This is a genomic window from Flavobacterium sp. WC2430 (assembly GCF_040822075.1).
GTDB lineage: Bacteria > Bacteroidota > Bacteroidia > Flavobacteriales > Flavobacteriaceae > Flavobacterium.
Window position 1 is genome coordinate 346,029 of record NZ_CP162007.1, and the last position, 57,671, is coordinate 403,699.

Annotated in this window: 35 protein-coding genes (2 of these 35 cut by a window edge); 7 read left to right on the forward strand and 28 right to left on the reverse strand. The window is 32.9% G+C overall.

What is annotated here, in order from left to right:
• The 16 genes from sprA to AB3G36_RS01740 form a co-directional block, all read right to left on the reverse strand.
• Positions 1 to 6,267 carry the 5' portion of a cell surface protein SprA gene (gene sprA / locus AB3G36_RS01665; protein WP_367755365.1) on the reverse strand. 879 nt of this gene lie to the left of the window's left edge, so only the first 6,267 of its 7,146 coding nucleotides appear in the window; the start codon lies at positions 6,265 to 6,267; its stop codon lies beyond the left edge, outside the window.
• Between the two features lie 24 nt (positions 6,268 to 6,291).
• Positions 6,292 to 6,873 (reverse strand): Holliday junction branch migration protein RuvA, encoded by a 582-nt coding sequence (gene ruvA / locus AB3G36_RS01670; RefSeq protein WP_367755367.1) that lies wholly within the window; start codon positions 6,871 to 6,873, stop codon positions 6,292 to 6,294.
• 44 nt (positions 6,874 to 6,917) lie between these two features.
• Positions 6,918 to 9,212, reverse strand: a complete 2,295-nt coding sequence (locus AB3G36_RS01675) for an NADP-dependent malic enzyme (RefSeq protein WP_367755369.1) — start codon at positions 9,210 to 9,212, stop codon at positions 6,918 to 6,920.
• A gap of 154 nt (positions 9,213 to 9,366) precedes the next feature.
• Positions 9,367 to 9,801 carry a CBS domain-containing protein gene (locus tag AB3G36_RS01680; RefSeq protein ID WP_367755371.1) on the reverse strand — a complete coding sequence of 145 codons (435 nt, stop codon included), beginning with the start codon at positions 9,799 to 9,801 and terminating at the stop codon, positions 9,367 to 9,369.
• A gap of 69 nt (positions 9,802 to 9,870) precedes the next feature.
• Positions 9,871 to 11,742, reverse strand: a complete 1,872-nt coding sequence (locus tag AB3G36_RS01685) for a trehalase family glycosidase (protein WP_367755373.1) — start codon at positions 11,740 to 11,742, stop codon at positions 9,871 to 9,873.
• Positions 11,739 to 12,953 carry a sugar MFS transporter gene (locus tag AB3G36_RS01690; RefSeq protein ID WP_367755375.1) on the reverse strand — a complete coding sequence of 405 codons (1,215 nt, stop codon included), beginning with the start codon at positions 12,951 to 12,953 and terminating at the stop codon, positions 11,739 to 11,741. Before AB3G36_RS01690 ends, AB3G36_RS01685 begins: the two co-directional genes overlap by 4 nt.
• Before the next feature lie 29 nt (positions 12,954 to 12,982).
• Complete coding sequence (locus AB3G36_RS01695) at positions 12,983 to 13,921, reverse strand: carbohydrate kinase family protein (protein WP_367755377.1); 939 nt, start codon at positions 13,919 to 13,921, stop codon at positions 12,983 to 12,985.
• 1 nt (position 13,922) lies between these two features.
• Complete coding sequence (locus AB3G36_RS01700) at positions 13,923 to 15,098, reverse strand: glycoside hydrolase 100 family protein (RefSeq protein ID WP_367755379.1); 1,176 nt, start codon at positions 15,096 to 15,098, stop codon at positions 13,923 to 13,925.
• Entirely contained in the window at positions 15,091 to 16,395 is a 1,305-nt protein-coding gene (locus AB3G36_RS01705) for an MFS transporter (protein ID WP_367755381.1), read from the reverse strand. The genes AB3G36_RS01700 and AB3G36_RS01705 overlap by 8 nt, the downstream gene beginning before the upstream one ends.
• A gap of 164 nt (positions 16,396 to 16,559) precedes the next feature.
• Positions 16,560 to 17,465 (reverse strand): hypothetical protein, encoded by a 906-nt coding sequence (locus tag AB3G36_RS01710; RefSeq protein WP_367755383.1) that lies wholly within the window; start codon positions 17,463 to 17,465, stop codon positions 16,560 to 16,562.
• 1 nt (position 17,466) lies between these two features.
• Complete coding sequence (locus AB3G36_RS01715; protein ID WP_367755385.1) at positions 17,467 to 18,792, reverse strand: vanadium-dependent haloperoxidase; 1,326 nt, start codon at positions 18,790 to 18,792, stop codon at positions 17,467 to 17,469.
• Between the two features lie 35 nt (positions 18,793 to 18,827).
• On the reverse strand, positions 18,828 to 22,085 hold the full coding sequence (locus tag AB3G36_RS01720) for a VCBS repeat-containing protein (RefSeq protein WP_367755386.1): 3,258 nt from the start codon (positions 22,083 to 22,085) through the stop codon (positions 18,828 to 18,830).
• On the reverse strand, positions 22,078 to 25,395 hold the full coding sequence (locus AB3G36_RS01725; RefSeq protein ID WP_367755387.1) for an FG-GAP-like repeat-containing protein: 3,318 nt from the start codon (positions 25,393 to 25,395) through the stop codon (positions 22,078 to 22,080). The genes AB3G36_RS01720 and AB3G36_RS01725 overlap by 8 nt, the downstream gene beginning before the upstream one ends.
• Positions 25,396 to 25,561: 166 nt before the next feature.
• Positions 25,562 to 27,085, reverse strand: coding sequence for a RagB/SusD family nutrient uptake outer membrane protein (locus AB3G36_RS01730; protein WP_367755388.1), 1,524 nt, complete (start codon positions 27,083 to 27,085; stop codon positions 25,562 to 25,564).
• A 10-nt stretch (positions 27,086 to 27,095) separates the two neighbouring features.
• On the reverse strand, positions 27,096 to 30,113 hold the full coding sequence (locus AB3G36_RS01735; RefSeq protein WP_367755390.1) for a SusC/RagA family TonB-linked outer membrane protein: 3,018 nt from the start codon (positions 30,111 to 30,113) through the stop codon (positions 27,096 to 27,098).
• A 510-nt stretch (positions 30,114 to 30,623) separates the two neighbouring features.
• A complete protein-coding gene (locus tag AB3G36_RS01740) occupies positions 30,624 to 32,630 on the reverse strand; it encodes a glycoside hydrolase family 65 protein (RefSeq protein ID WP_367755392.1) in 2,007 nt (668 codons plus the stop codon).
• A 180-nt stretch (positions 32,631 to 32,810) separates the two neighbouring features.
• Between AB3G36_RS01740 and AB3G36_RS01745 the strand changes: the two genes are divergently transcribed.
• The 6 genes from AB3G36_RS01745 (at position 32,811) to AB3G36_RS01770 (ending at position 40,867) form a co-directional block, all read left to right on the forward strand.
• Positions 32,811 to 34,409, forward strand: coding sequence for a glycoside hydrolase family 32 protein (locus AB3G36_RS01745; RefSeq protein ID WP_367755394.1), 1,599 nt, complete (start codon positions 32,811 to 32,813; stop codon positions 34,407 to 34,409).
• Between the two features lie 38 nt (positions 34,410 to 34,447).
• On the forward strand, positions 34,448 to 35,785 hold the full coding sequence (locus AB3G36_RS01750) for a sugar porter family MFS transporter (protein ID WP_367755396.1): 1,338 nt from the start codon (positions 34,448 to 34,450) through the stop codon (positions 35,783 to 35,785).
• The gene (locus AB3G36_RS01755; RefSeq protein WP_367755398.1) at positions 35,775 to 36,677 is read left to right on the forward strand and encodes a carbohydrate kinase; all 903 of its coding nucleotides are present in this window, start codon (positions 35,775 to 35,777) and stop codon (positions 36,675 to 36,677) included. Before AB3G36_RS01750 ends, AB3G36_RS01755 begins: the two co-directional genes overlap by 11 nt.
• A 51-nt stretch (positions 36,678 to 36,728) precedes the next feature.
• Positions 36,729 to 38,420: an alpha-glucosidase gene (locus AB3G36_RS01760; RefSeq protein ID WP_367757985.1), complete on the forward strand. Its 1,692-nt coding sequence runs from the start codon at positions 36,729 to 36,731 to the stop codon at positions 38,418 to 38,420.
• Between the two features lie 149 nt (positions 38,421 to 38,569).
• Positions 38,570 to 39,589, forward strand: coding sequence for a LacI family DNA-binding transcriptional regulator (locus AB3G36_RS01765; RefSeq protein ID WP_367755400.1), 1,020 nt, complete (start codon positions 38,570 to 38,572; stop codon positions 39,587 to 39,589).
• Positions 39,590 to 39,835: 246 nt separating this feature from the next.
• On the forward strand, positions 39,836 to 40,867 hold the full coding sequence (locus tag AB3G36_RS01770) for a LacI family DNA-binding transcriptional regulator (protein WP_367755402.1): 1,032 nt from the start codon (positions 39,836 to 39,838) through the stop codon (positions 40,865 to 40,867).
• A 20-nt stretch (positions 40,868 to 40,887) separates the two neighbouring features.
• On the opposite strand, the gene queG is transcribed toward AB3G36_RS01770, so the two are convergent.
• The 10 genes from queG to AB3G36_RS01820 form a co-directional block, all read right to left on the reverse strand.
• On the reverse strand, positions 40,888 to 41,811 hold the full coding sequence (queG, locus tag AB3G36_RS01775; RefSeq protein ID WP_367757987.1) for a tRNA epoxyqueuosine(34) reductase QueG: 924 nt from the start codon (positions 41,809 to 41,811) through the stop codon (positions 40,888 to 40,890).
• A 104-nt stretch (positions 41,812 to 41,915) separates the two neighbouring features.
• Entirely contained in the window at positions 41,916 to 42,938 is a 1,023-nt protein-coding gene (gene ruvB, locus AB3G36_RS01780; protein WP_367755404.1) for a Holliday junction branch migration DNA helicase RuvB, read from the reverse strand.
• 78 nt (positions 42,939 to 43,016) lie between these two features.
• The gene (locus AB3G36_RS01785) at positions 43,017 to 44,813 is read right to left on the reverse strand and encodes a cbb3-type cytochrome c oxidase subunit I (RefSeq protein WP_367755406.1); all 1,797 of its coding nucleotides are present in this window, start codon (positions 44,811 to 44,813) and stop codon (positions 43,017 to 43,019) included.
• 28 nt (positions 44,814 to 44,841) lie between these two features.
• The gene (locus AB3G36_RS01790; protein WP_367755408.1) at positions 44,842 to 45,996 is read right to left on the reverse strand and encodes a cytochrome c oxidase subunit II; all 1,155 of its coding nucleotides are present in this window, start codon (positions 45,994 to 45,996) and stop codon (positions 44,842 to 44,844) included.
• Between the two features lie 19 nt (positions 45,997 to 46,015).
• Positions 46,016 to 47,374 carry a quinol:cytochrome C oxidoreductase gene (locus AB3G36_RS01795; protein WP_367755410.1) on the reverse strand — a complete coding sequence of 453 codons (1,359 nt, stop codon included), beginning with the start codon at positions 47,372 to 47,374 and terminating at the stop codon, positions 46,016 to 46,018.
• Between the two features lie 27 nt (positions 47,375 to 47,401).
• On the reverse strand, positions 47,402 to 47,947 hold the full coding sequence (locus tag AB3G36_RS01800; protein ID WP_367755412.1) for a cytochrome c: 546 nt from the start codon (positions 47,945 to 47,947) through the stop codon (positions 47,402 to 47,404).
• Between the two features lie 7 nt (positions 47,948 to 47,954).
• Positions 47,955 to 48,479 carry a DUF3341 domain-containing protein gene (locus AB3G36_RS01805; protein WP_367755414.1) on the reverse strand — a complete coding sequence of 175 codons (525 nt, stop codon included), beginning with the start codon at positions 48,477 to 48,479 and terminating at the stop codon, positions 47,955 to 47,957.
• Positions 48,472 to 49,875, reverse strand: coding sequence for an NrfD/PsrC family molybdoenzyme membrane anchor subunit (gene nrfD, locus AB3G36_RS01810; protein ID WP_367755416.1), 1,404 nt, complete (start codon positions 49,873 to 49,875; stop codon positions 48,472 to 48,474). Before nrfD ends, AB3G36_RS01805 begins: the two co-directional genes overlap by 8 nt.
• A 38-nt stretch (positions 49,876 to 49,913) precedes the next feature.
• Positions 49,914 to 52,967, reverse strand: a complete 3,054-nt coding sequence (locus AB3G36_RS01815; protein ID WP_367755418.1) for a TAT-variant-translocated molybdopterin oxidoreductase — start codon at positions 52,965 to 52,967, stop codon at positions 49,914 to 49,916.
• Between the two features lie 32 nt (positions 52,968 to 52,999).
• Positions 53,000 to 54,319 carry a cytochrome c3 family protein gene (locus AB3G36_RS01820; RefSeq protein WP_367755420.1) on the reverse strand — a complete coding sequence of 440 codons (1,320 nt, stop codon included), beginning with the start codon at positions 54,317 to 54,319 and terminating at the stop codon, positions 53,000 to 53,002.
• A 217-nt stretch (positions 54,320 to 54,536) separates the two neighbouring features.
• Between AB3G36_RS01820 and AB3G36_RS01825 the strand changes: the two genes are divergently transcribed.
• On the forward strand, positions 54,537 to 54,926 hold the full coding sequence (locus tag AB3G36_RS01825; RefSeq protein ID WP_367755422.1) for an SPOR domain-containing protein: 390 nt from the start codon (positions 54,537 to 54,539) through the stop codon (positions 54,924 to 54,926).
• A 381-nt stretch (positions 54,927 to 55,307) separates the two neighbouring features.
• Here AB3G36_RS01825 and AB3G36_RS01830 read toward each other — a convergent pair whose 3' ends face one another.
• Positions 55,308 to 55,934 carry a hypothetical protein gene (locus tag AB3G36_RS01830; RefSeq protein WP_367755424.1) on the reverse strand — a complete coding sequence of 209 codons (627 nt, stop codon included), beginning with the start codon at positions 55,932 to 55,934 and terminating at the stop codon, positions 55,308 to 55,310.
• Positions 55,935 to 56,104: 170 nt separating this feature from the next.
• On the reverse strand, positions 56,105 to 57,671 hold the 3' portion of the coding sequence (infB, locus tag AB3G36_RS01835) for a translation initiation factor IF-2 (RefSeq protein ID WP_367755426.1). Its footprint extends 1,301 nt past the window's final position; the window shows 1,567 of its 2,868 coding nt (coding positions 1,302-2,868); its start codon lies off the right edge, out of view; its stop codon occupies positions 56,105 to 56,107.

The window sequence follows — 57,671 nt, forward strand, 5'->3', positions numbered from 1 at the left end:
GCTTCTAAAGTCATCAAATGCCCCTGAAGAAACTTCATTGCTTGCCGAAAAAGACGTTTTAATCAAAACCGTTGATATTGAAAAAAGTCCATATGTATAAGGAGATCTCGAATTATATTCTCCATTAGTCACATCGTATTGTTCTGAATAATTTTCAGAATACGATCTGTCTGCATTTAAATCAATTTTTAAATCGGGGAACAAATCTACATTCGCAGTTGACTTAAACATCTTATTACTTACCTGTGAAAAGTTTTGATTAAAATCCTGATAATTGGTCAACCAACCATTTTTAGCAGCTTCATAACGAACATCATCTTGACTACCAAATATAAACCCTAAAGTAGGTCTTGAAGACCCAAAGAAACCTACACTTGGAGTATAACCCGGTAAAACTGTACCGCTGTTCTCCGTATAATTTACTTGAATATTTTTTACACTCGTTAAAACACCCATAAGTCCATCTACAAATTCATTGTTTTGAGCAACTGGTTTTGCTACATTATTCACTACCTTTTCTCCTGGTTTAGGAGCTGAAGCTTTGGGTTTACTTGTTACTTTAGCATTATTTTTTGTTAACCCTAAATACTTATAAAGCATATCCATATTAAAAGTTGCATTCAAAGTATTCGAACGTGCATTTTGAACCGTATTTCCTAAATTATAATCTACTCCTCCTATTTCTATTTGTGACAATGCATTTGACGAACGTTGCCAGCTATAGTCTCCTGTATAGGAATAATTTGCTTTCACAAAACTAAATAAAGGAATCTTATTGATTGGAATTTCATAATTCAAAACCAATTGTTGCATGTGTTGGTTAGGCGTTCCTATGTTCCAGTAGCTATCCCAAATCGTAAAACTGTCAATAGGTTCATTATCCTGATTTAAATAATTTTTTACAATATTATTAGATGACGCTGTATAACTTAGTTTTAAAGATTTTGTAAGGTTATAATTAAATCCATACTGATAATTAAAGGAGAAATTTCTTCTATACAAAGGATCCAAACCAATCCCCTCAACATCAACTTGACGAAATTGTTGACGATTGTATTGTCTAATTATATTAGTATTAAAAGAAACATTAGAAGGCAAATAATTAAAATTGAAATCACTAAGCAACTTCCAATAACTGCTTTTTTTCATGAATTCCGTTTTCTTGAATGGCTCAACAGGTTTTGGCTGAAAACTATAAGCATAATCCACTGACGTATTTACCTGTTGATCAATATAATCTTCAATTTCAAAATCATGTCGCTCTACCTTATTGTATGACTGAGAAAAAGTAAAGTTCTCTGGGTCATAAACATGTTGTTTTTGCTCAGCACTTCTTTGTTTTCTAACACCAATAAAATTAATGCTTGTTCGTTTTGTATAATCTACTGCTCTATTTGTAATATTATTTCTCTCCGCAGTATCGGTTGTATTGTCCAACAACTGTTTTAGTTTGATATCTTGATTAAAAGGATCATATTCTGGTGTGATTGTTTCTTCTCCAACGGCATAATTAAATGGTAAATTTATCCCCCATTTTACTGGCAGTAATTTCCCCAAATTAAGATTAGTGACAATATTATATTGTTCAATATCTTCCCGACTTCTCTCATTTGGCCCTTGCTCCAAAGCTCCGAAACCAATAGTGCTTTTTTTACCTGTTGCGGAAATAGTTGCAAAATCGGCTAGGTTTGTATCAACATTTAAAACTGCCGCCATACCGCCTTGATTATCCATATCAGCCAAGCGAAGTTCATTGAACCAAACTTCTCCTTTTATATCTTGGTGTGTTTCATTGCTTTTCACACCAACCATAAGTGTACGGACCAATCCAAAATTAGGATTTCCTTTTATACCCAACCTCAACTTATTTGTTTTATTGGCCAGACTTGGGTTTAACTCATCTTCATTTTGATAATAGATTCCATCCAATGGTAGAGTACTCAAATCGATACTCATTGCCTGAATTTTAAGCTGAGTTAACAAGGCTAGCGTTAAATCAATATTATTATCTTCTGGCCAAACCTCTTCTGCGCTCAATGCGGAACAATTAGAACCTGAAGTAGAAGAAGGAGTCGTTACTTTCAAAGGAATTTCTATTTGGTAGAAGTTCTGTGTAAAATCATTTCCAAAACGAATAAATCCAATCATTTGATCGTCTCTAAGTACTGTTTGATTTGGCAATGATTCTGCATGCAAAAACATTTTTAATTTTTTGAACTGCCTCATATCGATGCTAACATTCTTAAAAACGGCTCTTGAATCTTCCGGCTCAAGACCGTTCCCAGAAACTCTAAGTGACAGCGACTGTTCATTTTGATTTATAATCGTATTATTATTATACAATTGTTCCCGTTGCACTCCAGGAGGGATAATATAATTAACTGGGCATCTGTCATTATTTTCTTGAACATTCACTGCTAACACATCTAAATCAGTTCCATCATCAGCTACGTTTGTATCATTAAAATCCAATGTATTCGTATATCTTCTCCATTCTCCTCTGACCAAATCTAGAGCACCAAAACGAACTGTTACGTCTTGATTAAAACCAGTCATAAACATTCTCATAAAACGAATGGATCTAAAATCTGAAATATTTCCTATTGTATTTTCAGGCTGAGAAACAGGTATTTTAAATTGTAACCATCTTGCATCAGTAACTTCACCATTTGCTAATGTTACTTGCGTATTTTTCACATCAGTAATATAGTTTTGACCAACATTCATATTCGGTTGAATATCCACGCTATATTCATAATAAGCATTAATGGTATTCATTGTATTATCTCTATTAATATCTTCAACATCTGGAACTGTTGATGAACCTCTATTGGGATCACTTACACTTACAGCTGAGTTTCCATCAACACCATTATAGTTCTTATATCGCTCTTTTACACTACCTGTAGTGTTTAAGTAATAGGTATAATCATCAGCTGCTGGATCAGACTCTGAAGCAAAATTAGTATAGACAGAACCTTCATTCGCATTAGACAATCCATCTAAACCTATATCTTGGTTCTTTCTATTATCCGCATTAGTGTCAAAAGCATAAATCAAAGATTGTGACGCAGGAACATCTCCCCAAATAGGTTTTGGATTTACTAATATTTGATCTGGCCCTAGTCCATTTTCATATTGTTTGCGCCCATCTTTCAAAACATCTTCTGATATCTCCCCTAAATTGAAATATATTTTTCCAGTATTATCATTTGGAACCTGGCCTTTACCAACGTACGGATCCATTACCCAAAACTGAATATATTCCACATTTCCTTGTTCGAAATTTGTTGAATTTATAGCTCTCATAATTCCACCATAATTAGTTCCGGGGCTTGTAGAAAAACTCGAACTGTTATTATAAGGACCTCTATCAGAAGGATAATAACTTAAGTCCAAAGTATTAACAACTTGCGATTGTCCTTGAGCAATATCAGTTAATGGGTATAATTCTTCACTATAAATCCTTCTTGTAGTATTCAATGACAAATCATCATTTGAAATTCCAGATGGTTTTTGTGTGTAAAAAATGGGGTCAATAGTATACCAAGCTAGCTTCGCTCTTTTAAACCCATAACTCAAATCATTGGCGTTAGCGTTAAAATCATAGGCACTTCTTGTATTTCTATCTGGTGTAGAAGATAAACTCCAGGCATAAGCAGAACGCATATCAATTGTAGATTGAGATCCCTCAAAGTCATCTACATAAATTGTTGACTCTCCTTGAAACTGATCTGCTTTTGGTGTGTCTGGTTTCAAAAAAGCGATTTCTCCACGTACCGAAAGATTTGAAGGCACATCGGTATCAATATTAGGGAGTTTATTCACTAATCGAGTAAAGAAAGGAACCTCAGTAGAATAATTAGTATTAAAACCAAAAATAGTATTGTTTACCGATTCTTGACCAAAACTTGATTTTTGAGTAAAAGGTTTTTCAGTCATTTTTAAAAATGTAGCTCCAACCAAAAACTTATCCGAAATTTTATGTTCTACATTTACCCCCATAAACCTTCTGGTTTGCTGACCAAAAACAGAATTGTTTTCCAGAGAAACATTAATAGGCGTATTTGATGCTTGAAGAGATGGATCCAAAATTTGAACCCTACCCAATTGATAATTTACACTATAATCAATTCCTTCAACTAAAACTCGTCCTCCAGCAGTCACGACAACGGAACCTTGAGGAACATTGAACGCTCCAATAGGAATTCCATCACCTCCTGATGATTTATATTTACCTCTTAAAAGAAATTTATTCTTGTCACTATCTTGCAATGCTCCAGATTGGGTGTTGCGATACATATTACGAAACACATATTTCTTTTGATTTGCATTATAAGTATTAGCATCGTTATAGTTTTCTCCCGAACCTGTGTTTGACAATTTGGAAAACAATAATTCACCAAATGGCTCTTTGGTAGTAAATATTATTCTTCCATTTTGGGAATCAATAGTGATGCCTTGCATAAAATCAAAAAAACCATCCCCTCCAGTTTGTGGATCATTATTATAATTTAATTTATCTAAATTAAATACTTTCAACAACGGAGTTTCAGCAACTTTATTATCAGGTGATGGACTTGCAGGAAAAGGACTTCCCGACACTTCAGTAATGTAATTTAATGGAGACGGATCAGTATATAGTATATTAAACCTAAAATCCTCTTGTTTCACTTGATAAGCTCCTGGTATTTGATAGATGTTTTTCATCATCAGATTCCAAACTGGGTTTTTGACATTTGTTAAATTACTTTTCAACATTTTCAAAATTAAACTTTGAGTGATAATTGCTTGGGAAGAATTAGTCCCCGTTACAACAGTTGCATCGATACCATCACTACCAAATTCACCTACCTGATACACTTTATCACCTATTGTATATTGATAAGCAACGGCTAGCACCTCATCATTTGCTAATCGTTGTTGCAACGATATATACCCTAATTGAGCATTATAGGTATATTCATTTGAAGTTAATTTTCGAGCATTTTCTAATTTAGAATAATCTTGACCTTCGCTAACAGTGACATTAAATCCAGAATTAGAAGTAACTATTTCCCTAATATTACTATTTAACAAACCTGAACCAGTTAAAATTTGTGCTGGATCATAATCGTTATTAGAGTTGTCTGTGGGCGAATTTATTGGATTATTAAATATTCCTGTTGAAGGATCAAGCACTACCACTTCATTATCTGCCAAGCCCGATAATTGCGATTCTCCTAAATCTTGAAGCGCAATAATATTTCGTAAGTTATTTGAATTAGTACTAACACGAGTTTGTTTATTAGTAACCCAAATTTCAAGTCTTGTAATTTGAACCCTACTATCAATAAAAGGGTAGTTTTTTAACGAAGCATCGTATTTATTTCTAAAATATTGTGACAAGAAAAAATGCCTGTCATTATCGTAATCAAGCGCATACATATCAAAGTCCTGAATTACTCCACCACCTTCTGCAACTACACTTTTTGTTTTTGATTTTTGTTCTGAAAAGACTCCTGTAACTGTAGTTTTTCCAAATTGCAATTGGGCTTTTACACCAAATAAGCTTTGCGCTCCCCTAATTAATGAGCTATTCAAAGGCATACTTACATTTCCAACTTCAATTTTTTGAATAATATCATCTTCTGAAGGAGCATATTCTAATTTAATTAAATTTTGAAATGCGAAAGTAGACTGCGTATCATAATTTGCATTAACATTCAACCTTGTACCTACTTTCCCCATTAAGCTCATGCTTATCCTTTGATTAAAATCAAAAGACAAATTAGATCTATTTCTTGGAGAGAAAGAAGGATTATCTTGTTTGGTATATCGAGCACCCAAATCCATTTCAACGGAACCTGTAGGCTTAACATCAATTGTATTACTACCAAAAATAGTTTCAAAAAGACCCGAATTCACATAATATTTAGGTAATAAATCTTTTTTCGCAGCCTCACTTCCTTCTTTTTTACCATCGATAGCATCCGTTTTTTTCTTGAAATAATCTCTCATAGATTCTTTCAAGACTAAACTTTCATACTCTTTTGGAGTTAATATAATAGGGTAATTGATAGAAAACCCATCAACAGAATTAGTATAAACATACCTATCCGTAACAGGATCATAAGTATAGGCCGAGAGAATACTTTGAGGGTTTTTTATTTGGACTTTTCCTAAAGAGAAACCCTTATTAATTGTATCTTGAGCTTCTTCTTTTACTTGAGCCCTAGACGCAAAACCACAAAATAAAACTAACAAAAAAAGACAAATTTTCTGCATATAATTCGTGTTTCCGAGTTCCTTTTATAAGTTCTTTAAAGCTTTTTTAATAATTGATTCAACAGAAGCATCTGGATCCTCTTTTACAATTTTTTCAATGATTTTTTCAGAAGTTTTTCGAACAAAACCTAATACCTCCAAAGCTGATAACGCTTCATCTCGGTTTGTATTGCTTTGCACCATTGAAACTTCATCTAAATCATATAGTTTCAACACTTTTTCTTTTAAATCAAGTATCACCCTTTGAGCTGTTTTACTACCGATTCCTTTTATCGATTGAACTGTAACTACATCCCCTGAAGCAATCGCATTTGTAATTTGTTTAGGATCTAATGATGACAACATTGTTCTCGCAATATTGGCCCCAATTCCCGAAACGGAAATTAACAATTTAAAAATCTCTTTCTCAGATTTTTCTACAAATCCAAATAAAGTATGCGAATCCTCTTTAACTTGAAGATGTGTAAATAACTTTACAAAATCAGTATTAGGAAGCAATGAATAAGTATGTAACGAGATATTCACATGATAACCAACACCACCGCAGTCAATTACGATGTGTGTTGGTGTTTTTTCCACTAATTTCCCTTGTAAATGTGCTATCATTTATAGTTTGTATATGAAACAATTTATTGTTTTTATAAAGCTAATTATAAAGAAGCATTAATTTGTTTTTTCTTTTGTTTTTCCTGCGCATCAATTACAGCAATTGCTGCCATATTGACCATCTCTTCTACACTTGCACCTAATTGAAAAATGTGAACTGGTTTTCCCATTCCAAGCATAATAGGCCCGATTGAATCCACTTTGTTTAATTCTTTCAATAATTTATAAGTAATATTAGCAGAATCTAAATTAGGAAAAATTAAAGTGTTTACCTTTTTTCCAGCTAGTTTAGAAAACGGGAATTTCTCTTTCAACATTTCTGGATTCAAGGCAAAATCTGCTTGAACTTCACCGTCAATAATAAGATCAGGATGATGCTCATGTAAATAAGCTACTGCCTGTCTTACTTTAGTAGCATTAGCATCACTAGAAGAACCAAAGTTAGAAAATGAAACCATCGCTATAACTGGCTCTACACCAAACATTCTTGCTGTTTTAGCAGTCATAATAGCAATTTTTGCCAAGTCATCTGCAGAAGGATCGATGTTTATCGCAGTATCTGACAAAAACATTGGACCACGAGCAGTCATCATCATGTTTGTAGTCGCCACAATAGAGGCTCCAGGCGCTTTTTCAATTAATTGCAACATTGGTTTCACTACAGAAGAATAACTTCTAGAATGACCTGTAACTAATCCATCAGCCTCTCCTTCATTGACCATCATGGCAGCAAAATAATTTCTTTCACGCATTAACTTTTCAGCATCATATAAAGAAATTCCTTTTCTTTTTCTAGTTTCCCAATAGGTAGTCGCAAATTTATTTCTTCTAGCGTCTTCTTCTTTTATTTTAGGGTCAATTATCTCAATATCAGCATCAAAACCTAATTCTTCTTTTAATTCTAAAATAATCTCCTTATTACCTAATAAAATAGGATGTCCAATTCCCTCTTCTAATACAATTTGAGCGGCTTTAAGTACATCTAAGTGATCTGCTTCTGCAAATACAATTCTTTTAGGATCCATTTTAGCTCTATTGGTAATCAATCGAACCATTTTATTATCATTCCCTAATCGGTCTAGAAGTTCTTCTTCGTACTTATGCCAATCAGTAATAGGGTTTAATGCCACACCAGAATCCATGGCAGCTTTAGCAACTGCAGGAGCCACAATAGTAATTAATCTTGGATCAAATGGTTTTGGGATAATATAATCTCTACCAAAAACCAATTTAGTTGCACCATAAGCAACATTAACTTGCTCTGGAACTGACTCTTTTGCTAATAAAGCCAATGCTTTAACAGCAGCCATTTTCATTGCTTCATTTATTTTAGTAGCGCGAACATCCAAGGCTCCTCTAAAAATATATGGAAACCCAAGTACATTATTCACTTGGTTAGGATGATCAGATCTTCCTGTAGCCATGATAATATCTTTTCGTGTTGAAATAGCAAGATTATAATCTATTTCTGGGTCTGGATTTGCCATTGCAAAAACGATTGGATTATCAGCCATTCCCAATAACATTTGAGGACTCATAATATCTCCAGAAGATAGTCCTAAGAAAATATCTGCTCCCTTTAAAGCTTCTTCAAGACTTACTGGCTTTATATCTTTTGCATATTTTAATTGCATAACAGATAGTGATGGATTGTCTTTTGTCAAGACTCCTTTACTGTTAAACATCAATATATTTTCTATTTTAACTCCTAGTAAAACATATAAATCAGCACAAGCTAATGCTGCTGAACCTGCACCTGAAACTACCATTTTCACATCCTCAGCTTTTTTATCAGCTAATTCCAATGCGTTTATTAAAGCTGCAGAAGATATAATTGCTGTTCCATGTTGATCATCATGCATCACTGGAATATTCAATTCTTCAACTAACCTACGTTCAATTTCAAAAGACTCAGGTGCCTTTATATCTTCTAAATTTATCCCTCCAAATGTAGGAGCAATATTTTTTACGGTTTGAATAAATTCCTCAATATCTTTAGTACCAATCTCAATGTCAAAAACATCGATATCTGCAAAAATCTTGAACAATAATCCTTTTCCTTCCATAACTGGTTTTGAAGCTTCAGGTCCAATATCTCCTAGACCCAAAACTGCAGTTCCATTAGTAATTACTGCAACTAAATTTCCTTTAGCTGTATATTTATATACGTTATTTACATCTTTAGCAATTTCTAAACAAGGTTCAGCTACACCAGGTGAATAAGCCAAAGATAAATCTCTTTGGGTTGCATATTTCTTAGTTGGAACTACTTGAATTTTTCCTGGAGTAGGTTTTGCATGATATAATAACGCTTCTCTTCTTTTGCTGTTTTTGTTCATTTTTTAATGTTTTATTCTAGCTTACAAAGATATAAGACTTGGTTTAAAAAGCAGACTTTTCTTCTATTCTTTTAAAAAAAACCAAACCCTATTTGTAGAAAAAAAAATAGCCGCACTAAATTGCAGCTATTTATACTTATTTTTAAATTCTATTTTAACCTTTTGATCCACTAATATAAGAATCCAAATGCTGAATTGTTTCTTTTTGAATTTCTATTATTGCTTTCACTACGTCACCAATTGAAATAACACCAGTAACGGCATCATTTTCTACAACTGGTAAATGTCTAACCCTTCTTTTACTCATAATTCCCATACAGAAATCAAGATCATCCGTTGGTTTTACCGTAATGACATCCTTTTCCATGATTTCATGTACAAACGTATCTTTTGAAGCTTTATTTTTTAGGACAATTTTCCTAGCATAATCTCTTTCAGAAAGTATTCCTTTTAAAATATTATCTTCAATGACTAATACTGCTCCAACATTTTTTTCTCCCATCACTTTCAATGCATCATATACGGTGATTGTAGAAACTATAGAATGAACATCCTTTCCTTTTGTGCTTAATATTTGATTTACAGTCATGTTGAAAAAATTTAGTTGACTATAAAGTTAAAAAAAATAACATACAAAATACAGCTTTACAAAAAAAAATTAGCCTTTAAATAAATCTTCTGGAGAAGTAAGTCTATTTAGTTCTTGTTTCAAATGATCGTTTAGTATTTGCAATCCATATTGATAGGACGCATTAACCCATCCAAAACCCTCTTTAGAAATATAATCGAATTCCGTCCCAACATTACCATACTCTGCAAAAACTTTATGGGAACTGGTTTCCAAATCAAATTTCTCTGGAATCGTTCCATTGTATTCCACTGCATTTTTAGTAATTAACCAAAGCCATCTGTACACCATTTCTTGGGCTTTATCAATAAAACCATAATTAAGTAAACCCTCCCACAACAGCATTTGGTGTGGAGCCCACCCAAAAGGATAATCCCACTGCCTTTGTGGCGCATCCTTAGGAAAATTTGCCGTACTTGCTTTTGTACTTCCTGTAATTCCTCCACTTTTTATAAATTGTGGCAAGGCTACTTCGACTAATTGTTTTGCCTGATGAGCATTGCATAATCCGGCCCATAAAGGGAAAAAAGTAGTTGCAGCTTCAAAAGGGAATTGTCTATTATTTACAAAATCATAATCAAAATACATACTTGATTTTTCATTCCAGCATAATTCATCCATTTTTTCTTTTCTTGAATTTGCTTTGGATTCCCAATCTTTAGATGTGTAAAGAGTATCAGCTATTTGTATTTTATCATCATAGAAATTCTTAATCAAAAAGGCTATATCTTTTTCATATTTGTAAAGAAAACTATTTACATCAACTGAATTTAAGTTAGCACAAGTATTAATCAATCTATTAGTAGTGTCATGTCCGCTTTCGCGTAAACTTCTATCATGAACAAAATACTCATCAAGTTCAGCATCAACAATAGTTCTATTTAAATATTGCTTTTCAAATTCTCTAATTGGCAAATTATATTTTATTGCATACGATTCTAAAACATCATCAAAATGTCCTGGCTCCACTTCAAAAGGCATTCCTACACCACCTGACTTATATCTATTTAATCCTGTAGGAGTCAATCGACCACCTTGCACCATCCAAACTGTATTGTATTCAAGAATAACCGTTTCTAGATGGTCTTTCAACCATTCTAAATTTGGAACTTTATTCTTTACAATCTCAACTAATAAAGAGGAGTATAATGGTGGCTGTGTTCTAGTTAAATAGTAACTCCTATTGGCATTTAGTATTTTTCCGTAGTGAACAATTTGATATTTAAAGTTATCTGCTATAGCCATCGCTTTCTCCAGCTGATTATCAATTAGCAATCCAACACCAATAAAATAGCTATCCCAACCATACATTTCATTAAATCTCCCACCTGGGACAACAAATGGAACTCCTTGTAAACTGTATAATTTTTGTTCTAAAGCCAACGCAAGAATCCCGGGTTTTGTATTCAACGTATCAACATACTCTTCTGTATAATCTTCCGGTAAAACTCCTACTTTGAAATTTTGCAGTTCTTTTTCTAAATCCTGAAAATACTTCACCCCTTGTTTATCTTTAGCGGAAACATATAGAGTTGGTATTTCATTTGTCGTTTTTTCATCTTGTAGAATTTGCATCAGGCCTTTCTTATCAATAGTTCTAGTAAGTTCATCCCAATAATCCTCTCTAATTTTTCTCGAAATACGATCTACAGGCTCCTCTTGAATCCGTGTTAAATCGACCTCACCCAATTCCATTTTTTTATCTTTGAGGACTGCCAGTTCTTGAAGTAAATTTGCCAAATGATAGGTTCCTTCAATGGCTCTTTCTTTTTTAGTTTTTTCATCAACTAAAACGAATCTTTTAGGACCATTGTCATCCTTTGTAATCTTTTTATCATTATCAGTATCCTCTTGAAGCAAGAGTTCGCGAAATGTTTTATCAATGTTTAGTGAAATTTTCATGATTTAGCAGTTAGTTTTTTTAATATAAAGAAAGAGACCAATAATAAAGACATTGGAATTAAAGTATAATAGAAGGCATTTTCAGGCCCTTCATTTTTAAACAAATAACCTATTACTCTTGAACCTAATGTACCTCCTAATGCTGAAAAAACAACAATTAAACCCGTCATGGAACTGTGCAGTTTCTTGGGCAAAGCACTTAAAACAACTGAATTTAAAAGGGGATATATTGGAGCGATAAACAATCCCACAAGAGGAAATGCAAATCCTATTAAAGGAATATCTCCTAGCGAATTGATTTCTTTAACATCCAACCCAACCGTCCTTGGCAATACAAAAATAACGATTAACATGGCCATCACAATACAAAAACTAAGTACCCAAATCCAATTTATACTTTTAGTAATTACACCCGCAAGTAATCGTCCTACCGCCAAAGTAATAGCCAAAATACTCGCCATCATTATGCTTATATTCTCTGGAAGGTGTAATACTTTACTATTAAAAGTAGGCAACCATGACATAATTCCTTGTTCAATCATTACAAATAGAAAGGCACTAATTACAAAAACAATAGTCAGTAGTTTAGCAAACAGCTTGAACATTTGTTTAAAATCATCCGCTAAATCAACTCCAGGAATATCGGTTTGGTCTTCAAATTTGGCAAAGAACAAGAATCCAAATGATAACAATGAAATTCCCGCTAATAACCAATACACGTTCAACCATGCATCAGGATCCGATTCTGAATTAAAAGCTGGAAATAAAAAGTAAGCTAATGCAATACCTATCATAAAAACGCCTTCAATACTACTCATCAAACTATTGTGTTCTTTTTGATTTTCAGTAACAGTTCCAATAAGAGAATAAACAGAAACTTTTATCAAAGCAAATGAAACCCCAACTGTTGCAAAAAGAATTTTTGCAGTATCAAATGAATTTCCAAAATACATTGTAATACAAGCTACAGATACTAATGCTAAACCAATAAGCATGGCTTTTTTATAACCTAATCTAGGCAAAAAAGAAGCGATCAAAAAAGAGACAATTGCGATAGGTAAATCTTTAAAAGCCTCTAGAATACTAGCTTGTAACTCATCGACTCCATAATTTTTTTGGGCTTTTAAAATCACTATTCCTACACTATTCAATAGAATAGCAAAGACAAAATAATTCAAATACATCGCTAATTTAATAGTGCTTTTTTTCATTTTTAATTGGTTTTATTATTTTATAAAAACTACCCATCAGTATTCAGATAGGTGGCAATATTAATCCCCTCTGGTAATCTCCCTACGTTTTGCAATTTTAAAACGGCTAACTTTTGAGCAATCGTAATGGTTTCTTCAAAATTTTTATTCAATAATTGCGCATACAAAAAACCAGTCCAAAAAGCATCTCCAGCACCAGTTGTGTCTTTTATCTCATCAATTTTTTGTGCTTTTTGATAAAACATACCAAAATTTTTATCAGATAAGACCACCCCATCTTTCCCTTTAGTCAAGCATATTGTTGCCGCACCCAAATCATGAAAATAGTCAAAAATAAAATCTTCGGTTTTTGTTTCAGCAAAAAGACGATAACAATCATCTTCACTTAATTTTACAAATGGGTTTGTTCCCAAATATTCTTTCAAAACCAGCTTAGCTTCCTCTCTATCTGGCCAAATTCTCTCCGAAAAATTAATATCAATACTTGTTTGCAAACCTAACGATTGGGCTTTTTTTGCACTTTCTAAAATAGTCGTTCTAGCTGGGTTTTTGCTTAATGCAAAACAGGTTGTATGAAAAATTTTGGCACTTGCCAATAAATCGTCTGGAATTTGACTCTGATGAATTTGGTAATCTGCTTCTCTATATGGAATAAAATCAGGAGTACCAGTCGATTTTGAAACAAAAATAACAGAAGTTGGCTCTGTATTTGATTTTCTTATTTGGGAAGTAATCACCTTATTTGCTTTCAGTTTACGAACAATATATTCTCCCAATCCGTCTTGACCACAAGTTGCCACTAAAACAGAGTTCAAACCCAACCTTGCCGCATTCACCGCTACATTAGTTGGAGAGCCACCTAAAAATCGGTGGTAATCTTTTGTTCTGTTTATCGAAGTATTTACTTCGTGTCCTATAAAATCTATCAGTACTTCCCCTGCACAGATTATGTCAATTTTCTTTTCCAATTTAAACTAAAAATTTAAAATTTGTATTTATACTTTGATGCAACATTACTGTTGCGGCGCCACTCCATGCACAAAATGGAACTCCGTTTGGCTTTTGAGTTTCACTATTGAAATTTTCATAAAAACTATAATCCTCCACTTTGTTCACTGCATTTATAGCCTCTAATATTTCTAATGCTTCGCTACTTTTGTTTTTAGATTGTAATGCTAATCCATAAAACCCATTGACCATAGACCAACTACCTCCATTATGAAATTCATTTGGATAATTTCTAAATTCATATTTGCAATTGTTCTTCAAAAGATTCCAATCAATATCACTTTCTTCTATTGGAGGCCAAAAGGCGGGCAACAATTGTAGAGGTCTTTCCTTTTTCAGTTCAATTGAATACTCTAAAATAGAATGCTGAAAATTTTCTGATCCAATATTTAAGTATAGCGCCAATGAGTTAGCAAAAGCATCAAACTGAGTTTTATAACCCGCTGGTGAAAAAGAGCAAGGCATAAATTTGTTAATATTTATTTCGTTGTATGCTCTTTCATGGTATTTCTCTCCAACTGAATTTGGAGTAAAATTAATTTCAATCTGTTCCGTTATTTTTTCTATTTTTTCTGTAATTGACTCCTTCTTTGCAAAATGATTGTAACTTCTTAATGCCCAAATTCGGAGCAATTGATCGTATAAAACATAGCCATCTGTTATATATTCATCAGCCCAATTTCCAGAAAGCGGGACATACAACAGCCCTTTATTATTAAACTCCCAAGCCTCAAGAAGTTGCAAGCATTTTTGAATGTTTTGTTCGTGTTTTATTACGAAAGAAGGATCCTTTTTATAAAAAGCATATTGACAAATTCCAATAACAAACCAAGTAACTGCATCCACTCTTCCTGCTAATCCACCATAACTAACTTCTACATCGGCTCCATTTGTCATTACATTTGAAGGGATCGTTCCATTATAATGCTGATTTTCAGCCAATGTGTCTAATGTTTTGCGAAACGTATCAATCAATTCATTATCCCCAGATGCTAAAGCGGCCAATCCACAAATTACTCCATCACGAGCCCAAACTCTTTTGTAATTAGAAATATCCTGAGCACTCGCTAAAAACCCTTCAGTTGACGAAGCTTTATGCAACAATTCCATTGCCTTTTTATAATTTAAATCATTCACTTAATTCCACTTTTTTTGTTTTAATAAATAAGGTACATATCGCACTAATAACCAATAGTACTCCTGCAAATGTGATCGCTAATCTAGCATCATTGTTTAAAAAATGTTTTAAAATATACCCGAAAGTAATCGTTTGGATAAACATAGGAATAACAATCATCATGTTAATGATTCCCATATAAACCCCATAACGTTCTTTAGGAATATTGTTCACCACCATTAAATAAGGGATTCCCATCATACTTGCCCAACCGATTCCAAAACCAGTTATAGCCGGGAATAATAAATATTTATTTTCAATATGCGGAAATATTAAAAATCCTATTGCTGCTAATACTAAACATGAAAAATGCACCATTTTTGGCGAATATTTCTTTGCAAAATAGACCAATCCAAAAGCGCATAAAAAAGTAACGACATTATACCATCCATTTACTAAGCCAGTCCAACTAACAGCCTCTCCATATAATTTCATGTCTTTTTGAGGAGTAGTATGCCAAACAGAAAGAGCAATACTTTTTGATGAATTTTGCCAATAACAAAATAAGGCATACCATTGAAACAAATACACCAAAGCCAATTGCCACATTACTTTTGGCATGTCTTTTATTGCTGAAAATATATCCACAAATGGAGTAAAAACATGTAAGGGTTCCTCTTTAATTTTTTTTAATTCTTCTTCAGTAGGCGGAATTTCTTTAGTAGTATGTGAACTCCACCAAACGGATCCAATCGAACAAACTGCACCAAGAAAAAAGGAAGCAAATACCCAAGTGGGTAGTTTCCCTGTTGTTCCAATAAAAATTAATGGGAAAATAAATAGTGAAACGTTTGCCAAAGTTTGCCCAAAACCTGTAAAAAAACTTTGAGCTTGAAATCCTGTAGGCTGTTGATCAGTATCTAGTGTATCAGCAATGAAAGCTCTATAAGGTTCCATAGCTGTATTATTACCAACATCTAATATCCAAAGTAACCCTGCGGCCATCCATAACGAACTACTAAAAGGAAACATAAATAAAGCGATACTACATATCAAAGCTCCAATAAAAAAGTATGGCTTTCTTCTTCCTCCTAATTTTGGAGACCATGTTTTGTCACTCATTGCACCTATAATTGGCTGAATCAACAACCCAGTTAGTGGACCAGCAAGATTAAGCAATGGTAATTGATCAGGACTTGCGCCTAAAAAATCATAAATGGGATTAACGGCGCTTTGTTGTAATCCAAAACTATATTGAATTCCGAAAAACCCAACATTCATATTAATTATCTGCCAAAAACTAAGCTTTAATTTCATTGCACTTCTTTATAAATTAATTATTTCGTAAATTTTTTAGATATTTTATTTAAAATTAATTTTTAAATCGACAATTTATTGCATTATAAAAATAAAAACGTTTTCGGAAGTACCGAAAACGTTTTCGAATTCTTAAAATAAACTTAAATTATAACTTTGTAGTTTTACTCAAATGGGATAACAATTTTAGTTTCCCAAGATAGTTCATCCCCTCCGTTGAAAGGGTTAGCAAGGAAGTGTTCAAGAGGCTTATTAACTAATTTATAATTATGGGCTTTAGCATAATCCAACAAAGCAAACCAAGCTCTATCTGACGTTCTGAAATTGCCATAATAAGTGGCTTCTAGACCTTTTACTGCTTTTATAGTTTTAAATTTTACAATCCCATTATTGATCATTTTTACATCCTTATCAATAGGGAAGCAATAATTAAAATCAAGTTGCTCTTTGTCAAGATCCCAATTTTCAATTTCTAAATAGGGCCTTCCTATAATTTTACTTTGTTCCAAAAAACCAGTAATAGCAGCATCATTCATTATCATGGTTTGTGCCTTTTCCTGCAGTACACTTTTTAAACTGATATAGGCCACAAAAGTTTCTTCAGATTGTCCTAACCCATCAATTTTAACTTTAAAATTTTCTAAATGCTTATTTAAACCATTTCTAAAATCAGTAATCTTTTTAATTTGTTCTTTTTTAAAGCTAGTATTATAAAAGGGCGCAGTCAATCTATTGTATATGCTATTCTTTTGCTCCTTTATACCTACATTCACCATAGTAATAGAATCATTTATGGAATTAAAATCCCAAGTATATTCCATTTTAGTACTATCTTTTGTCATTTCTTGCTTAATAAAACCAAAGTTTTTCTTTTCAACAAGAACAAAATTTTCTTTATCAGTAGTCATACGTGTCTTTGACCACTCTTGAACTCCTTGAAAAACAGTACCAGTCGCAGTTTTAACCTTAAATGAAATACAATAGTCACTTTCTTTAATAAATAGATACCAGATTAAGAAAAGAGAGAAAACAAAACTAAAAACTAATATTATTATTTTCTTTGTTTTCATTTTACTTCTTCATTTTTAATTTATCAACTATAAAATCGGCTATTTCCTTTCCTTGAACTATCCCGTTTTCAATTGCTGCTCTATAATGAATCCCTCCATAAAAACGACTCATAGCCGCTTCTTTTGATGCTTCATTAAACGATTTAAATGTCCTATTTGGCAAACCAAATTGTAACTCTGAATCATCTACAAAAGAGAAATTATCACCGAAAATAGAAGTCAAGATATTTGAAGACACTGTAGAAACTACTGAATGCCCACTTGTATATTCAGGAAATGGAGGGGTTTGTAAAGCGGGTTTCCAGTTTTCATCAATTTTTTGATTAATTACCGTTTCTGGACGTATTACATTACTTCTGAATTTTTCATCCCAACAACTTATAAAAGCTTCAAACATCCCGATTGAGGTTTCTGTATAAGCGAATACCGTTTTCTCAAAATTAGCTTTCGATGTTTTACATGCAATTTTTGTAATCCCCATCCAGTGTGCACCTGGAGTAATTTTCTTTTTAGCAAACATCATGTGCCCTTGACTCACTGATACATATGGATTACAGTCCCAAAATTGAGCCATTTTTACCTCGTTGCACGTATCTCCCATTTTTTTCATCTTCAAACTGATATCATAAACTTCTTGTACTTCTTTGAAAAAAGGAGAGTTTTTATCTAATGAAAAAGGAAGAGCTGGAATGGGTTTAAATTGGGACGCAGAGTCTAAAACAAGAGTGCGAATCTCAGCCCAATGAGGCTCAATTGCGTCCATATATGCTGGTGGTGTAGGCTGCCATCTTCCAGCAATATTAGGAAGTACTGAAAACTTAGACATAGTGCGTGTTTCCTTATAATTGTCTTTATCCATCCATTTTTTTATACGAGCAGCCACTTTTAGCCCGTATTCTTTAGAGACTTCAAATTCCTTTTCATTTTCCTTACTCCATTTTTGGTACAAACTATCTCTGAATTTTTCCACTAATTCTTCAGAAAAAACCAATTGTTTACTAACATCCATATGGGCGACTAAAGCTGCAACTTCTATATTCACACCGCTTTTAGGATCCAATTTTGGAATAGAATCTAGGCCTTTCAACTGGTTTTGAAGACTTCCGTAGGTTTTACTGTTTTGAGCAATAATCTCGTATGCTGCAATATTTGGATATACAAAAATCCTACTAGCAACTGGTGGCGAAAAAATATCATGAACCATAATTTGGGTCACATTTTCAACAGCAGCACTATATTCATCTGGAGTTACTATAATCGATTTTTCTTTTTTACAAGAAACAAAAAGGAGACTTAACGAAGCGATTATAAAAAATTTAGTTTTCATTTTAATCTGTTTTTTAATATTTATTTTAGAATGAATTATTGAGCCATTGGTATTTCGAATACCTCAGCTTTATTATTATTAACAGTTACTAATAGGTACTTTTTACCATTAAATTTTATAATATCTAAATGTCTAACTGCCTTCTGTGACAAATCAATACCTATTTTACTTCCCAATATTATTTCTTTTTGGTTCTTAATTAAAGCACCAGAAAATCCATCAAATCTACTATGATAAGGAGCTACCCCAAAATAATTTCCAGCTGCAAATACAGATTCTTTTTTAGCAGAATCAAAATTTGATTTTACAAAGCAATTAATTGGTGCCACTTGTAAATCATTTGAAAAAGGCACAAAGGTGAATTTACCATTTTGATTTTTCAAATAACCTGATTTCAAATTATCAACCTCAAACAATTTAGCTTTAGAAAGCATTTGTGGACTAAATACCTCTTCTACCATTTTTCCTGCAAATGATTTATACGATTTGAATTTCTTTTTTATCATCCCACTGAATTGTTCGGCAAGCTCATCAAGACCTAATGTAGTGTAGTACCTTCCATTTTTTTCAATGGCCACAATTGTTTCAAAAGAGCCATTAGCATCAAAATCATCATAATACATTTTCATTGGAAATTCATCAGAAGCTTTAAACTTGGAATTTAATCCCCAATTCCCAACCATATAGTCTAAATCTCCGTCATTATCAATATCAAACGGAATAATAGCTTGCCATAAACCATTACTTTTTTCTGGAAAAACGGTTGCAGTTACATCCGTAAATTTTCCATTTTTATTCGCAAAAAATGTTGGTTTCATCCACTCTCCTATAACTATAATGTCCACTTTACCGTCTTTATTGAAATCCGTAAAGACAGCGTCTGTAACCATCCCAACTTTAGAAAAAGTTTTATTTTCTACTTTAGTAAATACCCCTTTATTATTATTTAGTAAAAAACAATCTGGCATACTTCCAAAACGATTGTTTATTGAACTATTCCCTATAAAAAGATCCAGATCCCCATCATTATCATAATCAAACATTCTGACAACTGAAGCATTTTGAGCTAATTCCGTCAATGTAGTTTTGGCCTGTTGCTTATTCATAGAAAGATACAAACGATCTTGCAAATTAGAGGCGTTTTCACCACCTCCAGAGACAACAAATAAATCATTTAGTTTGTCATTATTAAAATCACCTATAACCGCAGATGCATCTTCATAAATAGAATCTTTTTCAATTTCAGCAAATGATTTTTTTGAAAACCCATTTGAGTTTTGAATGTAAATACTCGCTTTTTTATCTTTAGAACCTCCAAAGAATATATCTTCTTTACCATCTCCATTCAAATCGCCAATTGCAGTAGCTGGACCACGATCAGAACGTTGGTATGGTATCATCTTTTGTGCTAAGAAATCAATATAATCATTTTCTTGATGTATAAAATTAATTCCCAAATTAGTTTCGTTCTTTCTAAAAACTGGCGAAACTATAGGATGCAACTTTTGGTAATCAAATACTTTTCTGTTTTTAGCTGCCTTTACAATAAGCGTTTGATTTACTTTTACATTTTTTAATGTTTGATATGTTTTGTCTGGCCAAATTACAACTAAAGAATCTACGATGGTTGTTTTCCCATATCCAAAATGGATCATTGGTTCGGACGAAGATTGAAAACCTCTTGTAGTTTGCAATTCTTTAAATTGTTTTTTGCCTTTTGCATATGATATTACTTTTGCGCCTATTCCAAAGGTATTTTTTCCTTCAAATTGCAATTTTAATTTTAAATAATTTGAGGCAGTATCCGTTCGATTGATATAAACTGATGCAATGCTATTTAAATTATTTGTGATCACATCAAGATCTCCATCATTATCAATATCAGCATATCCACTACCATTTGAAATTATAGAATCATTTTCAATCCATTGCTTTGATTTATTTTTGAACTGCAAATCTTTAGATCCTTGAAAAACAAAATTGGTCACATTTCCTTTCGGCATTTTTTTCAACGCTTCTTTATCTAATAATTTTGTAGATGTAATTTTATTTTTTATTTGATCATTTGAGTAATATTTCACATAATCCAAATCATTTGGACGCTTAGGAATTCCATTACATATAAATATATCTTGTTCACCATCTTGATCATAATCTGCAAAAAGAGCACTCCAACTCCAGTCTGAAGCTGCAACTCCATTTAGTAATGCCGTTTCTGTAAAGTTATTTCCAGCATTATTCAATTGCAGCATATTTCGGGTATATTGATAATGATACCCCAATTTTTCAGTTCGCATTTTCAACATCTGAACATTATCATCTCCTAATGAAGATTTTAATACTTTTTCATCCTCAGGAAGCATATCTAAAGTTAAGATATCTGGAAAACCATCATGATTAATGTCGGCTACGTCCACTCCCATAGAAAATCTGCTAGTATGTCCAAAATGACTTTTTAAACTTTCAGTAAAGGTACCATCTCCATTATTCAAGTAATAATAGTCATCTTCATGAAAATCATTCCCTACATAAATATCTGGATAACCATCTAAATTAAAATCTGAAATAGCCAATCCAAGCCCATACCCATTAGCTCCCCCAAAAATTCCTGCTTTTTCACTTACGTCAACAAATTTTCCATTATCATTTCGGAATAACTTGTCTCCACATTCGTAACTTCTTTTATTTCTAATATCTGAATTTCCAAAAGACTCTTCCGAATGGACTGCGTGATTTAATAAATACATATCTAAATCCCCATCTAAATCATAATCAAAAAAAGCTACTGATGAACTATAATTATCAAGATCCAATCCATATTCTGCAGCACTTTCTGTAAATGTATTGTTCTTATTATTGATAAATAATTCATTATGACCTTCGAATCCATTGATTCCAACTACTGCACAAACATAAATATCTAGATAACCATCTCCATTTACATCAGCCATCACGGTGCCTGAACTCCAATCACTTTGACCCTCAACTCCCGCTTTTACGGTAATATCTTCAAATTTATTTCCCCCTTTGTTTAAATACAACTTATTCTTACCTTGATTTGAAGTGAAATAAATATCTACTAGTCCATCATTATTTATATCTCCAAGCGCTACTCCACCTCCATTATAATAATAAAGGTAGTCCAGAATTGAAATATTTTTGGATGGGTCTAACTGGTTGTTGAACGTAATATTACTTTTGTCTGAAGCTAGTTTCTCAAATAAATGGTTTTGTTTTTTAGTACAACTTACCACCAAAAAGGAAAATAGTACTATTCGAAAAAAATTATTCATTGCTTTTAAATATTTTTGGTGAGTTGTCGTTAATAACTGCAATAACCGAAACAGAGTTATTTGCATTTTTTATTGATTTTAAATGTTTTACTTCCCCTCTCATGAAGAATCCTGATTTATTATAGGGAACCCAAGAATAGGTTCCGTTTTTATTTCCTAGAAGTAGGCTTCCATAGTTTGAATCCAATCTAGAAAACTGAGGTTTAAATTCATATTGATTTCCACCCAAAAGAATATCTAAAATACCATCTTTATTCACATCCATAGTACAAATTGTATTTACACAAGAGAACTGAACTTCTTTCGGAAGCAATTTTATTTCAAATTGTCCATTCCCTTTATTAATAGCAATTACACTTTCCTGAATCGTAGCCTCTTTTTGTATTGTATTGTCAACAACCTCTTTAGCGAATAATTCTTGAAAAGTCTTTTTAGCATAATCAGCATAACTTAAATTCTTCTTTTTAATCATCGGAATTTGTTTTGCAACATCTTGTTTTAAGTTCAGCGGTAAATCCTTTCCGTCAATAGAACGCGTTGCAATTTGCTCAATTGTTCCATTATTGTCAAAATCATTTACAAATAAACGCATCGGATTTGCCTTTGTAGCCTTGTAATTTGTGTTTGTTCCTTTATTTCCTAAAATCAAATCCTTTTTTCCATCATTATTCAAATCAACACAGGTTACTGCATTCCAAAAACCGGAATATTCTGAAAGATTAGACTTGAATTCAGCCAATCTTCTCCCTGTGTTTCTAAATATTCTTGGAGCCATCCAATCCCCAACAAGGATTAAATCTTTTTTGGAGTCATTATCAATATCTTCCCAAACTGCATCTGTAACCATTCCAACTTCATTCAATTTGAATGCCACTTTATCAGTACTGTTTGTGAAATTTCCTTTTCCATCATTTTCTAATAGTAAATGTTTGGGATTAATTCCATAAACCCCAGGAACAGATCGGCTACCAATAAAAACATCAACATCCCCATCATTGTCAAAATCATAAGCTGCTATAACAGAAACGTTACTGTTAGTTGTAGGAACAACCGTTTTACTTTTGGTAAACATCCCTTTTCCATTATTCAAATACAAACGGTTTTTATAATTCGCCTGATCTGCTTTTTCATTTCCTCCAGAACCAACTAATAAATCCAAATCGCCATCGCCATCTGCATCAAAAAAGCTGGCAGCCGTATCTTCATAATTAGCATCCGAATCTAAATCAACTTGGTTTGTGATAGCAAAATTATCATTTCCTTTATTCAAATATATTTTTCCTGGGGCTCCTTTAGCGCCACCAATATAAAGATCCTCATTCCCATCACCATTAATATCTCCAACCGCTAGTGAAGGTCCTTCTTGAGAAAGTTCTTTTGAGATTAAACCTTCGTAATCAAAATCGATATAATCATTTTCTTTATGTGTAATGAAATTTGATTTCTTTTCTGTAAATAAAGGTTTAGTTTTATCAACTTTAGGAATATAATTTAATTTAGCATCTGCAACATTCAAATTAAGTGTCGTATTATTGACCACTTTATTAATGGTTTGAAATTTACCATTTGGCCAAATTACTTGTAATGAGTCAATTTTTTTAGTTCCAATACCAAAAGTCATTACATAATCTATAGACGATTGAAACCCTCTTGAAGGAATTAATTCTTGTCGTATAATTTCATTTCCAGAAAACAATTCTACAACACTCCCTACACCAAATTTATTCAGATTATCGCCTTTCAACTTCACTTTTACAAAATGATTTTTTTTGTTTTTCTCTGAATTATTTTTATAAACAAAAGCCTCCATATTAACATTATTGACAATCAAATCTAAATCTCCATCATTGTCTAAATCACCATATGCCGCACCATTTGAAAAACTAGGCGTACTTAATCCCCAGTTTTGAGCTTCATTTGTAAAGGTTAAATTTTTATTGTTTTTAAAGGCATAATTAGGAATAGGTGTGCTTGGCATCCTATTTATAATGGTTTCAATTTGCTCTTTTTTACCAGTAACAACCATTTTTTGCATAAATTCATTCGCAAAAAAATCAACAAAATCTTGATTGGTTAAATCATGATAAATACCATTACAAACATAAATATCTTTGTATCCGTCATTATCCATATCAAACATTAAAGCCCCCCAACTCCAATCTGTTTTTGAAACCCCTGCATAATTGGCAATTTCCGAAAATTGATTGTTGCCATTATTAATTTGAAGCGTGTTTTCCATGTATTGATTGAAAAAATCCAAATTCAATTTTCGAAGATATAAATCGTAATTTTCAAAACTAGTAGTGTTTTTCAATCGCTCATCTCCTTCAGGCAACATATCCGTTACAAATATATCCGCCTTACCATCATTATTAACATCGGCCATGTCAGCACCCATCGAAGATTGACTGATGTGAGAAGCCCATCCTTGAATTTGTTCTGTAAAGGTTCCGTTTTTATTATTAATGTATAAATAGTCTCTCTCATAAAAATCATTTGAGATATAAATATCTGGATACAAATCTCCATTTACATCACCAACAGTAACACCTAAACCAAAACCAATAAGGCTTCCATATATCCCAGATTCCTTACTTACATCAACAAATTTACCATTGTCATTACGTAATAATCTGTCTCCACCACCTTTTAGAATGTCGGCAACATCCCAGTCTTTATCCCTTAATTCTCTTTTATTAGAATAATTAAGACTACTTACAGGTATAAAACTATTATTTAAGATATATACATCTAGGTCTCCATCTTTATCATAGTCAAAAAATGTAGCATGGGTTGTTATTCCGGTATCGGCCAAATTATATTGTTCAGCTTTATCTGTAAAAGTACCATTTCCATTATTAATAAAAAGTTCGTTTTTTTGATTATCACCTTTAATACTTCCTGCATTACAAACATAAATATCTAATAATCCATCCCCATTAAGGTCCACCATTACTACACCAGTTGACCAGGATTTAGTCCCTTCAACACCTGCTTTTTTAGATATATCTTCAAATTTGAAATTTCCTTTATTTAAGTATAATTTATTAGCACCCAGATTTGAAGTAAAATAGATATCTGAAAGCCCATCATTATTGATATCACCAATAGCCACACCACCTCCGTTATAAAAATTTCGGTACTTGAATATATTCATATCCTCCCCATTTTTCACCTCATTAATAAAATTAATACCGGTTTGTGAAGTTTCAAGTTTGGAAAAAAGGGCATTTTTATTATCAGAATTTTCGTGGGAACAATTGACAAAAAGAAGAATAAAAATTGAAAAGAAAATAGAACGATTAAACATATTATACGTAGTATTTGGTTAAGACATTTTGAAAGGAAAGAAAGGTCTAATTTATATAATATTCAGTAAATAAAACAATGAATAGCGTTAAAATTAAAAAAATAAAGAGGGCAATACGATTGCCCTCTTTATAACTAACTCAAAACATAATAATATTTTCTAAAACCTAGTAACCAGGGTTTTGTTTCAAATTTGCGTTAAATAACGCATCTGCTGGAATAGGAAACAAAGCATATCTTTTATCAGATACGTAAGGTTTTAATTCTCTTGCAGCAAGGAATGTTCCAAAACGAATCATATCATTTCTTCTCCATCCTTCTAACCACAATTCTTTACCTCTTTCTTTATATATTCCATCTAGAGTAGTTGGAAAAACTCCAACTTGCCCAGATCTAGAAACGATTGTTGCCAATTTAGCTACATCATTTGTACCAGCACCACCTCTAGCTATTGCTTCTGCTTTCATCATTAAAGCATCAGAATATCTCATGAATACAAAATCATTATCAGGTGTTCCAACATTAGCAGCATCTGGTATGTATTTTTGCATTCTAATACCTGCTGTTTCAAGAGTAGCCCCACTGGTAATCAAAGTTAAAGCAGAAGTATAAAATAATGGATTCCCATTTCTATCTTTTAATGCAACTGTCCCACCTGGTTTATACATTTGACCAATTTGCATTCCTACGTTATTACCAAATGTTGCAATAATAGCTGGATCAGAATTTTTAATACGTCTGTCATTCGGATTGAAATTATTATAGTATTCCGCTACAATGGCAAAACCGTTCCATCCATCAGGAGTTTGATTGTAATGCATCCCCATTCTCCAATGGAACTGAATTCCTCCACCTGCACCACCTTGAACATTTCTTGAAGAAAACAAAATCTCTGGTGATGTATTGTTAGTTGGCTTAAAGTTATCCCAATAATCCGGAGCTAATGAGCTATCTGTTATTGCATCAACATTAGATACCACTTTTGTCATATCAGCAGTAGCAAAAGTATAAGGACCCGCAGCATCTGCTGCTTCAAAAACCGCTTTGTTCAAGTACAACTTAGCCAATAAAAAGTGAGCAGCATCAGTGTTGGCAAAACTTGCATCTCCTACTGCTCTAGATGGCAAAGAACCAACCACTGCTTCTAACTCGCTAATTACAAACTCCGTAGCTTCTGTCCTAGTCCATACTTTAGGATCAAGTGTTAATGCAGAACCCGCTTCTCTATAAGGAACTTGTCCAAATAAATCAATTACATTATAGTAATAAAATGCTCTTAAGAAACGAGCTTGAGCTACCTCAGCACCAGAACCATTTTCTATAACTAGATTACAATTGTATACTTGAGATAATAAAGCGTTCCAAGCATTTCTAACTTCATTATGATCAGGAGCCCAAGTATGTACGTGGATTTGTCTCCAAGTAGCGTTATCATCCCAGTCACCTCCACGTGTTGGTCCAACTAGTGCATCTCCAGACATTTCGTCCAAAGCAAACATTTGCCCTTGTGTTTCAAAACCTCTTAACCCTTCATAAGCACTTGTCAATAATGAGCTAGTATTTACAGCTCCCCCACCTTCATTAGAGACAACAACGCCATCTAATACTTCTTCATCTAGATTAGTACAACTTACTCCAAGTACAATTGTACTAGTTAATAAGATGCTTTTTATAATATTTATTCTTTTCATCGTTTTTTAATTAAAATGTTACGTTAAGACCTACAGATACACTTTTATCTCTTGGATATGATAAATACTCCATACCAGCAGAAGGAACACCGTTCAATGTTTTATCAGTATCTACTTCAGGATCTGATCCTGAATAACCCGTGATTATAAATAAATTAGAAGCATTTACATATAATCTTGCATTAGACATTTTGAATTTATCCAAAATCGCACCTTTAACCGTGTATCCAAAAGTCAAGTTACCCAGTCTTAAGAAATCTCCCTTTTCTAAGTATTTAGTCGAAGGTGAGTTTGGATCTCCTTGTGCTTGTGCAGAAGTAGCCGCTTCTTGAGTTACGTTTCTACCACCTAAGAAAGCTCCTTTAAAGAAATAAGCATTCGTTGTGTTGTTGTAGATGTAATGTCCAAAAGCACCATAGAAAGAAGCACCTAAGTCAAAGTTCTTGTAAGTAAAGTTTGTATTGAAACCAACGTTGATCTTTGGCAATGGCTGTTTGTCTAATAATTTTTTAGCCGCAGTGCCTAAACCAGTATCATTTCCTGCTGCATCTGCATAAATAGAATTACCAGCTGAATCATACCCTCTCCACTCATACATATAGTAAGAATAAATTGGTTTATTATTAGTAATTACTTGCGCATAAGCACCAGATAAACCTTGACCATTTAAACCTCCAGTAGAAATGAATCCAGCAAAATTAGTCATTTCGTTTTTCAAGAATGAAGCATTCCCTGAAACATCCCACGAGAAATCTTCCTTTTGAATCACTTTATAACTTAAAGCAACTTCAATTCCTTTATTAATTAAGTTTCCAGGTAAGTTTTTGAAACGTGGTGATGCTGGTCCTGGCTGTGTTGCAGCAGCAGGAACTGGAAAAATTAAATCCTTAGTATCTCTTTGAAAATAATCAACCGAGCCTGTTAATCGGTTATTGAATAATTCAAAATCTGCACCTACTCCGTAAGACTTAGTAGTTTCCCATTTCAAATCAGCATTTGCATTACTATCTAAATTTAACGAACCGTTAAGCCCATAAGACCCTCTAGAAATTGCAGAATTAGGGGCAAATTCCTGATTACCTGTTTTACCAAAGTTACCTCTTATCTTGAAGTCATTTACTAAACCATCTTTACCGTCTATCACTTTATAAGCGATACCTGCAGAAGGGAAATAATCGTATTTGTTATTTACACCCAATTTTGTAGAACCGTCTGAACGTAATGTTGCAGTAAGAATCAATTTACTAAACAAAGTAGCATTAACTCTTGCAAAATAAGATTGTAATTCAGTTCTATTTCTAAAAGATGTAACTCTATACTCATTCTGCAAACCACCTTCAATATTATCGATTAGGTTAGTTTGATTTTTATCGAATCCTATTGCAGAAGATTGAAAACCATCAGCAGTATAATCATAATAAGAATACCCAACTAAAGCATCAAAATTAAAATTATCACTAAAGTCATTATTATAATTCAATGTATGCTCAAAAGTTTTATTGAATTTGTTTTGAGAATTAATTACGGCTTGACCAAATTTAGTAACCGCTGGATTTGTTACAGGGTCTGTACCTGTCCCTGGCACAACAGCTTGTGCCGTATTTAAAATTTCAATAGTCGGAAGTAATTCTACTTTTCTAGTTGAAGTAGAGCTCTCTATACCAAATAAGAAAGTGTATTTTAATTTACTATTAATTTTCCAAGTAGTATTGATACTTCCTAAAAATTTATTTGTGTTCGTATAATCATTATAGCTATTCAATAATTGTACTGGATTCAAATACGTATTACTTACTACATTATACGTACCATCTGCTTTATATATTGGTAAAGTTGGATTCCAATACAAAGCTGTCCCAATTGCACTACCAATAAAACCTGCAGAATTAGACAATAATGTAGTTTGATCTTTTAAAGAAGCATACATTACTCTTTCTTCTACCTTCAAAGCTCCTCCAAAGAAGTCATTTGAATTGTAAATAGTAGCTGAATATTTATCTAAGCCTGTGTTCTTAACTATACCATCTGTATTAGATGCTCCCAAAGAGACTCTTGTATTTGAATTTTCAGTCGATTTAGAAAAAGACAAATCATGATTCATAGAAAAACCGTTTCTTAAAATTGCATCTTTCCAGTCGTAACTTCTTGATCCTTTATCGTCACCACCTGCAGCAACGAATTGCTCTGGACTCATAACTCCAAAATTTCCCGACATTTTACTAAAAGTAACCGAAGAACTATAACTTAATTGTGGTTCTTTTGACTTTCCTTTTTTTGTTGTAATAACAATTACCCCATTTGCACCACGAGAACCATAGATAGCCGTAGAAGAAGCATCTTTTAAGACACTGATACTTTCAATATCATTTTGGTTGATAAAGTTTAATGGGTTTCTAGCAGAAGATGTTCCTAAATCTTGAGCACCACTATTAGAAGTAAGACCACCACCCGCAGAAATATTTCCACCATCCATTGGCACACCATCAATTACATACAAAGGACCATTACCAGAACGAATAGATGAATTTCCACGAACTCTTACTGAAACGCCTCCACCTGGTTCACCACTTGATTGTGTTACTTGCACACCCGCTACTTTACCTCTTAATAATTGTGCTGGTGAAGGAGCAGCTACATTGTCAAAATCTTTTGCACCAATCTGGTCAACTGCACCAGTTGCATCTTTCTTTTTAACTGTACCGTAACCTACAACAATCACTTCTTGTAATTCAGCTGAGTCTTCTTTTAAGATAACCTTAACTGAAGTTTTTCCTGCTACATTTACTTCTTGAGCTTTAAGACCAATGTAACTAAAAACTAAAACTGCATTTGCTCCAACATTTCTGATAGTAAACTTTCCATCGAGATCTGTTTGTGCTCCAATTGTTGTTCCTTTAACTAATATTGAAGCCCCTGGAAGTGGACCGCTAGCGTCAGATACTGTACCAGACACATCTTGCGAATACGTCAAACTTGTACATAGTACCGTTAGAAACACCATCAAGCCTTTGATTAGACTATTTTTCATACGTAATAAATAAGTTGGTTAATAAATTGTTTAAATGGTTTTGTTTAAATTCAAAACCAAACTTAGACAAAATTTATGAAAATTTTAAGAAACCTTTAAACTATAACGTTTTCGTTAAGCCGAAAACGTTTTCGATTTTAAAATTAATCCTTCAAAAATTTAATAATAAAATTATATAAAACATAAAAAAAATAAGAATAATTATTAATTGTCATGATTTTTTAAGTTTTTAGAGGTAAAATGATTGCATTTTTGTTAAAAAAAACGGCCTAAACTAGAAAACGTTGCAGATTAGTTATTCTTTTGCCATTTTTTTTGATTTTTATTCAAAACAGATTTAAACTTATTACCTATGCGTTTCGTACTATTTATCCTAAAAAACCTAAAACCAACAACATACCTATTAAAGCAGAGAATATACAGGGAAATTAAAAAAAACAAATGCATCTATCCTCATTTCATTGGATAGATGCATTTGTGGTAAAAAAATGTTAAATAAATAATAAGGAACTATTCTATTTTTATAGTCTTATTATCTACACCAAGGCCTATTATTTTTAAAGATTTCCATTGTTTTGGCAAAAGTCCTTTGTTGTACTTCAAACCTTCATCAGTTTGTTCTACTCCACCAAAACCATAAATTACAGCTTGAAGCATCGCTCCTGCCCCTGTTGCAAAATAAGGGTTATTACTATTAGCTGATTCAGAAAATACCCCAAAAGGAGGGCGACTGTTTGGCATATATGATTTTACAAAGTAACTATACGCTTTTTCCCTATCTCCCAAACGGGCATACAAAACAGATAAAACTCCGGAAGCCATGGCTGGTCCGTCTTTAGGGTCTATTTTAGCAGCATAATACTCCAAATCCTTTTCAATTTGTTTTTTATCTGTAATTACATGTAAAGGGTACGCTAATAAATTCACATCGGCTTGTTTAATTATTTGTCCGTCATATCCTTTATAATTTTGAGTAATCCCGTTTTTTGAATGAATAACCAAATGATCCGAAACTTCAATCCATCTAAGATCAATTGGTTCTCCTAGAATTGTAGCCGCTTTAATTGTATTCTTTAAAGATTCAATAGCCGATGCATTAGTAAAAGCATTGTCATCTATATGTTGCGCATATTCATCAGCACCCACAACATTTAATATAGAATAACTACCATCTTGATTTTTTACCACTCTGCTCACCCAAAAATCAGCAGTCTCTTTCAAAACATTCCATTCTTTTTTTAACCAAGATTTATCCTGTGTATAGGTGTAGTAATTCCAAAATGCTATAGAAACATCAGCTGTAATATGTTGTTCAAAAATACCTGTCAATGCCCAAGTTGGAGTCGCTTCCTCACCTGTATCATCAGATTCCCATGGGAACATTGCACCTTTATACCCATAAACAGTTGCTTTTTGTTTTGCTTTTTGTAAACGATCTGAACGGTAATCTAAACACGATTTAGCCATATCAGGTTGTAAAGCCAAAAGTGTTGGATACATCCAAAGCTCAGAATCCCAAAAAATGTGTCCATTATATCCTTGAGAAGACAATCCCATTGGCGCAACACTTTGTCTTGTTTCTGGACGGATAAATGAATATAAGTTATACAATGCAAAACGCACTCTTTGTTGTGATTCTAGATCTCCTTCAATTTGTATGTCTCCCGTTTTCCATAATTCAGCCCAAGCTTTTTTATGTTTATCTAATAATTTATCAATTCCTTCTTGAAGTGCATATATGGGTTGTCTTTCGGATTCATTTAAAGGATCCGTAAAATCTTTGGAAGTACAAATTCCACCAGCAATCGCAAATCTATATTTTTTGCCTTTCAAAAGTTTTTTCGAAAAACCAACTTCATTTCCTGTTTGCTTTAAAGTCTCATTTTGTCCATCAAACAAAAATGTAGTAGATGCCGAAACAATATATTTCCCAAATAAAGTTTTTGCCGTAGTTCCAAAAACTGGCATCATATATTGATTGTCTTTTAAAACACGAAATTGACTTTTGGCTTCTTTCAATTCATCGGGAACAACCATATAATTATTAGCTACAATTTCTATATCTTTTTTAGGGGTGATTTCTACAATAGCCATAGCTGAGTACGGAATTGCCCTATTGGCCAAAATAGTATAATCTACAGCAACCAAATCTTTAAAAGTAAATGAAGTAGTACTCATTCCCTCTTTCATTGAAACCACCTGACTCCAATTATCAATATTATCTGATTTAATTTCTTGATTATTAATCGACAAATGAAGGTTTAAAAATTCAATTCCTCTCACAATTCTACTTATTCCATTTTCAGGACTGCCTTCATAAACGCCATTTAAAATAATTTCTTTTGTTTTCAACGGAGTATCATCAGTGACGATTCCAATTTGACCATTGGCCATAGCCACACCATAATAATTAGCTCTTGAATTAGCGTACAAATGCCATTCATCTGATTTTGTTTGTCCAAAAACAACTGGGCCCACTAAAAGCACTAATAAAAAAATCTTCCTGTATACAATCATAATATTTCTATTTTTTAATATTTCAAACTTACATAATTAAATACTTAAGCATCCTTTTATTTCTTAAAAAGCCGAACCGATAACGTTTTCGGAATTTCGAAAACGTTATCGATTTTTTCAAATGTGATTTATTCAAAATGAATGTTAATTTTATGATAAAAAAACACAACCCATAATTAAATGAATATAAAATTACAAAAAATATTATTTTTAAGCATAATTTCGGTAGTATTATCATTCTATTCTTGCGCTAAAAAATTAGAAAAAACAGCAATAACTGTTAATTCTAATGAAAAAATAGTAGTTGACTCAACAAAACGGTACAAAGAGCCTTTCCGACCACAATTTCATTTTACTCCAGAAATAAAATGGATGAATGATCCAAATGGATTAGTTTATTATAAAGGCATCTATCATCTATTTTATCAGTATTATCCAGATGACATCGTTTGGGGACCGATGCATTGGGGGCACGCTACTAGTACTGACTTAATTCATTGGGAACATAAAAAAATAGCACTATTCCCTGACAAACTTGGACTTATATTCTCAGGAAGTGCCGTTGTCGATTTAAAAAATACTTCAGGATTAGGAACTCTTGAAAACCCTCCCATGGTTGCGATTTTCACTTATCATAATATGGAAGGTGAGAAATCAGGTAGAAAAGATTTTCAAACACAAGGATTAGCTTACAGCTTGGACGAAGGTAATACTTGGCTGAAGTACAATGGAAATCCAATCATAAAAAACACCAACCAAAAAGATTTTAGAGATCCGAAGGCTTTTTGGAATCCAGAGACAAATCTTTGGAATTTAGTTTTAGTAGCAGGTGATCACGCTCAATTTTACACCTCCAAAAACTTAATTAATTGGGAGTTTGAAAGTGAATTTGGAAAAAACACAGGAGCACATGGAGGTGTTTGGGAATGCCCCGATATTTTCAAACTAAAAGTAGCCGATTCAAAGGAAGAAAAATGGGTGTTGCTTACAAGCATCAACCCTGGCGCACCGAATGGTGGTTCAGGTACTCAATATTTCATTGGTGACTATGACGGTGAAAATTTCATAAGCGATCAAAAAGACATCAAATGGCTAGATTACGGTACAGACAATTATGCTGGTGTCACCTACAACAACACCCCTGATGGCAAGCGTCTTTTTATTGGTTGGATGAGTAACTGGAATTATGCAAGAGATACGCCAACTAAAAATTGGAGAAGCGCTATGACATTACCGAGAGAACTTTCACTTGAAAAAATAAGCAATAATTATGTATTAAAAAGCAAACCTGTTGAACAACTACAAAAACAATTAAAACAGGACTATTCGAATAAACTAATTGCTTTGAAAGCAAACGAAAAAGCAGTTGTTAATTATGGAAATTTAAATCAATCTGAAATTAAATTCACAGGAGAAAATAAAGATTTAAAGTTTATTTTCTCAAATGAAGCACACGATTCTTTAAGAGTAGAGTACAATGCCAAGCAGAAAACATTTTCTATAGACAGGCGCCATTCCGGAATTGTCGCTTTTGAAGAAAGCTTTGGGAAACAAATTCACAAAACAGTAATTCCTAATGTCATTTCGAAAACTATTGATTATCAAATCATCATGGATTGGTCATCAATTGAAATCTTTCTAAACGGAGGGATTTATAGCTTTACTGAACAAATTTTTCCAAATAAACCGTACACAAAAATGATCCTAATATCGAGTGAAAATCAAGATATAAAAGATTTCACAATCCACTATATAAAAGACATTTGGAATAAAAAATAAACCAAAAAACAATAAATAAACAACCAAAAAACCAATAAATGAATAAAGTTAGAAACTGGTCTCTCACCGTAGCGGTAGCGGGATTTTTATTTGGATTTGACACTGTCGTCATCTCCGGAGCCAACTTGCCAATCAAAGAATTGTGGCATACTACTCCCCTGTTTCACGGGATTTTCATAATGTCAATGGCATTATGGGGAACAGTATTAGGTTCATTACTAGGAGGAATACCATGTGATAAATGGGGACGAAAAAAAACATTATTTTGGATTGGAATATTATTTTTGGTATCGGCTATAGGTTCGGCATTAGCACCTAATCCATATATATTCTCGTTTTTTAGATTTATAGGTGGTATTGGCGTAGGAGCTTCGTCTGTTGCGGCACCCATTTATATATCAGAAATATCTACTCCTGAAAACAGAGGTAAATTAGGTACCCTGTTTCAATTCAATATCGTCTTTGGAATCTTAATCGCCTTTTTTTCCAATTATTTATTTGAAGGATTTGGAGGAGTTAATGATTGGAGATGGATGATAGGAATAGTAGCTTTACCTGCACTTGTTTATAGTTTAATTGTCACACAAATACCCGATAGTCCCCGCTGGTTGATCTTGAAAAAAAGGGATGATACAACTGCTATGAACGTACTGGAAATGATTTATAACAAAGAAGATGCTTTAGCCAATTTTAACGAAATAAAAAAGGACCTTCTTGAAGACTCAGCTTTTAAAGAAACTATTTTCTCTTACAAATATAAACTACCAGTAATCTTAGCTTTTTTGCTGGCTTTCTTCAATCAATTATCTGGAATCAATTTCATCCTATATTATGCCCCAGAAATATTAGAAATGGCGGGATTAGGATCTAAAGAATCTTTAATGAATTCTATTTTAATTGGATTTACAAACCTGATTTTCACCCTTGCAGGGATGCGGTTAATTGATGCTCTAGGAAGAAAACAATTAATGTTAATAGGATCTATTGGTTACATTTTAAGTTTGGGAATGGTGGCCTTGGCCTTTCTTAATAATCTAGGACCAATTGTTTTAATGGTATCAATTCTCGTATTCATTGCTTCTCACGCCATTGGTCAGGGAGCAGTAATTTGGGTGTTTATTTCTGAAATATTTCCAAATAACGTTAGGGCAAATGGACAGTCATTTGGAACAGGCATCCATTGGATTTTTGCTGCCTTAATCACTTTGGCTGGTCCAGTAGTAATCGATTTATTCAAAGAAAATCCTTGGCCAATTTTCGCTTTCTTTGCGTTTATGATGGTATTACAGTTAATATTTGTCTTATTTATGATGCCTGAAACAAAAGGTTTGTCACTAGAAGATTTAGAACATAAAATGCTTAGCAATGGAAAATAATTTACAAAAACCTAATGTAGTATGTTTTGGAGAAGTGCTTTATGATGTTTTTCCAACGCACAAGAAAATTGGTGGAGCACCACTAAACGTGGCTTTACGGCTTGCATCCCTGGGCATAAATACTCAAATAGTAAGTCGTATTGGTAATGATGAAATTGGAAAAGAACTCCTGTCTTTCATAAAGAAAAACAAAGTAAAAACAAATTTGATTCAGGTTGATCCTGTTTATAAAACGGGTGAAGTAATAGTAGAATTAAACGACAAAGGATCGGCATCTTACACTATTAATTATCCTGTGGCTTGGGATAAAATTGAATGCAATCCAGAAATAGAAAATACAGTAAAAAAAGCAGACGCATTTATTTATGGTAGCCTAGTTTGCAGAGATTCTACCTCTTTTGAGACCTTGGTTGAATTAATAGGATACGCTAAATACAAAGTATTTGATGTCAATCTACGCGCCCCATTTTACAAGAAAAAAGTACTTATTAATTTGATGATGCAGTCTGATTTTATCAAGTTTAATGATGAAGAGTTGTACGAAATAAGTAAGTTTCTAAATTCACCTTACCATTCTTTAAAGCAAAATATCATTTATATAGCTGAAACAACAAATACAAGTCGCATATGTGTAACATTAGGGTGCCATGGAGCCATTTTATATTATGACGATACGTTTTATTACAATAGTGGATATGAAATAAAGGTAGCGGACACTGTTGGAGCTGGAGATTCATTTTTGGCCGGTTTAATTAGTGAATTACTAACCCAAAACGACCCTCAAAAAGCGATTGACTTTGCTTGTGCTTTAGGAGCTCTTGTTGCTGAAAAAGAAGGAGCTAACCCAATAATTTCAAATTCAAAAATAACTAAATTCATGAATCCAATTTAAGTAATTATGAAACCTATATCTGTTTTTACATTAACGCTATTATTTATAAGCATGACTATTAACGCACAAATTGATAAAAATCTAATCATCCCAGTTAAAGATGCCAAATGGTGGAAAGAAGCTGTTGTTTACCAAATATATCCTAGAAGTTTTAAAGATAGCGATGATGATGGAGTTGGAGATTTGAAAGGAATAATATCTAAATTAGACTATATAAAAAGTCTTGGAATTGATGCCGTTTGGCTAAATCCAATCTATACTTCTCCAAATGACGATAATGGATACGACATTAGTAATTATCGGGAAATCATGAAGGATTTTGGGACTATGGAAGATTTTGATGTTTTGTTGAAAGAAATGCATAAAAGCAAAATCAAACTTATCATGGATTTAGTGGTCAATCACAGTAGTGATGAACATGATTGGTTCAAACAATCCAGAAGTTCTCGTGACAACCCATATAGAGATTATTACCATTGGTGGCCAGCCGAAAAAGGAAAGCCTCCCTACAGATGGAGTTTCTTTGATGTAAATAGTGAAGCTTGGAAATACGATGCGAAAACGGATTCCTATTATCTGCATTACTTCTCACAAAAACAACCTGACTTGAATTGGGAAAACCCAAAATTACGAGAAGAAGTATACGATATCATGCGTTTTTGGCTGGACAAGGGAATTGATGGATTTAGAATGGATGCTTTTCAATTTGCCTCAAAAGATACAACTTGGCCAGAATTACCAAAAGGGTATGAAAAAGACATTATAAAATACTATGGTGTAGGACCCCATTTACATGAGTATTTACAAGAAATGAATAAAAAAGTATTTAGCAAATACGACATCATGACTGTAGCCGAAGGTGCTGGAAGTTCACCAGCGGATGCATTACAATTTGTAGATCCAGATCGAAAAGAACTGGACATTGCGTATCATTTTGAAAGTGTTGACATTGGTAAGCATGTGCTTGATTTTGGCTTAGTAAAATATAAAAAAATATTTTCGAGATACGATAATGCATTCAAAGACAAAGGATGGTTAGCCATTTTTCTTGCTAATCATGATCAACCAAGGATGGTCAGTAAGTTTGGAAATGACAACCCTAAATTTAGAGAAATCTCTTCAAAAATGCTTTCAACTTTTATCCTGACCATGAGAGGGACTCCTTTTTATTACAATGGAGATGAATTAGGAATGGTCAATATTCGTTTTGATTCTATTGAAGATTATCAAGATGTAGATACCCGTAACAAATACATCGGGTTGAAAAACAAGAATGGAGATTTAGAAGGATTCTTAGAAGGACAAAAACAAACTTCAAGAGAAAATGGACGTACCCCTTTTCAATGGAACACTACAAAAAATGCAGGTTTTACATCAGGAACTCCATGGTTGAAGGTAAATCAAAACTTTAAAACGGTAAATGCTGAAGAGCAAGAAAAGGACCCAAAATCAGTTTTGAATTACTTTAGAAAATTAGTTCAAGTCCGTAAAGAAATTCCCGCACTTATTTATGGTAAATATACGTTATTGGATGAGAACAACTCAGCTGTATATGCCTATACAAGAGAGCTCAACAATAAAAAAATATTGGTTTTATTAAATTTTACGAATAAAAAAGCTACCTATAATTTAAATTTCAAGCTAGGCAAACATGAAGTGATTTTAGATAATTATGAAGATTGTAATAAAGTTAAAAGCAATTCATTAAGACCCTATGAGGCGATGATAATTCATTTTGATTGATTTAGAATAATTAGTTCAACTACCACATAGCGTAATCAACTATAATTTTTAATGTAACTGTTTATTTGAAATCTGAATTACAATAAATAAATTGTAAGTTTGTTTTCAAATAAACAGTTTTTCATTCTAAACAATCTGGAAATCAATTCATGAAAGAAGCTACTCTTAAACAAATCGCTACTCAACTAGGGGTGTCAATTACAACTGTTTCTAAAGCACTGAAAAATTATCCTGATGTTAGTGAAAAAACAAAAAAAAAGATTGTAGACTTAGCAATTAAACTAAATTATACCCCAAATAGTTTTGCAGTTAATTTAAGAACAAAAGAGTCAAAAATTATAGGAGTTATAATACCCACGGTTGATTACAATTTTTTTTCCAAAGTTTTCAAGGGTGTGCTAGAAGAAGCTGAAAAAAGAAAATACCAAGTAATAATATTACGCTCCAATGAAAAGCTAGAGGTTGAAAAAAAACAAATTGAACTTTTATTAAACAAACGAGTTGACGGAATTATAATGTCACTTTCTAATGAAACTGGGGATTTTAATCATATTAAAAACATAATTAAACATAAAACTCCTTTAGTTCTTTTTGACAAAATCGCAAAATTAGTCAACTGTTCAAAAGTGGCAATCAATGATCGAAAAGCAGCTTATGATGCTGTAAATTATCTTATCAAAAAAGGGCATAAAAAAATTGCCCACTTTCGAGGATCCTATATGCCACAAAATTCTATAGATCGTTTTTTAGGTTATAAAAAAGCACTTGAAGATAACAATATTGTGTATGACCCCTCACTAGTATATTTATGTGATAATAATACCGATTTTGAAGACGGGTATGAAAATGCGAAAAAAGTTTTAGTGGAACACCCGGATATTGAAGCCATTTTTGCTATAACTGATCTAGTGGCAGTTGGAATAATAAAATACTTTAATGATATAGAGCTAAAAATACCCGCACAAATAGCAGTTTTTGGCTTTTGCAATTCATTCATGTCCGAAATAATAACTCCAAAGCTAACAACAATTGACCAACCAGGATTTGAAATAGGGAACAGAGCGGCTTCCATTTTATTTGATGAAATTGACTTGAAAAAGAAAAACAAACCTGTCGTCTTTCAATCCATTGAATTAGAAACTAAAATAATTGAAAGGGATTCTGCATAAAATTTAATCTAGATTATTCTTTGTGAATTTATTTTTAATAAATAATACCTGAATTTTAACTAATCTAATTTATTCGTTAAATAAAAAAAATAACACACATTTAAGATAAAAATTAATATCTTGGTAAAGAAAATTACACCTCCATTTTATTTAAAAATAAGTCTAAACGAGTTCCAGACCTTAAAATAGAAAAATAGTTGATTCGAAAATGTATTTTTTAAACTTAAACTATTAGAAAATTAGTTCATGAAAGACATCACTCTTAAAGAAATTGCAACAAAATTAGGTATTTCGATAACGACCGTATCTAAAGCATTAAAGAACTACCCTGATGTTAGTGAAAAAACTAAAAAAGCGGTCATTGACCTTGCACAAAAATTGCATTATACTCCAAATAGTTTTGCAGTAAACTTAAGAACAAAAGAATCCAAAACTATTGGTTTAATTATTCCAGAAGTAATGCATCATTTTTTTTCCAATATTATTAATGCAATAATTGATGAAGCTGAAAAAAATGGTTATCTGGTTATCATTTTACAATCAAACGAGTCATTAGCCTTAGAAAAAAAACAAGTTGAACTACTAATTAACAAACGAGTAGACGGGATTTTAATCTCCCTATCTAATGAATCAAATAATGACGAACATATAAAGGAAATTATAAATAGAAAGATTCCATTTGTCATGTTTGATAAAATATCTAAACTTTCTAAGTGTTCTAAAGTAATTATTGATGATCAAAAAGCGGCTTTTAACGCTGTTCAGCATCTAATTGATAATGGGTGCAAAAAAATTGTTCATTTGCGTGGCCCATTAAACCCTCAAAATTCTATTGATCGTTATATTGGATATAAAAAAGCTTTAGAGAAAAACAACATTCCTTTTGATTCAAAATTAGTATACACTTGCGAAAATGTTACATTTGACGAAGGTGTTTATTTTGCCAAACACATAATAGAAGAACATCCAGATGTAGACGGAATATTTGCAATCACTGATTTAGTAGCAGTAGGTGTATTGTCCTATTTTAACGATCATAAAATTAAAGTTCCAGAACAAGTAAAAATAATAGGATTTAGTAATTGGTTTATGTCGCAAGTATTGACTCCAAAATTGAGTACTGTAGATCAACCGAGTAATGAAATGGGTGTTGTATCATTTAATCTACTATTAGAAGAGATGAACTGTCATAAAAATGATATGGAGTTTACACCTAGAACTATCGAACTAGAAACCAACGTATTAATTAGAGAGTCCTCATTAAAAACCGATAATTAGACTTACCCACTAAAGAATAGCTACTTAATAAAATCAATATTACGCTTAATACCTTGAAATTTTGGTCTTTTTAACGGAGAGTCTTTAAATACCGCATTAAAAGTTTCTTCAGTAATTTCATTCCAATCTTTTTTACTAAACTTTAATAATTCGGGATTTGGATTAAATAATGGTTCACTATGAGGTTTAGAGAACTTATTCCAAGGACAAACGTCTTGACATATATCGCAACCAAAGGCCCAATCATCAAATTTCCCTTTCATCTCTATTGGAATATTTTCTTTAAGTTCGATAGTAAAATAAGAGATGCATTTGCTGCCATCCACGACGTAAGGAGCAACTATTGCTTCTGTGGGGCAAGAATCTATACAAGCAGTGCAAGTACCGCAATGATCAGTAGTAGCGTAATCATAGTTTAATTCCAAATCAATAATTAATTCGGCAATAAAGTAAAAAGAACCTGCTTTTTGAGTCAATAAATTACTGTTTTTACCAATCCATCCCAAACCACTTTTGGCTGCCCAAGCTTTATCCAGCACTGGAGCTGAGTCAACAAAAGCACGTCCTGAAACCTCTCCTATTGTAGATTGAATAGAAAAAAGAAGTTCATTTAATTTTTCTTTGATGACAAAATGGTAATCTTTACCATAAGCATATTTTGAAATTTTATAAGAATCAGTTTCTTGAAATTGTTCTGGGTAATAATTTAGGAGTAAAGAAACCACACTTTTTGAATCATCAACCAGTAAAGTAGGGTTTAAACGTTTGTCAAAATTATTTTCCATATAGGACATTTGTCCGTTATGGTTGTTATTTAGCCAAGTTTCTAATCTTGGTGCTTCTTGTTCTAAAAAACAAGCTTTGGATATACCACATGAAAGGAAACCGAGCCGTTTCGCTTCTGCTTTTATAAATTGGGTATATTTTGTTTTAGAATTAATAATATATCTTATAAATGATGTTTAGCCCTGATGGCAGCGGCATCCTTTACTTGCTTTCTTTATGCAAGTAAAGATATAGCGGACAGCAGGAAATAGCTTCTTAAAAATTAAAACAAACCTCCTTGAATATTAGAATTGACTTTCCCTAAATGCTTATATGCTTTTTCGGTGACTTCTCTTCCTCTAGGAGTTCTCATAATAAAACCTTCTTGAATCAAAAAAGGTTCATATACCTCTTCAATTGTTTCACTACTTTCAGAAACCGCCGTTGCTAAAGTAGATAACCCTACAGGGCCTCCCTTGAACTTATCAATAATAGTATTTAGAATTTTATTGTCCATTTCATCTAATCCGTGTGCATCAACATTTAACGCTTTTAAGGCATAACGAGCGATAGCAACGTCAATAGTTCCGTTTCCTTTAATTTGGGCAAAATCACGTACCCTACGCAACAAAGCATTTGCGATACGAGGTGTTCCTCTACTTCTACCAGCAATTTCAATAGCTGCTTCTAAAGAAATAGGCATTTTCAAAATACTTGCGCTACGTTCTACGATAGTTGTTAATAGTTCTGCTGTATAATATTGCAAGCGTGATGATATTCCGAAACGAGCCCTCATAGGAGCCGTTAAAAGACCTGAACGAGTAGTGGCACCTATTAATGTAAATGGATTTAAATTGATTTGGACCGTACGCGCATTTGGTCCAGATTCAATCATAATATCGATCTTAAAATCCTCCATTGCTGAATATAAATATTCTTCCACAATGGGACTCAACCGATGGATTTCATCAATGAATAAAACATCTCTTTCCTCAAGATTAGTTAGCAAACCAGCTAAATCGCCCGGTTTATCTAAAACAGGACCAGATGTGATTTTTATACCCACCTGCAATTCATTAGCCAAAATATTAGCTAATGTAGTTTTCCCTAATCCTGGAGGTCCATGGAAAAGGGTATGGTCCAAAGCTTCATTCCTTTGGTTAGCTGCTTCAACAAAAACCTTAAGGTTTTCTAACACTTGATCTTGTCCAGCAAAATCATCAAATGATAAAGGCCTTAATTTTTTTTCAAGATCAAATTCTTCCGAATTATAACCATTGGTAGTTGGATCTAGATTCTCATTCATACAACAAAGATAAGACAAAGTTAGAACTAAAAAAAAATGCCTTTCCATTTAGAAAGGCATTTTATATATAAAAAAAATCTAGTGATGTAAAACTTCTTCACCTGGTTTCATTGGAATATTTTGAGGAACAAAATCTTCGTCATGACTTGGGTTACTATAATCATATGGCCATCTATGAACTTCAGGAATTTCTCCAGGCCAGTTCCCATGAATATGTTCTACAGGTGCTGTCCATTCAAGAGTATTAGATTTCCAAGGGTTTTGCACCGCTTTCTTACCGTAGAAAATACTACTAAAAAAGTTATACAAAAATACCAATTGAAAAGCACCACCAATTAATGCGAATGTAGTAATTAATACATTAACGTTTTGTAAATCATCAAATAAAGGAAAATTAGTATTTGTATAATAGCGTCTTGGTAAACCAGCTAGTCCAATAAAGTGCATTGGAAAGAAAACACCGTACGCACAAACCGCAGTTACCCAAAAGTGAACATACCCTAAGTTTTTGTTAAGCATTCTTCCAAACATCTTAGGAAACCAGTGATAGATTCCCGCAAACATACCATAAAGAGCAGAAATACCCATTACTAAGTGAAAGTGCGCTACAACAAAATAAGTATCATGAACATTAATATCTAATGTACTATCTCCTAATATAATTCCAGTCAATCCACCAGTAATAAAAGTAGAAACTAATCCGATAGAGAATAACATCGCTGGATTTAATTGTAGATTACCTTTCCAAAGAGTGGTAATGTAGTTAAAAGCTTTAACGGCAGATGGTATTGCAATCAATAGAGTTGTAAAGGTAAATACAGAACCTAGAAATGGATTCATTCCTGAGATAAACATATGGTGACCCCACACAATAGTTGATAAAAATGCAATAGCTAAAATTGACATAATCATCGCTCTATAACCAAAAATAGGTTTACGTGAATTAGTAGCAATAACTTCAGAAGTGATACCCAATGCAGGTAGCAATACGATATAAACCTCAGGATGTCCTAAAAACCAAAACAAGTGTTCGAACAATACTGGAGAACCACCTTGATAATGTAATACTTCACCAGCAATATATATATCAGACAAGAAGAAAGAAGTACCAAAACTTCTATCAAAAATCAACAATAAAGCAGCTGATAAAAGAACAGGAAATGAAACGATACCAATAATAGCGGTTACAAAAAATGCCCATATAGTTAAAGGTAGTCTAGTCATAGACATTCCTTTTGTTCTCAAATTAATTACTGTAACTACATAATTCAAAGATCCCATTAAAGAAGATGCAATAAATATAGCCATTGAAACTAACCATAAAGTCATACCTAAACCAGAACCTGAAATAGCCTGAGGCAATGCACTTAAAGGAGGGTAGATTGTCCAACCAGCATTAGCAGGACCTGATTCTACAAAAAGAGACCCAATCATGATTACGCTAGACAAAAAGAATAACCAATAAGAAATCATATTCATAAAACCAGAAGCCATATCTCTAGCACCAATTTGAAGTGGAATCAATAAATTACTAAAAGTTCCACTTAACCCAGCGGTAAGTACAAAAAATACCATTATAGTTCCATGAATAGTAACTAAAGACAAATAAATATCGTTAGCCATTACACCATTGGGAGCCCATTTGTCTCCTAATAATATATTAAATATTTTAAAAGACTCCTCTGGCCATGCTAATTGCATTCTAAAAAGCATTGACATACTAACTCCAATAATTCCCATAATAATACCAGTAATAAGGTATTGTTTAGCAATCATTTTATGATCAATACTAAAAATGTATTTAGTAATGAAAGTGTCTTTATGATGATGTTCGTGTTCGTGATCGTGTCCGTGATCGTGACCTTCTGCTGACATATATGTATACTTTAAATTTTCTTATTAATTATTTCATAGCTATTTTAGAAACAGCTGCTGTATCTTTTGATTTTAAAGAATCTGTACTTATTGCACCTTCAACAGGAGCTGGTGTATTAGCTTCTTTTACTTGTTGTACTAAAATTGCTTGCTCAGACAACCATTTTTTATAGTCTTCTGGAGTATCAACAATAATTTTCATTTGCATATTATAGTGAGATGCACCACAAATTTTGTTACAAAGAAGCAAATAATCAAATGAATAAGGATCAAGAGCAGTTTCTCCTTTTGCAACTAAAGCAATACTTTTCTTAGCTCTTAAAGCATTAATATTAGAAACCTTTTCTACCATATAAGGTAATTCTCTATATTCAGCTGTAGTATAAATTGGTTCAAAAGCAAATTCTGTAACCATTCCAGGAACACAATTCATTTGCGCTCTAAAGTAAGGCATATAAGCTGAATGCAATACATCTTGAGATCTCATTTTAAAATGAATCTTTTTTCCTTTAGGAATATGTAATTCAGAAACCACAATATCATCTTGAGAATAAGGATCTGCAAGATCAACACCTAACGTATTAATTCCCTCAATGTATCTAACATTTGCTTTTCCAAGAACATTATCTTCTCCTGCAATTCTAGCTGTCCATTTAAATTGTTGTGCATATAATTCTACTACAACTGTATCATCTTCGTCATCGATGAACATAATATTTGTCCAAGCATATAACCCGTAAAGAATTAATCCAGCTAAAACAATTGCAGGAATTACACTCCAAATCGCTTCTAATTTATTATTATCAGCAAAATACAATGCTTTTTGATCATTTTTACCTCTATATTTAAAGGCAAAATAATGTAATAAAACTTGTGTTATTGCCTGAACAATAAAAATTAAAACCCAAGTAATATTCATCAAGTTATCAACCTGACCTCCATGTGCTGATGCTGGTGTATGAAGAACTAAAGGTCCCCATTGAAACAAACCATATATAGTAAATATATATATGAAAGCTAAAAAGCCAAACATCAAATAACCTTGAACATTATTATCATTATCAGAAGCTACCTGAGAACTGTCTGAATCAGAACCTACTTGCGTAAGATCAAATATTTTAGTCAATTGCCATAAAGCAACAGCTAATAAAACTAAAACTATAATTACCAACAAACTTGTCATCTGTTTATTTCTTTAAATATTAATAATGAAAATGTTTACTCTCTTCGATGTAAGGATTTCTTTTTGGCAATAAAGGCGCTTTAGTCAATGCTGTAAAAACAACATAAATAAATAAACCTAAGAAGAAAAGTACAGAAGCAATTTCTGATATTCCAATAAACCACTTATCACCTACTGTTCCTGGCATAATCATATTAAAAAAGTCAATATAATGTCCAGTTAATATTACTACCCCTGCCATAACAAGTATCCAAGTAATTCTTTTGAAATCTGTATTTACTAAAATTAGTATTGGGAATACAAAATTCATAACAACAGCACCAAAAAAGGGCAAATTATATAATTGTATTCTAGTTACGAAATAAGTAATCTCTTCAGGAATATTAGCATACCAAATCAACATAAATTGAGAGAACCAAAGGTAAGTCCAGAAAACACTAATCCCAAACATAAATTTAGCTAAATCATGGATATGACTTGTATTTACATATTCTAAATACCCTCTTGATTTCAAATACAAAGTAACCATCGCAATCATTGTGATACCACTTACGAAGAAACTAGCAAAAACATACCATCCAAATAAAGTACTAGACCAGTGAGGATCTATTGACATAATCCAATCCCACGACATAATTGATTCAGTAACGATAAAGAATACTAAAAAACCAGCCGTTATGTTAAAATTCTTTTTGTAGAAAGCATCATCTGTTGCTTCATCTTGAGCTAAACAATTCTTTCTTGAATAAAACCTGTAAAGATTCCATCCAATCAAAAATACTGCGGCTCTAACAATCCAAAAAGGAAAGTTTAAATATCCTGACTTACCAGCAATAATTTTATCAAAATTAGGACTAGTAGGATCTGTAACACCTTCAACTAACCAAGCAAATAGATGATTAAAATGAAGACCACAAAGAATCAAGATAACAAAGAATATAACTGAACCAACAGGCAAATAAGCTGTGATTCCTTGCATTACTCTAAACAAAACTGGAGACCAACCTGCTAATGCAACTTGCTGAATTGCATAAAAAGCTAATACTCCCATTGAAAGCAACATAAAGAAAATACAAGCTACATATAATGCTGCCCAAGGCTTATTTTGCAATTGATGCAAAACATGAGTTAAGTGCTCTTTATGCTCAGTAGCTTCATTTGTATCTTTAACTTCTTCATGAGAAGCTTTAACAGCATGAGCTTCATCAGCTGATTCATGCTTAACCTCACCATGACCTTCATGGCTTTCAGAAGCAAGAATTTTCTCCACTTCTTGAATATCTTTAGGTGCATTTAAAAAACCATATCCAATTCCTAAAAGACCAATAGTCATTAAGACGAGAGAAAAAGTTTTTAATTTACTTGAAAATGTATACATATCTATTACGATCAGTTTGTTCAACAATTATAATTGGCTTTTTAGTTTTAAAACATAGTCAGCAACTAACCATCGCTCATGAGCGCTTAATTGATTAGCATGAGAACCCATTGCATTTAAACCATAAGTTTCAACAAAAAAAATACTCCCTTCTGTGATAACCCTATCTTTATAACTAGGCACTCCAAGAAATTTTTCTCTTTCAACTAATTTACCTTTACCATTTCCAGCTGCACCATGACAACTAATACAGTAAATTTCAAAAAGTTCTTTACCTTTTCCAGAATTTCTATCTAAAGAATCTAATGGAGATTTAAGGTTAGCTTTAGCTAGTTCATAATCAGCAGTTGTATTCTCATAAGCAAAAGGCTCAAAACCTCTATTTATAGTACCAGCTACTGGAAGTTGTCCCTCTTTACCATTATTGAATGCATTAGACTCTGAATATGTTTCATACCCAACAGACTCGTACATATTTGGAAAATACTGATAGTTTGGTGCGGAATTATTATGACAAGACGTTACTAATATAGTGATGCCAAATAATAGTGTTATTTTATATATCGTTTTCATATCTAAATTAATGCTTTTCTATTACTTTAACTTCTACAGCTCCTGTATTCTTGAAAAAAGAAACTAATTCCTCTTCATTATTATTCACTGCAACTTCCATTAAAAAATGATCATCTGTTGTTCTAACATCTGGATTTTCAGCTTTTTTGAAAGGCCATATTTTACTTCTCATATAAAAAGTAACTACCATTAAATGCGCTGCAAAAAACACAGTCATTTCAAACATAATAGGTACAAATGCAGGCATATTTTGAATGAAACTAAAACTTGGTTTACCTCCGATATCCTGAGGCCAATCTTGAATCATTATATAATTCATCATTGTTGTTGCTACTGTTATACCAACACAACCGTACATGAAAGCACAAATAGCTAATCTTGTTGGAGCAAGCCCCATCGCTTTATCCAAACCGTGAACCGGAAATGGAGTAAAAACTTCTTCAATATGATGATGAGCTGCTCTGGTTTGTTTAACCGCATCCATCAATATATCATCGTCATTATAAATGGCGTATATTACTTTATTACTCATGATGTGAATCTTTATTTGCTTCTCTTTCTCTTTTGTAATTATCTCCTGTTCCTTTTAATATTGTTTTCACCTCTGCTTGAGCTATAACTGGGAAAGTTCTAGAATATAACAAAAATAATACAAAGAAGAAACCTATTGTTCCAATGAAAATTCCAATATCAACAAACGTAGGAGAAAACATAGTCCATGAAGATGGTAAATAATCTCTATGTAAAGAAGTAACAATAATTACAAATCTTTCAAACCACATACCTATGTTTACAACAATAGATATGATAAAAGAAAACATAATACTTGTTCTTAATTTTTTAAACCACATAAACTGAGGTGAAAAAACATTACATGTCATCATCGACCAGTAAGCCCACCAGTAAGGTCCAGTAGCTCTATTCAAGAAGGCGTATTGTTCATACTCAACTCCTGAATACCATGCGATAAACAGCTCAGTTATATAAGCAACCCCGACTATAGAACCCGTAATCATAATTACGATATTCATCAACTCAATGTGCTGTATAGTAATGTAAGCTTCAAGATTAGAAACTTTTCTCATGATAATAAGCAAAGTATTTACCATTGCAAATCCTGAAAAAACTGCTCCTGCAACAAAGTAAGGAGGGAAAATAGTAGTATGCCATCCTGGTATAACAGAAGTAGCGAAGTCCATCGATACAATAGTATGTACAGAAAGTACAAGTGGAGTTGCTAACCCTGCAAGAACCAAAGATACTTCTTCAAAACGTTGCCAGTCTTTAGCTCTACCACTCCATCCAAAACTCAAGATAGAATATATTTTTTTATTAAAAGGAGTTATTGCTCTATCTCTAAGCATTGCAAAATCGGGTAATAAACCAGTCCACCAAAAAACAAGCGATACTGATAAGTAAGTTGATATTGCAAATACATCCCAAAGTAATGGAGAGTTAAAATTCACCCATAGTGAGCCAAATTGATTTGGAATTGGCAATACCCAATAGGCCAACCAAGGGCGACCCATGTGAATAATTGGAAATAAACCTGCTTGAATAACAGAAAAGATTGTCATAGCTTCTGCAGAACGGTTAATTGCCATTCTCCATCGTTGACGGAATAATAATAGAACTGCAGATATTAATGTTCCTGCGTGACCAATACCAACCCACCAAACGAAGTTCGTGATATCCCATGCCCATCCAACAGTTTTATTTAATCCCCATGTTCCTATACCTGTAGACACGGTGTAAATGATACAGCTCACTCCCCAAAGGAAGGCTATTAATGCGATTGAAAACACAATCCACCAATGCTTGTTAGCTTTTCCTTCAACAGGTGCAGCTATGTCTACTGTTACGTCGTGATAAGATTTATCACCTATAACTAAGGGTTTTCTAATGGTTGCTTCGTAGTGAGACGACATAATACTTTATATTGTTTCTTAATTAATAATTTTTTGTACTAGGTATTTCTAACTTTAACGTGATAGATAACATTAGGTTTTGTTCCTACATGCTCTAACAAATGATACATTCTATCATCAGACGCTAATTTAGCAATTTGACTTTCTGTATCATTAACATCTCCAAAAGCCATTGCTCCAGTAGAACAAGCATTTGAACACGCCGTTTGAAATTCTCCATCAACAATAGCTCTACCTTCTCTTTTAGCGCTTAGAATTGTCGCTTGTGTCATTTGAATACACATAGAACATTTTTCCATTACCCCACGAGAACGAACATTTACATCAGGATTTAAAACCATACGCCCTAAATCATCATTCATATGATAATCAAATTCACTGTTTTTGTTATACAAGAACCAGTTAAAACGACGTACTTTATAAGGACAGTTATTAGCACAATAACGAGTACCAACACATCTATTATAAGCCATCATGTTTTGACCTTGACGACCATGAGAAGTCGCAGCAACAGGACAAACTGTTTCACAAGGTGCGTGATTACAATGTTGACACATTACAGGTTGAAAAGAAACTTGAGGATTATCTCCTGCTTTTTCCATTTCATTAAAAGTAGACAATGAACTAGACAAACCAGCTATATTCTCTTTTCTTTCATTATCACCTGCAAAAGTACTTTCAGAAGAGTAATATCTATCGATACGCAACCAGTGCATATCGCGACTTCTTCTAACTTCAGACTTACCTACAACTGGCACATTATTCTCAGCGTGACATGCTATTACACAAGCCCCACATCCAGTACAAGCATTTAAATCAATTGAAAGATTAAAATGATGTCCAACTGAACGATCAAATGAATCCCATAAATCAACTTTTGTAGCCTCTACTTCTTCATGGTCTAAAGATACCATAGGTACTTCATTCCAAAATTTAGCATCTTTAGTATTGAAGATTTCCAAGGTAGTTTCCTTGATAATATCCCCTCTACCCATTAATGTTTTTTGACCTTGAACACAAGCAAACTCATGTTCTCCATTAGCTTTAACTAAACTAACAGATTGTACATCATTAAAACCTTTATATAAAGCGTAAGCATTTAAACCTACTTGCATTTCTTCTTTCAAAGCCGCTTTACGACCATAACCTAATGCCAATCCAATAGTTCCTACAGCTTGACCTGGCTGAACAATAACTGGCACATTATCTAATTTTAAACCGTCAGCAGTAGTAATTGTAGCATAACTACCATTTAAACCACCATTAGCAACGATTTCATTAGTCATCAACAATTGTTTTGCATCTGCATTAGAAACAGTAACATAATTATCCCATGACACTCTTGTAATTGGATCAGGAAACTCTTGTAACCAAGGGTTATTAGCCTGTTGCCCATCACCCATACCTGTTTTAGTATACAATACTAATTCAAATCCAGCACCAGCTTTTGATTTTGCTAAAGCATTTGCAGCAGCAGAATAATCAGTAGAACCTCCAGATAAAGATTGAGAATCTCCAACATAAACACCATCATGTAACACTTTATTCCAAGAAGCACCTGCAATAACCGAAGCAGAAGTTGATTTTAAGTAATCGTAATAAGTACCTGACATTCCATTCAAAGACATTAAAACATCTTGAAATTGTTTTGTATCAAATAAAGGACGAATTGTTGGTTGCGTTAAACTATAAGTTCCTTTAGTCAAACTTAAATCACCCCATGATTCCAAATAATGAGGAACTGGCATAGCAATAGTAGTTACAGAAGCAGTTTCATCTTCTTTCAAAGATAAAGAAACTGACGTTTTAACTTTCTTAAGACCTTCAGCGAATAAAGCTGAATCGGCCAAAGTATATATTGGGTTAACACCACTCATTATTAAGGTATGAACACTACCCGCATTCATGTCACTTACTAACTGAGCCACTTTTTCATTAGACCCTTTTCTAATTTGTCTTGTTCCAGAAGTTATAAAAGCTTCACTTGATAAAGCTTGATTAATTGCTAAAACTAACAATTGAGCATTTTTATCTTGAATACCAGAAACTAAAACTCCATTTGACCCAGCAGCTTTCAACTGTTGTGCCGCTTTACTAACTTCAGCTTTAAATTTATCATCTAAATTTACCGCTACAGAAGAACCAGTAATAACATTATATATATGTACTAACGCTTGTTTTTGATTTGCAGTTGACATAGCCAAACGCTTATCAGCAGCAGCACCAGACAAAGTCATATTAGCTTCTAATTGAAAGTGACGAGACATTTTTCCACTTTTAGGAATCCTACCTTGTGCATAACTAGAATCATATCCTCCACCTTGCCAATCTCCTAAGAAATCCGCACCAACAGAAACAATTAGCGATGATTTTGAAAAATCATAATCAACTAAAGCTCTTTCACCATAAACGGACTCAAAAGCATCTAAAGCTTCAGATGAAGAAACAGCATCATAAACCACATGCTTAGCAGTAGGATTTAACGCAATAAATTCTCCAATTAATTTTTCAGTGGACGGGCTAGCTAAAGTATTAGTTAACAATACTACCTGACCACCATTTGCTTTAGCTTCAGCCAAACTTGCTTTTATATCTGCATCAACTGCAGACCAAGTAGCACTTTTACCTTTTAACTTAGGCTCTTTCAAACGCATACTATCATATAAAGATAATATAGACGCATGAATTCTAGCATTAGCAGCAAATTTAGCTCCTGAAATAGTATTATTATCTATTTTAATAGGACGCCCTTCACGTGTTTTAACAAGTAGATTTGCAAAATCAAAACCATCAAAAACAGAAGTAGCATAATAATCAGCTACTCCAGGAATGATTTGCTCTGGCTGCAATACATAAGGAATCGACTTGTTCACAGGACCTTCGCATGCCGCAAGCGTGGCTGCAGCAGTACTAAACCCAACGTACTTTAAAAAATCACGACGTGATGTTGAAGAAGATGACATTGCATCATTATTTCCTAAAAAATCTTCAGTAGGAATTTCTTCAACAAATTCGTTATTTCTAAGCGTCTCAACAATAGAACTATTTTCTAGTTCCTCAACACTTTTCCAGTATTTTTTGTTTGATGACATTGTATATAAATATTAAAATCTTAATAATTTGATTAATAGTGGCATTTACCGCATTCTAAACCTCCCATTTGAGCTGCAGTCAATTTGTCTACACCATATTTTTTAGAAAGTTCTTTGTGAATTTTAGTATAATAGTCGTTTCCTTCCATTTTAACATCGGTTTTTCTATGGCAATTAATACACCATCCCATCGTTAATGGAGCAAACTGTTTTTGAATTTCGTAAGTTTCAACTGGACCGTGACAAGTTTGACATTCAATTCCAGCAACAGTAACGTGTTGTGAGTGATTGAAATAAACGAAGTCAGGCAAGTTATGAATACGAACCCATTTAACTGGCTGTGTTTTACCAGTATAAGATTGTGTTGCTTTATCCCAACCCACAGCAGTATACAATTTTTGGATTTGCTCATCATAAAATGCTTTACTGTACTCAGGAGTAGCAGTAGATTCAGCAACTTCAGAAATGTTTTTATGACAATTCATACAAACATTCAAAGAAGGAATTCCAGAATTTTTACTCACTCTAGCTGCAGAGTGACAATATTTACAATTTATCTCGTTATCACCAGCATGAATTCTGTGTGAATAATGAATTGGCTGTATTGGTTCATACCCTTGATCAACTCCTACCTGCATCAAAAATCCATAAACAAAGTACCCACTGGCCAATAATAAAAATATTGAAGTAATAAGTACTAAAAATTGATTTTTAACAAATGCCTTCCATATAGGCGTAGTTGGTGTTTTAGGAGCTACTTCAATTCCATTTGATTTTGCCACCTTAGTTAAAACATTATTCACCAAGAACAACATCACAACTAACATAAGCATCACAAGAGCCAAAGCACCCAAGATTATATTATTAGAAACACCACTTTGATCAGCCGATCCCGCAACAGCAGTTCCTGGTACAGGAGCCGGTGCCTCAGCCTTAACTTCAGAAGTATAAGCTATTATATTATCAATATCTCCAGTTGCTAATTGTGGAAATGCAGTCATTACTGACTTATTATTATCCGCAAAAAGTTTAACAGCTGCAGCATCTCCTGATTTAATAAGTTCTGAGCTATTGTGAACCCACTTGTAAATCCAAGCCATTTCGTGCTTACCAGCAACCCCTCTTAAAGCAGGACCTGTTGATTTCGCATCAAGCTTATGACACGCAGCACAATTTGAATTAAAAAGCTCTTTACCCTTTACTGGGTCACCACCTTGTGTAGCTACTGGTGCTTCCGTTGCTGCCGCAGGTGCAACAACTTGCGCAAATGAAGTTAAGGAAAAAGTTAGCATTAAAGCTAAGCTATAAAATAATTTCCTTGAAGTCGAATTATGGTTACCCACCTTTTTCATAAAGTATAATGATTATCTACTAAAAATTGGCACAATTTTTTCTATATAGATTTATAGAAAACTGTTCCTTTATTTTAAAACTTCGACAAAAATACGACTTATGAACTATTCTCAAAACCTTAAAATAGTCTTAATTTCAATTTATATTAATTCTAAATAATATTTAAGTTTTACAATCATTCAATAAATAGTATTTTTGCTTAAAAACCATCACGTTATGAGAATTTTAACAACTTCAAAATTCATTTTCTTTACAATAGCCCTTAGTATTTCAACAAGTAAATTAATGGCACAAGATCAAAACATTAACATTCGCCAAGATCCAAAGTTTGAACAATTATTAATTGAAAAGAGAAAAACAAACAGTTCATCAGCTGTTAATGAGCGCTATAAAATCCAAATTTTTAGTGGAGAAAGTGAAAAAGCAAAAAAAGCACTTAATGACTGCAAACAAGAATTTACAGACTTAGACGGTACAATAGTGTTTAATACCCCAAATTACAAAGTGTGGATTGGAGATTTCAGGACTCGCATTGAAGCAGAAAAGTATTTAGTAGAAATTAAGAAAAAATACGATAATGTCCTTTTAATAAAACCACAGAAATAAATTCTAAACAGAAAAAAAATAATTTTAATATAAAAAGCAACTCCTTTTACGAGTTGCTTTTGTGCTTTTTGACTTATTTAATATGCCCTTGTGGATAATTTGAATTAAATATTGCTCACGTTAGATAGATTGAGACTGCTTTTTTTAGAAACTTGGTAAATACCCACAGTAACGATTGACTATAACCAGGAGAACACTTTCAGAACTCATTATACATGTACGGTCCTTTTAAATCACTTATCATTATTTTATATTTTTATTACCAAGGACATTTCTCAATAGTATAAAAAAGCATTTATTTAGTCCGTACAATAAATTAAATACATTGTATCATTTAATTCGATAATCTCTAGGTTCAGGTACAAAAACGAGAACTTGTCATTACCAAATTACCAACCAATAAATAACCAAATTATTTTCTAAATCGATTGCACATCCTCTACTAAATCCATCTTTCCATTCATCAGGCATATACCAAGCTCCTTGATGAAACTTTTCAGAACAACATTGTTTAGGCTCGGCTTCAATTAAATATATTGCATATGATTTGTTCAACAAATTACACCTATCCCCATCAAAATCACTTACTTTATAAAAATTCGGTATTGGAACTGCACTTTGGTGTTCTATTTGTGCTTTAAATTGCTCATGATTTTTAGTGATGCTTAATATATTTGAATCTCTGAGGTATTTATTTACAATATAATATGATGAATCTGAATAATTAATTTTGCGAGAAACCGAGATTAATAAATCAACCATTGATTTGGATTCTTTCTGCCTAACAATTAATTGCGAAGGTGAATATATTGACAAATAATTATGATAAATCTGATAATCGGATTTTATTTCCTTTTCATTTGGGAAATGTCTTGTCAGTCCCTTTGGGTATTCTCTTAAGAATTGTAAATAGCCTAATTTCAATTTCTGTTCCTGAGCAGATTTATCTTGGCAGGATAATACAAAAATGAAAGACAAAAACACTAAATATAATTTCAATTTATTCATAACTATTTTTTTAAACCTCAAAAACTAGTCTTTGCAATCCGTAGCAACAAAAAAAATAAAAGCCTAAAACAAATCTAATCCAAAAAAATCTAAACCCTCAAAATACATAAACACTTAAAAACAAAAAAATCCCGATTGCTCGGGATTTTTTAACAAATATATTGAAAATTCTATTTCAATTTTTTCTTGATCGCTACCTCATGGTACGCTTCAATAACATCTCTTTCTTCAATGTCGTTGTATCCTTTAATTTGAATACCACAGTCATACCCTTTAGCTACTTCTTTCACATCGTCTTTGAAACGTTTCAGTGCAATAAGCTCTCCTGTATGAACAACAACTCCTTCACGGATAACTCTAATTTTAGAGCTTCTAGCTATTTTACCGTCCATAACCATACAACCTGCAATAGATCCTACTTTAGAAATTTTAAATATCTCTCTAATTTCAGCAGTACCTAGAATTTCTTCTTTCATTTCAGGAGCTAACATTCCTTCCATTGCATCTTTCAAGTCATCAATCGCCGCATAGATAATTGAGTAGTAACGGATATCGATTTCTTCTTTATCAGCCAGTTGTCTCGCATTTCCTGCAGGACGAACATTAAATCCAATAATAATCGCATCTGAAGCAGAAGCCAACATAACGTCTGTCTCCGTAATTGCTCCAACTCCTTTATGTATAATGTTAATTTGAATTTCTTCAGTCGATAATTTAGAGAATGAATCAGATAATGCTTCAACAGAACCATCAACATCTCCTTTAAGGATTACGTTCAATTCTTTAAATTGACCTAAAGCAATACGACGTCCAATTTCATCAAGTGTAATATGACGTTGTGTACGTACGGATTGTTCACGCATTAATTGAGAACGTTTAGAAGCAATTTGTTTCGCTTCTTTTTCATCTTCAAAAATATTAAACTTATCTCCTGCAGTAGCTGCACCATCTAAACCTAATACTGAAACTGGTGTTGAAGGACCTGCTACAGTAACGATATTTCCTCTTTCATCATGCATAGCTTTAATTTTACCATGATGTTTTCCAGCTAACATATAATCTCCCACTTTCAACGTTCCGTGTTGAACTAAAATTGTAGAAACATATCCTTTCCCTTTGTCCAAGAATGCCTCAACAACAGTTCCTTGAGCAGCCTTATTAGGATTAGATTTTAAATCTAAAACTTCCGCTTCTAATAAAACTTTTTCTAATAATTCTTTAACTCCGGTTCCCACTTTTGCAGAAATATCATGAGATTGGTATTTACCACCCCAATCCTCAACAAGTAAATTCATACCTGCCAATTTTTCTTTAATTTTTTCAGGATTAGCATTTGGCTTATCCACTTTATTAATTGCAAATATAATTGGCACACCAGCCGCTTGAGCGTGACTGATTGCTTCTTTAGTTTGCGGCATGATATCATCATCTGCTGCAATTACAATAATTGCAATATCTGTAACTTGAGCTCCACGTGCACGCATTGCGGTAAACGCTTCGTGACCTGGTGTATCAAGGAATGCTATTTTTTGTCCGTTATCTAAAGTTACTCCGTAGGCACCAATGTGTTGTGTAATTCCTCCAGACTCTCCTGCAATAACATTTTCTTTACGAATATAATCCAGTAAAGATGTTTTACCGTGATCGACGTGACCCATTACCGTAACAATAGGCGCTCTAAACACAAGGTCTTCTTCTTTATCTTCAACAACTTCAATTGCTTCTTCAATATCAACA

Coding starts and splice junctions, on each gene's coding strand:
- ruvA (WP_367755367.1), bottom strand. CDS start 6,873: ATGATAGCACATTTACAAGGGAAATTAGTGGAAAAAACACCAACACAC.
- AB3G36_RS01675 (WP_367755369.1), bottom strand. CDS start 9,212: ATGAACAAAAACAGCAAAAGAAGAGAAGCGTTATTATATCATGCAAAA.
- AB3G36_RS01680 (WP_367755371.1), bottom strand. CDS start 9,801: ATGACTGTAAATCAAATATTAAGCACAAAAGGAAAGGATGTTCATTCT.
- AB3G36_RS01685 (WP_367755373.1), bottom strand. CDS start 11,742: ATGAAAATTTCACTAAACATTGATAAAACATTTCGCGAACTCTTGCTT.
- AB3G36_RS01690 (WP_367755375.1), bottom strand. CDS start 12,953: ATGAAAAAAAGCACTATTAAATTAGCGATGTATTTGAATTATTTTGTC.
- AB3G36_RS01705 (WP_367755381.1), bottom strand. CDS start 16,395: ATGAAATTAAAGCTTAGTTTTTGGCAGATAATTAATATGAATGTTGGG.
- AB3G36_RS01710 (WP_367755383.1), bottom strand. CDS start 17,465: ATGAAAACAAAGAAAATAATAATATTAGTTTTTAGTTTTGTTTTCTCT.
- AB3G36_RS01715 (WP_367755385.1), bottom strand. CDS start 18,792: ATGAAAACTAAATTTTTTATAATCGCTTCGTTAAGTCTCCTTTTTGTT.
- AB3G36_RS01720 (WP_367755386.1), bottom strand. CDS start 22,085: ATGAATAATTTTTTTCGAATAGTACTATTTTCCTTTTTGGTGGTAAGT.
- AB3G36_RS01725 (WP_367755387.1), bottom strand. CDS start 25,395: ATGTTTAATCGTTCTATTTTCTTTTCAATTTTTATTCTTCTTTTTGTC.
- AB3G36_RS01730 (WP_367755388.1), bottom strand. CDS start 27,085: ATGAAAAGAATAAATATTATAAAAAGCATCTTATTAACTAGTACAATT.
- AB3G36_RS01735 (WP_367755390.1), bottom strand. CDS start 30,113: ATGAAAAATAGTCTAATCAAAGGCTTGATGGTGTTTCTAACGGTACTA.
- AB3G36_RS01740 (WP_367755392.1), bottom strand. CDS start 32,630: ATGATTGTATACAGGAAGATTTTTTTATTAGTGCTTTTAGTGGGCCCA.
- AB3G36_RS01745 (WP_367755394.1), top strand. CDS start 32,811: ATGAATATAAAATTACAAAAAATATTATTTTTAAGCATAATTTCGGTA.
- AB3G36_RS01750 (WP_367755396.1), top strand. CDS start 34,448: ATGAATAAAGTTAGAAACTGGTCTCTCACCGTAGCGGTAGCGGGATTT.
- AB3G36_RS01755 (WP_367755398.1), top strand. CDS start 35,775: ATGGAAAATAATTTACAAAAACCTAATGTAGTATGTTTTGGAGAAGTG.
- AB3G36_RS01760 (WP_367757985.1), top strand. CDS start 36,729: ATGACTATTAACGCACAAATTGATAAAAATCTAATCATCCCAGTTAAA.
- AB3G36_RS01765 (WP_367755400.1), top strand. CDS start 38,570: ATGAAAGAAGCTACTCTTAAACAAATCGCTACTCAACTAGGGGTGTCA.
- AB3G36_RS01770 (WP_367755402.1), top strand. CDS start 39,836: ATGAAAGACATCACTCTTAAAGAAATTGCAACAAAATTAGGTATTTCG.
- ruvB (WP_367755404.1), bottom strand. CDS start 42,938: ATGAATGAGAATCTAGATCCAACTACCAATGGTTATAATTCGGAAGAA.
- AB3G36_RS01785 (WP_367755406.1), bottom strand. CDS start 44,813: ATGTCAGCAGAAGGTCACGATCACGGACACGATCACGAACACGAACAT.
- AB3G36_RS01790 (WP_367755408.1), bottom strand. CDS start 45,996: ATGACAAGTTTGTTGGTAATTATAGTTTTAGTTTTATTAGCTGTTGCT.
- AB3G36_RS01795 (WP_367755410.1), bottom strand. CDS start 47,374: ATGTATACATTTTCAAGTAAATTAAAAACTTTTTCTCTCGTCTTAATG.
- AB3G36_RS01800 (WP_367755412.1), bottom strand. CDS start 47,947: ATGAAAACGATATATAAAATAACACTATTATTTGGCATCACTATATTA.
- AB3G36_RS01805 (WP_367755414.1), bottom strand. CDS start 48,479: ATGAGTAATAAAGTAATATACGCCATTTATAATGACGATGATATATTG.
- nrfD (WP_367755416.1), bottom strand. CDS start 49,875: ATGTCGTCTCACTACGAAGCAACCATTAGAAAACCCTTAGTTATAGGT.
- AB3G36_RS01815 (WP_367755418.1), bottom strand. CDS start 52,967: ATGTCATCAAACAAAAAATACTGGAAAAGTGTTGAGGAACTAGAAAAT.
- AB3G36_RS01820 (WP_367755420.1), bottom strand. CDS start 54,319: ATGAAAAAGGTGGGTAACCATAATTCGACTTCAAGGAAATTATTTTAT.
- AB3G36_RS01825 (WP_367755422.1), top strand. CDS start 54,537: ATGAGAATTTTAACAACTTCAAAATTCATTTTCTTTACAATAGCCCTT.
- AB3G36_RS01830 (WP_367755424.1), bottom strand. CDS start 55,934: ATGAATAAATTGAAATTATATTTAGTGTTTTTGTCTTTCATTTTTGTA.